At 44.8% G+C, this 57,671-nt stretch carries 52 protein-coding genes and 2 pseudogenes (1 of these 54 running past the window's edge); 35 read left to right on the top strand and 19 right to left on the bottom strand.

Features of this window, described 5'->3' with window-relative positions:
• From ACLGGO_RS16575 to ACLGGO_RS16560, 4 genes are all read right to left on the bottom strand, one after another.
• A protein-coding gene (locus ACLGGO_RS16575) for an Hpt domain-containing protein (RefSeq protein WP_446420130.1) crosses the window boundary here: on the bottom strand, positions 1-687 show its 5' portion. It extends 258 nt beyond the left edge of the window; 687 of the gene's 945 nt are visible here — the first part of the coding sequence; the start codon lies at positions 685-687; its stop codon lies beyond the left edge, outside the window.
• A gap of 273 nt (positions 688-960) precedes the next feature.
• Positions 961-2,472: a C-3',4' desaturase CrtD gene (gene crtD / locus ACLGGO_RS16570; protein WP_446420122.1), complete on the bottom strand. Its 1,512-nt coding sequence runs from the start codon at positions 2,470-2,472 to the stop codon at positions 961-963.
• Between the two features lie 206 nt (positions 2,473-2,678).
• Positions 2,679-4,025 (bottom strand): pentapeptide repeat-containing protein, encoded by a 1,347-nt coding sequence (locus ACLGGO_RS16565; RefSeq protein ID WP_446420121.1) that lies wholly within the window; start codon positions 4,023-4,025, stop codon positions 2,679-2,681.
• 131 nt (positions 4,026-4,156) lie between these two features.
• Positions 4,157-4,396 carry a hypothetical protein gene (locus tag ACLGGO_RS16560; protein ID WP_446336910.1) on the bottom strand — a complete coding sequence of 80 codons (240 nt, stop codon included), beginning with the start codon at positions 4,394-4,396 and terminating at the stop codon, positions 4,157-4,159.
• A 407-nt stretch (positions 4,397-4,803) separates the two neighbouring features.
• On the opposite strand from ACLGGO_RS16560, the gene ACLGGO_RS16555 reads away from it, so the two are divergent.
• A complete protein-coding gene (locus ACLGGO_RS16555; RefSeq protein WP_446420120.1) occupies positions 4,804-7,422 on the top strand; it encodes a CHAT domain-containing tetratricopeptide repeat protein in 2,619 nt (872 codons plus the stop codon).
• 157 nt (positions 7,423-7,579) lie between these two features.
• Here the strand turns inward: ACLGGO_RS16555 and ACLGGO_RS16550 are convergent, their stop codons facing one another.
• On the bottom strand, positions 7,580-8,512 hold the full coding sequence (locus ACLGGO_RS16550; RefSeq protein ID WP_446420119.1) for a precorrin-6A/cobalt-precorrin-6A reductase: 933 nt from the start codon (positions 8,510-8,512) through the stop codon (positions 7,580-7,582).
• A 3-nt stretch (positions 8,513-8,515) separates the two neighbouring features.
• A complete protein-coding gene (locus ACLGGO_RS16545; protein WP_446420118.1) occupies positions 8,516-8,710 on the bottom strand; it encodes a hypothetical protein in 195 nt (64 codons plus the stop codon).
• 395 nt (positions 8,711-9,105) lie between these two features.
• Between ACLGGO_RS16545 and ACLGGO_RS16540 the strand changes: the two genes are divergently transcribed.
• From ACLGGO_RS16540 to ACLGGO_RS16525, 4 genes are all read left to right on the top strand, one after another.
• Positions 9,106-11,646, top strand: coding sequence for a sugar phosphate nucleotidyltransferase (locus tag ACLGGO_RS16540; RefSeq protein ID WP_446420117.1), 2,541 nt, complete (start codon positions 9,106-9,108; stop codon positions 11,644-11,646).
• 274 nt (positions 11,647-11,920) lie between these two features.
• Positions 11,921-12,490 (top strand): single-stranded DNA-binding protein, encoded by a 570-nt coding sequence (locus ACLGGO_RS16535; protein WP_446336917.1) that lies wholly within the window; start codon positions 11,921-11,923, stop codon positions 12,488-12,490.
• A gap of 160 nt (positions 12,491-12,650) precedes the next feature.
• Positions 12,651-12,941 carry a hypothetical protein gene (locus tag ACLGGO_RS16530; RefSeq protein WP_446336918.1) on the top strand — a complete coding sequence of 97 codons (291 nt, stop codon included), beginning with the start codon at positions 12,651-12,653 and terminating at the stop codon, positions 12,939-12,941.
• 3 nt (positions 12,942-12,944) lie between these two features.
• On the top strand, positions 12,945-13,364 hold the full coding sequence (locus ACLGGO_RS16525; protein WP_446336919.1) for a hypothetical protein: 420 nt from the start codon (positions 12,945-12,947) through the stop codon (positions 13,362-13,364).
• Between the two features lie 178 nt (positions 13,365-13,542).
• On the opposite strand, the gene ACLGGO_RS16520 is transcribed toward ACLGGO_RS16525, so the two are convergent.
• Positions 13,543-13,737: a hypothetical protein gene (locus ACLGGO_RS16520; RefSeq protein WP_006098826.1), complete on the bottom strand. Its 195-nt coding sequence runs from the start codon at positions 13,735-13,737 to the stop codon at positions 13,543-13,545.
• Positions 13,738-14,352: 615 nt separating this feature from the next.
• On the opposite strand from ACLGGO_RS16520, the gene ACLGGO_RS16515 reads away from it, so the two are divergent.
• The 14 genes and pseudogenes from ACLGGO_RS16515 to ACLGGO_RS16450 form a co-directional block, all read left to right on the top strand.
• Positions 14,353-14,727 carry an STAS domain-containing protein gene (locus ACLGGO_RS16515; protein WP_446336920.1) on the top strand — a complete coding sequence of 125 codons (375 nt, stop codon included), beginning with the start codon at positions 14,353-14,355 and terminating at the stop codon, positions 14,725-14,727.
• Positions 14,728-14,982: 255 nt separating this feature from the next.
• Positions 14,983-17,760, top strand: coding sequence for a TIGR03960 family B12-binding radical SAM protein (locus ACLGGO_RS16510; RefSeq protein ID WP_446420116.1), 2,778 nt, complete (start codon positions 14,983-14,985; stop codon positions 17,758-17,760).
• A gap of 693 nt (positions 17,761-18,453) precedes the next feature.
• The gene (locus tag ACLGGO_RS16505; RefSeq protein ID WP_446420115.1) at positions 18,454-18,663 is read left to right on the top strand and encodes a hypothetical protein; all 210 of its coding nucleotides are present in this window, start codon (positions 18,454-18,456) and stop codon (positions 18,661-18,663) included.
• A gap of 300 nt (positions 18,664-18,963) precedes the next feature.
• Positions 18,964-20,235, top strand: coding sequence for a SufS family cysteine desulfurase (locus ACLGGO_RS16500; protein ID WP_446420114.1), 1,272 nt, complete (start codon positions 18,964-18,966; stop codon positions 20,233-20,235).
• Between the two features lie 505 nt (positions 20,236-20,740).
• Positions 20,741-21,055: a hypothetical protein gene (locus tag ACLGGO_RS16495; protein ID WP_446420113.1), complete on the top strand. Its 315-nt coding sequence runs from the start codon at positions 20,741-20,743 to the stop codon at positions 21,053-21,055.
• Positions 21,056-21,076: 21 nt separating this feature from the next.
• On the top strand, positions 21,077-21,925 hold the full coding sequence (locus ACLGGO_RS16490; protein ID WP_446420112.1) for a glycosyltransferase family 61 protein: 849 nt from the start codon (positions 21,077-21,079) through the stop codon (positions 21,923-21,925).
• A 144-nt stretch (positions 21,926-22,069) separates the two neighbouring features.
• Positions 22,070-22,900 (top strand): glucose-1-phosphate cytidylyltransferase, encoded by an 831-nt coding sequence (rfbF, locus tag ACLGGO_RS16485; RefSeq protein WP_446420111.1) that lies wholly within the window; start codon positions 22,070-22,072, stop codon positions 22,898-22,900.
• Positions 22,885-24,027, top strand: coding sequence for a CDP-glucose 4,6-dehydratase (gene rfbG, locus ACLGGO_RS16480; protein WP_446420110.1), 1,143 nt, complete (start codon positions 22,885-22,887; stop codon positions 24,025-24,027). The genes rfbF and rfbG overlap by 16 nt, the downstream gene beginning before the upstream one ends.
• A gap of 28 nt (positions 24,028-24,055) precedes the next feature.
• Positions 24,056-25,075, top strand: a complete 1,020-nt coding sequence (locus ACLGGO_RS16475; RefSeq protein WP_446420109.1) for a hypothetical protein — start codon at positions 24,056-24,058, stop codon at positions 25,073-25,075.
• Positions 25,076-25,133: 58 nt separating this feature from the next.
• Entirely contained in the window at positions 25,134-26,321 is a 1,188-nt protein-coding gene (locus ACLGGO_RS16470) for a glycosyltransferase family 61 protein (RefSeq protein WP_446420108.1), read from the top strand.
• A gap of 36 nt (positions 26,322-26,357) precedes the next feature.
• Positions 26,358-27,722, top strand: coding sequence for a lipopolysaccharide biosynthesis protein RfbH (gene rfbH, locus ACLGGO_RS16465; protein ID WP_446420107.1), 1,365 nt, complete (start codon positions 26,358-26,360; stop codon positions 27,720-27,722).
• A gap of 77 nt (positions 27,723-27,799) precedes the next feature.
• On the top strand, positions 27,800-28,348 hold the full coding sequence (rfbC, locus tag ACLGGO_RS16460) for a dTDP-4-dehydrorhamnose 3,5-epimerase (RefSeq protein WP_446420106.1): 549 nt from the start codon (positions 27,800-27,802) through the stop codon (positions 28,346-28,348).
• Positions 28,349-28,357: 9 nt separating this feature from the next.
• On the top strand, positions 28,358-29,284 hold the full coding sequence (locus tag ACLGGO_RS16455) for an NAD-dependent epimerase/dehydratase family protein (protein ID WP_446420105.1): 927 nt from the start codon (positions 28,358-28,360) through the stop codon (positions 29,282-29,284).
• A gap of 269 nt (positions 29,285-29,553) precedes the next feature.
• Positions 29,554-29,733: pseudogene (locus ACLGGO_RS16450) on the top strand (hypothetical protein); the annotation flags it as partial.
• Positions 29,734-30,310: 577 nt separating this feature from the next.
• On the opposite strand, the pseudogene ACLGGO_RS16445 reads toward ACLGGO_RS16450, so the two are convergent.
• Positions 30,311-30,529 (bottom strand): annotated as a pseudogene (locus tag ACLGGO_RS16445) (DUF4058 family protein); the annotation flags it as partial.
• Between the two features lie 96 nt (positions 30,530-30,625).
• Here ACLGGO_RS16445 and ACLGGO_RS16440 point away from each other — a divergent pair.
• Together ACLGGO_RS16440 and ACLGGO_RS16435 are read left to right on the top strand one after the other, a co-directional pair.
• Positions 30,626-31,369 carry a pyridoxine 5'-phosphate synthase gene (locus ACLGGO_RS16440; protein ID WP_446420104.1) on the top strand — a complete coding sequence of 248 codons (744 nt, stop codon included), beginning with the start codon at positions 30,626-30,628 and terminating at the stop codon, positions 31,367-31,369.
• Between the two features lie 129 nt (positions 31,370-31,498).
• Complete coding sequence (locus ACLGGO_RS16435) at positions 31,499-31,828, top strand: MgPME-cyclase complex family protein (protein WP_446337831.1); 330 nt, start codon at positions 31,499-31,501, stop codon at positions 31,826-31,828.
• A gap of 26 nt (positions 31,829-31,854) precedes the next feature.
• Here ACLGGO_RS16435 and ACLGGO_RS16430 read toward each other — a convergent pair whose 3' ends face one another.
• The 4 genes from ACLGGO_RS16430 to ACLGGO_RS16415 all read right to left on the bottom strand — a co-directional run bounded on the left by ACLGGO_RS16430 (position 31,855) and on the right by ACLGGO_RS16415 (position 35,548).
• A complete protein-coding gene (locus ACLGGO_RS16430) occupies positions 31,855-32,316 on the bottom strand; it encodes a divergent PAP2 family protein (protein ID WP_446337832.1) in 462 nt (153 codons plus the stop codon).
• A gap of 146 nt (positions 32,317-32,462) precedes the next feature.
• Positions 32,463-33,392 carry a geranylgeranyl diphosphate synthase CrtE gene (crtE, locus tag ACLGGO_RS16425; RefSeq protein ID WP_446420103.1) on the bottom strand — a complete coding sequence of 310 codons (930 nt, stop codon included), beginning with the start codon at positions 33,390-33,392 and terminating at the stop codon, positions 32,463-32,465.
• Positions 33,393-33,450: 58 nt separating this feature from the next.
• On the bottom strand, positions 33,451-34,326 hold the full coding sequence (folD, locus tag ACLGGO_RS16420; protein WP_446337834.1) for a bifunctional methylenetetrahydrofolate dehydrogenase/methenyltetrahydrofolate cyclohydrolase FolD: 876 nt from the start codon (positions 34,324-34,326) through the stop codon (positions 33,451-33,453).
• Positions 34,327-34,381: 55 nt separating this feature from the next.
• The gene (locus ACLGGO_RS16415) at positions 34,382-35,548 is read right to left on the bottom strand and encodes an RRXRR domain-containing protein (protein WP_446420102.1); all 1,167 of its coding nucleotides are present in this window, start codon (positions 35,546-35,548) and stop codon (positions 34,382-34,384) included.
• 833 nt (positions 35,549-36,381) lie between these two features.
• On the opposite strand from ACLGGO_RS16415, the gene ACLGGO_RS16410 reads away from it, so the two are divergent.
• The 5 genes from ACLGGO_RS16410 to ACLGGO_RS16390 all read left to right on the top strand — a co-directional run bounded on the left by ACLGGO_RS16410 (position 36,382) and on the right by ACLGGO_RS16390 (position 39,828).
• A complete protein-coding gene (locus ACLGGO_RS16410) occupies positions 36,382-36,777 on the top strand; it encodes a hypothetical protein (RefSeq protein ID WP_446420101.1) in 396 nt (131 codons plus the stop codon).
• 31 nt (positions 36,778-36,808) lie between these two features.
• Positions 36,809-37,246 (top strand): NUDIX hydrolase, encoded by a 438-nt coding sequence (locus ACLGGO_RS16405; RefSeq protein ID WP_446337837.1) that lies wholly within the window; start codon positions 36,809-36,811, stop codon positions 37,244-37,246.
• On the top strand, positions 37,243-38,127 hold the full coding sequence (locus ACLGGO_RS16400; protein ID WP_446420100.1) for an ABC transporter permease: 885 nt from the start codon (positions 37,243-37,245) through the stop codon (positions 38,125-38,127). Before ACLGGO_RS16405 ends, ACLGGO_RS16400 begins: the two co-directional genes overlap by 4 nt.
• Before the next feature lie 212 nt (positions 38,128-38,339).
• Positions 38,340-38,885, top strand: a complete 546-nt coding sequence (locus ACLGGO_RS16395) for a hypothetical protein (RefSeq protein WP_446420099.1) — start codon at positions 38,340-38,342, stop codon at positions 38,883-38,885.
• A gap of 46 nt (positions 38,886-38,931) precedes the next feature.
• On the top strand, positions 38,932-39,828 hold the full coding sequence (locus ACLGGO_RS16390; RefSeq protein ID WP_446420098.1) for an ROK family protein: 897 nt from the start codon (positions 38,932-38,934) through the stop codon (positions 39,826-39,828).
• A 220-nt stretch (positions 39,829-40,048) separates the two neighbouring features.
• Here the strand turns inward: ACLGGO_RS16390 and ACLGGO_RS16385 are convergent, their stop codons facing one another.
• The 3 genes from ACLGGO_RS16385 to ACLGGO_RS16375 all read right to left on the bottom strand — a co-directional run bounded on the left by ACLGGO_RS16385 (position 40,049) and on the right by ACLGGO_RS16375 (position 43,092).
• The gene (locus ACLGGO_RS16385) at positions 40,049-40,714 is read right to left on the bottom strand and encodes a CPBP family intramembrane glutamic endopeptidase (RefSeq protein WP_446420097.1); all 666 of its coding nucleotides are present in this window, start codon (positions 40,712-40,714) and stop codon (positions 40,049-40,051) included.
• 209 nt (positions 40,715-40,923) lie between these two features.
• Positions 40,924-41,340: a hypothetical protein gene (locus ACLGGO_RS16380; RefSeq protein WP_446338594.1), complete on the bottom strand. Its 417-nt coding sequence runs from the start codon at positions 41,338-41,340 to the stop codon at positions 40,924-40,926.
• 87 nt (positions 41,341-41,427) lie between these two features.
• Complete coding sequence (locus tag ACLGGO_RS16375) at positions 41,428-43,092, bottom strand: CTP synthase (protein ID WP_446420096.1); 1,665 nt, start codon at positions 43,090-43,092, stop codon at positions 41,428-41,430.
• A gap of 689 nt (positions 43,093-43,781) precedes the next feature.
• Between ACLGGO_RS16375 and ACLGGO_RS16370 the strand changes: the two genes are divergently transcribed.
• From ACLGGO_RS16370 to ACLGGO_RS16360, 3 genes are all read left to right on the top strand, one after another.
• Positions 43,782-45,461 carry a DUF7453 family protein gene (locus ACLGGO_RS16370; protein ID WP_446338592.1) on the top strand — a complete coding sequence of 560 codons (1,680 nt, stop codon included), beginning with the start codon at positions 43,782-43,784 and terminating at the stop codon, positions 45,459-45,461.
• Positions 45,462-45,572: 111 nt separating this feature from the next.
• Positions 45,573-46,118: a pyridoxamine 5'-phosphate oxidase family protein gene (locus ACLGGO_RS16365; protein ID WP_006099186.1), complete on the top strand. Its 546-nt coding sequence runs from the start codon at positions 45,573-45,575 to the stop codon at positions 46,116-46,118.
• 109 nt (positions 46,119-46,227) lie between these two features.
• Positions 46,228-48,003, top strand: coding sequence for an N-acetylmuramoyl-L-alanine amidase (locus tag ACLGGO_RS16360; protein WP_446420095.1), 1,776 nt, complete (start codon positions 46,228-46,230; stop codon positions 48,001-48,003).
• A 174-nt stretch (positions 48,004-48,177) separates the two neighbouring features.
• Here the strand turns inward: ACLGGO_RS16360 and ACLGGO_RS16355 are convergent, their stop codons facing one another.
• Positions 48,178-48,447 carry a hypothetical protein gene (locus ACLGGO_RS16355; protein ID WP_446420094.1) on the bottom strand — a complete coding sequence of 90 codons (270 nt, stop codon included), beginning with the start codon at positions 48,445-48,447 and terminating at the stop codon, positions 48,178-48,180.
• Positions 48,448-48,849: 402 nt separating this feature from the next.
• On the opposite strand from ACLGGO_RS16355, the gene ACLGGO_RS16350 reads away from it, so the two are divergent.
• The gene (locus ACLGGO_RS16350; protein WP_446420093.1) at positions 48,850-51,060 is read left to right on the top strand and encodes a mechanosensitive ion channel domain-containing protein; all 2,211 of its coding nucleotides are present in this window, start codon (positions 48,850-48,852) and stop codon (positions 51,058-51,060) included.
• Positions 51,061-51,143: 83 nt separating this feature from the next.
• Here ACLGGO_RS16350 and ACLGGO_RS16345 read toward each other — a convergent pair whose 3' ends face one another.
• Positions 51,144-51,953, bottom strand: coding sequence for a Uma2 family endonuclease (locus tag ACLGGO_RS16345; protein WP_446420092.1), 810 nt, complete (start codon positions 51,951-51,953; stop codon positions 51,144-51,146).
• Positions 51,954-52,003: 50 nt separating this feature from the next.
• On the opposite strand from ACLGGO_RS16345, the gene ACLGGO_RS16340 reads away from it, so the two are divergent.
• Entirely contained in the window at positions 52,004-52,147 is a 144-nt protein-coding gene (locus ACLGGO_RS16340) for a hypothetical protein (protein ID WP_446420091.1), read from the top strand.
• A 52-nt stretch (positions 52,148-52,199) separates the two neighbouring features.
• Here the strand turns inward: ACLGGO_RS16340 and ACLGGO_RS16335 are convergent, their stop codons facing one another.
• Positions 52,200-52,469 carry a hypothetical protein gene (locus ACLGGO_RS16335; RefSeq protein WP_446420090.1) on the bottom strand — a complete coding sequence of 90 codons (270 nt, stop codon included), beginning with the start codon at positions 52,467-52,469 and terminating at the stop codon, positions 52,200-52,202.
• A gap of 29 nt (positions 52,470-52,498) precedes the next feature.
• Between ACLGGO_RS16335 and ACLGGO_RS16330 the strand changes: the two genes are divergently transcribed.
• Positions 52,499-52,720: a hypothetical protein gene (locus ACLGGO_RS16330; RefSeq protein ID WP_446420089.1), complete on the top strand. Its 222-nt coding sequence runs from the start codon at positions 52,499-52,501 to the stop codon at positions 52,718-52,720.
• Between the two features lie 682 nt (positions 52,721-53,402).
• Here ACLGGO_RS16330 and ACLGGO_RS16325 read toward each other — a convergent pair.
• Positions 53,403-53,771, bottom strand: a complete 369-nt coding sequence (locus ACLGGO_RS16325) for a hypothetical protein (RefSeq protein WP_446420088.1) — start codon at positions 53,769-53,771, stop codon at positions 53,403-53,405.
• Between the two features lie 135 nt (positions 53,772-53,906).
• Between ACLGGO_RS16325 and ACLGGO_RS16320 the strand changes: the two genes are divergently transcribed.
• From ACLGGO_RS16320 to ACLGGO_RS16310, 3 genes are all read left to right on the top strand, one after another.
• Complete coding sequence (locus ACLGGO_RS16320; protein WP_446420087.1) at positions 53,907-54,902, top strand: S-layer homology domain-containing protein; 996 nt, start codon at positions 53,907-53,909, stop codon at positions 54,900-54,902.
• Between the two features lie 449 nt (positions 54,903-55,351).
• The gene (locus ACLGGO_RS16315) at positions 55,352-56,380 is read left to right on the top strand and encodes a hemerythrin domain-containing protein (RefSeq protein ID WP_446338586.1); all 1,029 of its coding nucleotides are present in this window, start codon (positions 55,352-55,354) and stop codon (positions 56,378-56,380) included.
• Between the two features lie 282 nt (positions 56,381-56,662).
• Positions 56,663-57,523, top strand: coding sequence for an SDR family oxidoreductase (locus tag ACLGGO_RS16310; protein ID WP_446338585.1), 861 nt, complete (start codon positions 56,663-56,665; stop codon positions 57,521-57,523).
• The last annotated feature ends 148 nt before the right edge of the window (positions 57,524-57,671 follow it).

Here is a 57,671-nt window from a genome sequence, read left to right as displayed (position 1 = left end):
GAACGAATTTTGCGAATTTGCGATCGCATCAGAAGCATTTTTCACCAAAAGTTGCCACGGTTCAACCGTTTGGGCGAGTTTCGCTAGCTTATGGCAATGCTCTTGCAGCTTTTGACGATTGGCGGGTGTTTCTGATTGTTTGAATAGCTGCAACATTTGCTTGAGGATACCTGTCACCTGAGCAGAAAAGTTTCCAGGTGCTTGACCCGCCGCTTTGGCTCCACCCCTTGCTGGTTGTGCTGGGGCGGCAGTTTTTGGTTCACCACCACCAACTAACCGTTCCAGGTACGCCTGCAATTCCTTGAACGTCGGTTCGGCGGCTTTCACCATTTTATCGGCTTCATCATCCCGCAGACCAAAGGGTCCTTGGAGTTGTTCGATGAGGTCTTTGAGAGTGTCGTAGCCTTGTAAGAATAAACTCTCGACATGACGGTCAAGCTTAACTGGATGTTCTTTGAGAATCTTCAAACAATCCTCTAAGCGGTGGGCAACTTTTTGCAGACTGCTAAAGCCAAGCATCGCCGCCCCCCCTTTGACCGAATGCGCCGCACGAAACATCTCATTAACCATCTCTGGGTCTTGGGCAGTCTGCTGCACATTCAATAACCCTTGTTCGAGAGTGTCTAGGTGTTCTTTCGCCTCTTCGATGAAATAACCTAAGATTCGTTGCTGATTCCCCCCATCCACGGCAGTTTTCCCTAATCCAAACAACTATGTATATACAAGACCTACAACCCAACCAAATAATACCAATAGTTATACGCAGCCAACAAAGAAAAAACCCCAATTCTGTTAAACTCTTTCTTTAGAGTACCTGAAACCAGCTAAAGAATCTTTCTGAATTTAGGGATCAGGAGGCACAAGGGTAAGGGAGGATATTCTCTGTTCCCCAATGACATAGAACCAGAAGCTGCTCTTGAATTCCCTGTCTAATGACGAATGACATAAACGAATGACCCATCACCCTTGAATTTGCCGCACAGCCGTAAGCGCTGAGTAGCTAACTCCAGCCGTGCCTTCACCGGGATGGGTGGAATCTCCCACTAACCATAAGTGATTGATGGGGGTGCGAGTGGCAAAACCAAACGGACCGAATGTCGGAACTCGCTGACCAATCCCGCCGACGATTCCTTGATGGCGTCCAGTGTAATAAGCAAAGGTTCGGGGTGTTGCAGTTTCTTGGTGGATAATGGTTTCAGGGGTTAAGTCAAAGTACTGACCTAGCCGTGCGATCGCCTCTTGGGTATAGTTTTGTTTGAAGTGGTCATAATCCTCCTTAGAACCTTGCCACCACATCCGAGTATCGGTGAACGAGGAGGCAATAATCGTGGCTTTGCCGTCTGGGGCGCGACCATCACCAGGTTGACTCACCGAGACAAATAGGGAGTTATTTTCACCAATCTCACCGTCGTAATCGTAGAGAAATTGCAGGTGAGGCGGACAACCTACAGGAATAGACCTTTGGTCAACACCCAGATAAATGACAAAGGCACCCGATGCTTTTGGTAATTTATCGACGCGATACTGATAACCCTTGGGCGCTTGGTTTCCCAGTAACTTGACCAAGTTTTGTGCGGTGACATTTGCCACCACTTCATCGGCGGATTCTGTCCAAACTTGCCCAGTTTTTTGATTTCTCACCGTTACGCCCATAACCTTGCCCTCACAAACCTGAATCTGTTCCACGGTATGGCGCATCAGCAGTTTACCACCCCATTTCTCCAACGCGGCAACTAGGCGATCGCTCAACACCTGCATACTCCCTTTGAGGTGAAACAGTCCTTGGGGGGCTTGGGAAACGCCGAGGGCAGTTGCAGCATAGAGTAAAGCGGTGTCATCGGCATTGACTTGGGAATAAAGCTTTAGCTGTAAATCCAGAAAGGTTCTCAAACGCTGATTGTCATAGAGTCGATAGCCCCGCAATGCATCTCCCACCGTCATAAACGTAAACGGTAGCGTAATCAACGTATCTGGACGCACCGCCGAGGTTAATTGCCACAAATCCCAGAGATTTCGTGGGGGTAATACGGGATCACGGGATTGAAATCTCCAACTGGCATTGAATAGAGTACTCATCAGTTGCCAGAAGGGTTCACTCCCCGGAAATTGTCGTTTCCGTTCCTTTGCCCATTTTTCTGAGTCGCGCCACACGTTAATCGGTTCGGTTTCGCCAGGGAGAAATACAGCACAACCGGGGTCACAGGGAGTCGCGGCGGGTAAATCAATTTCTAACTCCTCAAAAATTCGCTGATGAATACCACCCGGTTCTAAACCTGCCACTTGCGTCGCCCCCACATCAAAGGTAAAGCCGCGACGCTTAAATGTGGAGGCACATCCGCCAGGAACAAACCCTTGGTCGAGGACTAACACCGAGTAACCCCGACGGGCAAGGAGTGCACCAGCCGTTAGACCCCCAATTCCTGCACCAATGACAACGACGCGATGGGTTTTTCCGGTAAAAACGCTGGTCATGATTATGGCTTTACATTACTTAATATATTTTAATCTAAAAGGCACAAGGCACAAGGCTGTAAAATTTATGGTGTCTGCTTTTCGCCTATTGCTAAATTGAGATTATCGGCGTTAGTAGGGGCGAGTCGCTGCTTAAATATGAAGGTCTCGCAATTAACCTGTCTCGACTCGCCCCAGTCTAAATGTACTGTTTCCTGTTCCCTGTTCTATTCACAAGTCTGTTGTGTCCCATCGGGCATAATGGCATCACAGAGGTTGGCTTGGCTAAGATTTGCCCCCTCTAGATTAGCGCCTCTCAGGTTCGCCTCTTGTAGATTCGCCTTCTCCAAATTTGCCCCCGCTAAATTAGCGTTACTTAAATCGGCTTGAAACAAAGTTGCTTCGGCAAAATTCGTGTCTCGAAGGTCAGAATTATACAGGCTAGCACCGCTTAGATTCACATTGCGGAAATTTGCTCCGCTTAAATCAGCATTAAATAAGTTAGCCCCCCGCAATTGACGTTCCTCAGCCCCTTGATTGACAATTTCCCAAACCAGCCGCCATTTGGGATCAAGGGTAGTCTCTTCATTGATTTTGGCAGTTCTCAGGTTAGCATTTTCTAGATTGGCTCCGGCTAAATTAACATTTCCCAGTTCGGCATTTCTTAAGTTGGCATTAGTTAAATTAGCATTGCTCAGGTCAGCATAGCGCAATTCAGTATTAGTTAACTGAGTGCCTTGAAGATTAGCACCCCGTAAATTAATGATAAATAAATAGGCTTCGGATAAATTGGAATTTTCTAAATTCGCATTTTCCAGATTCAACCCTTCTAAATTCGCACCGGACAAATCCGCCCCCGCTAAGGCTTGTCCGGCAATTCCTTGATTAACTAACTCCCAAACAAATAACCATTTGTCATCCAGGATAGTTTGACTATTAAATTGGGTTCCTCTTAAATCGGTGCGAAACAACTTGGTATTCTCTAAATTAGCGCCTTTGAGGTTTACCCCTCTTAAAGAAGTTCCCTCTAAATTAGCGTCACTGAGATTGGCCCCTTCTAGAGACGCATTGGCTAATTTAGCATGTCTTAAATCCGTTTCCTGTAAATTGGCACGAGTCAGATTGGCATTCTGTAATGAAGCATTCATCAGGTTAGCTTTCCGCAAATCGGCAAACTGTAAATTCGCATTTTGGAGATTAGCCGCTTCTAAATTTGCTTCTTGTAGATCAACTTTAAGGAGTTTGGCACGAAATAAATTAGCGTTAGCGAGTTTAGCGTTCCTAAGATCCGCATCCTCTAAATTTGCCCCCGAAAGTCGGGCTTCTTGTAAATCTGCTTCCCTTAAATCTGCTTCGACTAAGTTAGCGCCTTCAAGGTTAAACCCTCTGAGATTCCGCCTCCTCAAACGTACCTCCTGCAGATTACAGGTTGGACATTCTCCTTCATCTAATAGCTTTTCCACATCTTGATCCTTGGCAGCTTGTACGGAATTGCACAGACACAGCAGGATAAATAGGGCAATATTGGTTAAGCTTGTGGCTATACCGAGGGTTTTAATCATGGATAAACGCATAGAAAATTTAGTGTAGAGAGAGGTATTTACTATAGCAATAGACACTCAAGATCGGCTTGATAGCTCTCCAGCGCCGTGTTTAGGGGAGCATTAACTCACCTTGGGTTTAAACCCAAGGCTGAAAGCTCAAGTCAGAAGAGAGCTAACTGAAAATGATGGAAAAAGTAAGTAATGCGCGATCGCACTTTATAATCCTGTTCGATATATCCCATACCCCCAAGGGAATTTAGGGTCAAACTGGATGGGATTAAACGAGTATCCCTAAACATCCAATTAGTAGGGTGGGCATTGCCCACCTTACCCCTTAATTCAATACGCGATCGCACTTGATAATTATCCCATATTTCCCCAATATTTATCCGTAGGGGCACACGCTCCGTGCATTGGTGTCAACTTAAGGCTGAAAACCTTACTTACTTAATAAGAGATCCCCCTTCCGTCCCCCTTATAGATCCCCCTTCCGTCCCCCTTAAAAAGGGGGAGACCAGATGTTGCGAGAGCTTTTTGTTCCATGGGGGAAGCCAGAGGATGCGAGAGCTTTTTATTCCATGGGGGATTTAGGGGGATCTAAACTTTGATCGCTAGTTATACAAACTTTTAAGTTGACACGGATGACGCGACCTGCGCCCTTTATTCAATAGGCGGATAGCACTTCATCACTATTGCCTGTTGCCTAATCTCAACCGTTAACTTTAATTGTATCCACCTACTTAACCCATCCCTCCAGGGATATACTAAAGCAATCATTGGGTCATTCAACCTGGGAAAGGAAACAACCATGAAGACAACTTGGCAAAATCCCCCCACACTCCTACTCATTACAGGCTTATCCCTAGCGGGATTATCCCTATCCCTACCCCAAATCGCCCTGAGTCAATCACCGCCTCCGTCTTCCCTCCCCCATCCTGAATCCCTCATTGCTAACTTCACCGATGACTTAGCTGAAGCTGACCAACTCTTTGAGCAAGTTGAACAACTTTATGATCAAGGGAAATATAACGAAGCGATTCCCTTAGCTGAACGGATGCTGAGGCTTTATCAGAACGTGCATGGAGAAGACCATCTGGATATTTCCTATAGTTTGAATTATTTAGGACTTTTATACCAAAATCAAGGACGCTACTCTGAAGCCGAACCCTTCTATCGCCAAGCCTTAGAGATGTATAAACGCCTCCTGGGAGAGGAACATCCTGATGTGGCAGCCTCCCTGCATAATCTGGCAGCATTGTACGATAGTCAAGGACGCTACAGTGATGCCGAACCCCTGTTTCGCCAAGCTTTACAGATGCTTAAACGCCTCCTGGGAGAGGAACATCCTGATGTGGCAATCTCCCTGAATAATCTGGCAAATTTGTACTCTAGTCAAGGACGCTACAGTGATGCCGAACCCCTCTATCGCCAAGCTTTAGAGATGAGAAAACGTCTCCTGGGAGAGGAACATCCTTCTGTAGCAACCTCCCTGAATAATCTGGCTCTATTGTACCAAAGTCAAGGACGCTACAGTGAAGCTGAACCTCTCTATCTCCAAGCTTTAGAGATGAGAAAACGCCTCCTAGGAGAGGAACATCCTGATGTGGCAAACTCCCTGCATAATCTGGCTCTATTGTACCAAAATCAAGGACGCTACTCTGAAGCCGAACCCCTCTATCGCCAAGCCTTAGAGATGTATAAACGCCTCTTGGGAGAGGAACATCCTGATGTAGCCACCTCCCTGAATAATCTGGCAGTACTCTACGCCAATCTCAAGGATATCGACAATACCCTCACCTTCCTCCAACAAGGATTAAACGTCGAAGAATACAACCTCGCCTACAACCTCGCCTCTGGCTTTGAACGCCAGAAACGGGATTACTTACAAACCCTGTTTTGGAGTACCCAATTTGCTCCTTCCTTCCATCTCCATCATGCTCCCAATCACCCCGAAGCCGCTAACTTAGCCTTAACCACCATCTTCCGACGCAAAGGACGCATTTTAGATGTATCCACTAATAGCCTGCAACGCCTGCGCCAAAATATTACCCCAGAAAACCAAGCGCTGTTAGATGAACTGTCTGAGGCTTATAGTCAACTGGCTAATCTGATTTATAAGACATCAGACAATGAGATAACCTTACCTCTAGATGAATACCGCACTCAACTCGCATCGATAGAACAACGAGTGCAACAATTGGAAAATCAACTCTCTCGCCAAAGTGAACAATTCCGGATTGAATCGAAACCCGTCACTATCGAAAGTATTCAACCCTTAATCCCCGAAGATGCGGTATTAGTGGAACTGGTACGCTACGAACCTGTCAATCTCAGTGACCAAAGTTATGATGAACCTCGTTATGCAGCTTACATTTTCTCATCCACAGGAGAACCGGAAGCGATTGATTTAGGTGCAGCCGATACTATTGAGAAAAAAATAGCTGATTTTCGTCAACTGTTCCAAAACGGTACTCAAATTCCAATTCCCCTAATTCAACAAAATGCTCGTGAATTAGATAAGCTAATCATGGCACCGATTCGAGAAAAGATTGGCAATTCTCGCCATATCCTAATTGCTCCCGATGGCGCTCTCAGCTTGATTCCCTTTGAAGCTTTGGTTGATGAAAGTAACCGCTATTTAGTGGAAACCTATTCCTTTACTTATCTTACCTCTGGACGGGACTTATTGCGACTACAAAACCCCTCTCCCAGTCACGATAATCCCGTACTCATTGCTGACCCCTATTTTCAGCGTCCGGGTGAATTAGTTGCCGAAAATCGCTTTATCGATTTAGCCCAAAGAACCTTTGCGCCTCTCCCCGGAACCGCCCAAGAAGCTGAAGCAATTGGTCAATTATTAAATATTACCCCACTCACGGGGGAGTTGGCAACAGAACGGGCGGTCAAACAGGTAGATAGTCCCTCTATTTTACATATTGCCACTCACGGCTTCTTTGAAACCAATCCCCAATCGCAAACTGGAGATGAAACAATTAATAATAACCCCTTACTCCTATCCGGATTAGTCTTAGCCGGATTTCGGGTAGGCGGTGACAGTGGCGGAGAGGATGGGATTCTCACGGCGCAGGAAGTCTCAGCCTTAGATTTAGTCGGAACGAAGTTAGTGGTGTTATCCGCTTGTGATACAGGATTAGGAAATATTAATGCAGGAGAAGGAATCTATGGATTACGGCGGGCGTTAGTCTTAGCGGGGGCGGAGAGTCAGGTGATGAGTTTATGGAAGGTTTCCGATAGTGCGACGAAGGATTTAATGGTGAAGTATTATCAGAAATTAAGGGAAAATCAGGGGCGAAGTGAGGCGTTGCGTCAGACGCAGTTAGAGATGTTAAAAAGTGGAGAGTATCAGCATCCCTATTATTGGGCGGCGTTTATTCCATCGGGGAATTGGACACCGATGGAGCGTTGATAAGCCGTTCGCCATTGCAACCTTAATGTCAATAATGGCTCTCATCCTTGTAGTGCGAGCATCTTGCTCGCTACTAATACCCAACTTAAATGCACGACAGCTTATTCATCATGTATCATACCCTACGGATAGATATGGAGGAAATCAGACAGAATCATCAGGTTGTTAAATATCTCTGGCAAAACTCTAACGCCACAGCGATATCACTGGTTTGCTGTGGATACTCTACCACCGGACGATCAATGACAATTAATGGAATTCCTAACTGCGCCGCCACTTGTCGCTTCGTCACCTCTCCCCCGGCTACCCCAGACGCCTTAGTGACTACCAGTGAAATATCCCAGTGACGCCAGAGTGCGATTTCTAATTCAAAGGGTATGGGGGGGCGTAGCGCTATAATGCGATCGCGACTAAATCCGGCTGCGATAGCCGCCTCTAAAGACGTAACCGCTGGAAGAATCCGGGCAAATAGAGTTGATCGCCCTTGCCCGTCTTGAAATAAGGATAAAACTTTACAACCCACTGTCAACAGTACCCGTTGCTGGTTCAAATACTCACCCGCCACCAACGTTTCAAAGCTGTCTAAGGTAATCACAGACGGTTCATTATTCGTCTGTAGGGGTGGGTTTAGGGAATTCGCGCAAGCTGTTGATGATAACGTTTTCTCAAAACCCGCCCTGAGCGATGTGTAGGGGTGGGTTTCACGATTATCGTTTGTTGTCACCCTGATGTGACTAAACCCGCCCTCATCTCTCCCATCTCCTTTAACAGTAGGACGTTCAAAGCGCAGGTAGGGAATTTGGAAACATTGTGCTGTCGCGATCGCGTTTCGGGAAATTTCCACCGCATAAGGATGAGATGCATCGACTATGGCTGTAATATGCTGCTGTTGCCAAAGCTGCTTAATTTGCTTCCCATCCAAACGCCCCACTTGTACCTGTAAGCTGGGCGTTTGAGGATAAAGTGACTTGGCGTCAACTGTTGTCACCGTAACCAGACAAGGAAAACCTACAGACGCGATCGCCTCCGCTAACTGCACACTCTCACTTGTCCCACCAATCAACCACAGACGCCTTTGACTCTCTGGCAAAACCTACCGACCTTTCAGCGCTTTGGTAAAGTTTTTCCGATAAGACTTATTTGCCACAATCAAAACGGGCCACAACAGAGACAAATACATCCGGTTAGGCAAGCTACGGGAGAAGTTCGTCCGATTGAACCCCGTCCATAACTTCCAAACGCCGTAGCCATAAACCCCCAAAACGAGAAACAGAACTAATACTTTCATGCACTTAACCCCCTAGAAACCGAATCAGGGACTTTTTCACACTGACCCTAAAGCCTCAGCCGAACAAAAGCGAGCCTGCTTATTCACCCATTTTAGACCAACTCCCCGAAAACGTCTCAGGTTCCCTTTGGAGGAATACAAATCATTGAATCAATTGAAGTATCAAACTTTCAGCCTTTGGGCGGCAAGGTTCAGTCGTAGGTAGAATTGATCCGGGATCAAAGTCAAAGTAGCATAAACTCAGTTCTAGTCTATCTATGTATTTCAGTTGTAGCATTACCCTTTGGAGAATCTTGCTAGCTCACTTTTTCTTATCAGAAACTGTAAAAAGAGACAATAGGTAGGGACATCTACGGTTCAAACACCGTAAATCACAAAAATTTTTAGGAGGACTTATGCGAGCAGTGCTGATGGCAGGCGGTTCGGGAACACGTCTGAGACCGCTAACCTGTGATCTTCCCAAACCCATGGTGCCGATACTCAATCGACCGATCGCCGAACACATTATCAACCTACTCAAACGACATAACATCACAGAAGTCATTGCTACACTGTACTACCTCCCCGATGTGATGCGGGATTATTTCCAAGATGGCAGTGACTTTGGCGTGCAAATGACCTATGCCGTGGAAGAAGACCAACCCCTCGGTACTGCCGGTTGCGTGAAAAACATTGCCGAATTACTTGATGATACCTTCATTGTCATCAGTGGTGACAGTATCACGGACTTTGATTTAAAAGCTGCCATTGAATTCCACAAAAGCCGTCACTCTAAAGCCACGATTGTCCTGTACCGCGTCCCCAATCCCGTGGAATTTGGTGTGGTGATTACCGATGAGAACATGCGGATTCGCCGCTTCTTAGAAAAACCCTCAACCAGTGAGATTTTCTCAGATACAGTAAACACCGGCACTTACATCTTAGAACCCTCTGTCTTAGATTACCTGCCAGAAAGCACAGAATCTGACTTTTCTAAAGACCTGTTTCCCCTACTCCTAGAAAAAGGGGAACCGATGTATGGCTTTGTCGCGGATGGATACTGGTGTGATGTGGGACACCTGGATGCTTACCGCGAATCCCAGTACGACGCCTTGCATCAAAAAGTAGAGATTGACTTTGCCTACGAACAACACAAACCAGGACTATGGGTGGGACAAAATACCTCCATTGACGCGACGGCTAAAATAGAAACCCCAGCCCTGATTGGCAGTAATTGTCGCATTGGTCCAGGGGTAAATATTGAGGCAGGAACAATAATTGGAGATAATGTTACCGTTGGTGCTTACGCTGACCTGAAGCGTCCAATTCTATGGAATGGTTCGATTATTGGCGATGAAGTCCATCTGCGGGCTTGTGTCATTGCCCGAGGAACAAGGGTGGATCGTCGCGCCCATGTCTTAGAAGGTGCGGTTGTCGGATCTCTATCAACGGTGGGAGAAGAAGCACAAATTAGCCCCAGCGTGCGGGTTTGGCCCAGTAAGAAAATTGAATCAGGTGCCATTTTAAACATGAACCTGATTTGGGGAAATACAGCGCAGCGGAATCTTTTTGGTCAGCGCGGCGTTCAAGGCTTAGCTAATGTTGATATTACGCCAGAGTTTGCCGTCAAATTGGGTGCGGCTTATGGATCGACCTTAAAACCAGGCTCTCAAGTCACCGTCTCTCGTGACCAGCGGAGTATCTCTCGCATGGTATCGCGATCGCTAATTGCTGGCTTGATGTCGGTGGGGGTTCACGTCCAGAACTTGGAAGCCACAGCCATCCCGATTGCTCGTCTGGTTGTACCTACCCTAGCCGTTATCGGTGGGATTCACGTCCGGGTACACCCTGATCGCCCCGACTATATTCTGATTGAGATTTTTGATTCCCACGGAATCAATATCTCCAAAGCCAAAGAGAAGAAAATTGAAGGGGCTTACTTCAAAGAGGACTTCCGCCGATCCCCGATTCCGGAAATTGGCAATGTCAACTACCCCAGCCAGTTACTCGATCTCTATAGCGTTGGCTTTGAGCGACATTTAAATGTGCAAGCGATTCACAATAGTGGCGCGAAATTAGTAATTGATTATGCTTATGCGGTTTCTGGGGCGGTTCTTCCTGTCTTGTTGGCGAAATTTGGCTGTGATGCAGTTGTCTTGAATGCCAGCTTAAATCAAATGTCTATGTCCGCCGCTGAACGAGAAGGATTGCTCACCCAACTCGGTCAAGTGGTTGAAGCCCTAAAAGCCAATTTTGGCGTGCAGGTGTCCGCTAATGGTGAACAACTTATCTTGGTGGATGAATCCGGAATGCCCGTGCGGGGGGAAACCTTGACTGCGCTGATGGTTAGCGTGATGCTGACGGCTCATCCTCGCAGTGCTGTGGTAGTTCCGGTTCATACCTCCGGTGCTGTGGAACAAATCGCCCGTCGTCATGATGGTCGAGTGATTCGCACCAAAGCCAATCCGGCGGCGTTGATGGAAGCGTCTCAAACTAATCCTAATGTGATATTGGGTGGTTCTGAGGAAATGGGCTTTATTTTTCCTCAACTCCATCCCGGTTTTGATGCCATGTTCTGCATCGCCAAGTTGATTGAGATGTTGACGATTCAAGAGCGCTCGCTGGGTCAGATTCGCAGTGAATTGCCTCGGGTTTGCCATAAAACTTATACCATGCGCTGTCCTTGGACGGTGAAAGGGGCATTAATGCGCCACTTAGTCGAAACCCATGCCAATGAGGACTTAGAACTCATTGATGGGGTTAAAATAGTGGATCGGTACACAGACAGTTGGGTGTTGATTTTGCCGGATGCTGGAGAAACCCTAGTCCATGTCTTTGCCAACAGCGATGACCGAGATTGGGTTGATGCAAATCTGAGAAAATATCGCACTTATGTGCAAGAGTTCATTGAACAACAGCAAGGGCTAGAACTGCCCAAAGCTGAATCGGCTGTCTAAGATGAGGTGTTCCAGACGTAGCATGCTACGTCTCTACAGTCAGGGCTTGCTCCTTCCTGCTGACAATATAGTACTTTTGTTCTAAATTAAATAAGGAGGACGTTAACTTATCGGACTCCTTTTTAAAATGGTCAACATAAGTCTGCTGAATGATAAAATGGGGGAATATGGTTTTTTAAACGACCAATCGTCCCAAACATAAGCCCTACTCAACTAGCACTCATGGTCAATCAGTGACTAGACCGATTACTCAAAGCCCTAGGAGATATTAACGATGAATAGCTGCGTCTTGATGGCACAAATCATTCAAGATCCAGAACTGCGTTACACCTCGGATAATCAAACCCCTATTGCCCAAATGCTGGTGCAGTTTCCCAGTGTGCGCTCCGAAGATCCACCCGCAACCCTCAAAGTGGTTGGTTGGGGCAATTTGGCTCAAGAAATCAAGGAAAACTATGGGGTTGGTGATCTTGTAGTACTGGAAGGGCGTTTGAGTATGAATACAATTGAGCGCCCCGAAGGATTTAAAGAAAAACGGGCTGAATTAACCACCTATCGAGTTCATAAAGTGGGTGCCGATACAGAAATGGGGCTACAAACGGCTACCGCTTCCCCAACGATGCAGGCGACGACAATCCCATCATTACCCAAGAAATCAGAGAATGTTGTTCCCATGCGATCGCGCCCTGCCCCTAATAGCAGCCCTGCACCTGTATCTGCACCGAGAGATCAGGAATATGATTACCCATCGCCAATTGATCAGCCGACTTACGAACCAACCAAAGAGCCAAACTTTCCCTCGGTTCCCGATACTCAGAAAGATTTAGATGATATTCCTTTTTAACTGCTAGGAATCCCCATGGGTTTACGCCGGGGAGGATGTTAATTTTAACTGCCCAGGTTGCGGTACTCGTGATCTGGCAAAATTTGGTATAATTTCCGAAACTAATCATTCAGATTAGTTTTAATAATAATGTTACTTGGTTTGTCAGACAGGAGAGATTGTGTTTCAAGTTCTCTACCCCCTAATTCAGGCGATTCAGCCCATTCTTATCCCCCTGTGCTTTTGCCTAGCCTGGGTAATAGTAATCCTGAGCCTAATGACAGTCGGGTTGACGATTAAAGACGGTGTAGCAAATGCCAAGCGCATGCATCAAATCCCTTGTAGTCACTGTCAATTTTTTACCAACGATTATCGTCTCAAATGTACAATTCATCCCTCTGTTGCCAATTCGGAACAAGCGATTAATTGTCGAGACTATTGTGCAACCAATCAGAGCATTACACTGAATTAGCTAATGGTTACAATTTCCTCACTCAAGCATATTAATTTTCAGCCTCACCAGATTGTTTGTTTAGAACACGCAACGCGCCATTTATATGCTGAAGTGATAGAAGTCGTTGAATGGCGGCAGATTTGTTGGTTGCGCCCTTTGATGCTAGCCGTCACCCCAATTGAGAATGAAGACATAACCCAAGTTACACCCCAATCTCTCAGATTGTATGATTTGCGTCAAGGACCTGACATACTTTGGCCCACAAAGTTTTTACGACTTGTTTGGGATACGGAGGTAATTCCTCTATTAGCGCAACTTGAAGACTTGCATCACCACCCGAAAGATAATTCTGATACTCGCCATCAACTTGCTGATTTTATTGCTGAAGTTTGGCAAACCTATTCCCAGGAGTTTGAATCATCCCTGAAATCCACTCTATAAGGGTCATAAGATTTCCTTGAATTATGGCTTATATTTTGCCTAGAGCATTAGTCAGGACTCAGTATAGGATAAGGCATAAGGCATAAGGCATAAGGCATAAGGCAATGAAAAAATACTTAGTCGTTGCATTGACCCTTTTTTCATTTCCTGTCTCGCTGGTGATGATTAAGGTGACTCTCTAAACACTGGGAACTAAGCGGATTCTACCCGCATCCATCTCAGCCATTAATAATTCAAGGGCTTCGTAATCGGCATCGGAAATATATCCTAAGCGAGTTAATTCGTAGTTAATTTCATTCTCTATATCAGGAGTTAGTTGCCTGATATAAAGCGCTCTTTCAACCAAATGGCGGATAACGTAGGTGGTTTTCACTCTCTTATTGCACAGAATTCCATACTAGATCAATTCTCTGGGGAATTACTAGCCTAGAACGTGATTTTAATCAATTTATTTAGTGATCTATATCACTGTTTTTTTAGCGAAAATAGTTTTATTAATTTCCTTGATAACTCGGTAGACACCTTGCCCCAAAAGACGAAAAACCATCCCTGCCGACAGTCTATCGCAGGTAAGCCCTCTCCGGCTAAGAGAATAACATATTTAATTTCTTGACAATTGTTAAAAAATTGTAATATAGTCAAAGAAATTAGTTTTATTCTATATCTAAAGGAAGATGCCACAGATAAGTTCCTAACTATAAATAGTAAAACAACTGGTGTTAAGGATAAACTTTTCGTGAAGCATAAATTGTGGGCTATTGCTTCCTTAACTAAGTAGTTATACCTTAGTATATTTGGATACAAAAATCCATATTTTTTTACGGAAAACTAAAAATTAAAGTGAAACAAAGACCCCACACAGAAGAATCTTAACCCACTTAACCCAGTGTTAATGAAAAATTGTAGCAACTTTAAGAAGTGACGCGCTATCTTTAGGTGGATTCTCTAGTCAAATGTCTTAACCTACACAAATCACCAGGAGCGAGCTATGGAAATCACAACTTTAAACTCCAAATTATCAATCGTTAGACCAACGGGTCAGGTCAATGCCTCCAATGCGTTAGAATTTGACCACCAACTGAAATCGGCTATTTTGTCGGATCGCTATTCTACGGTGCTGATTGACATGGAGCAGGTAGAGTCCTTGGACAGTGCGGGCTTGGGTATCTTAGTATCAGCGTTACGTTTAGCGCAACAGCGAAACCAGCGCTTTAGCATTTGCCGTGTGGGGGATTCGGTTCGGATAATTTTTGAGCTGACTCAACTGGATCAAGCCATGGAAATCTTTGACAGCTATGAGGCTTTCTTGGCAACCTTGACAAATAAAGCAGAAAACCAAAGCAGGACAATGGCATTCGCTTGATTCTTTGGCTGTCAGCTAACCCAAAAGTTAGTAGTGTACCCTGATAATTCTGTAAAACAGATGCCCCTGATCTGTAGAAACAGTAATAATATCATAAAGTCGGTGAATTGTACACTCCCCTGATTCATTCTTTTTGGCTTCCTGGAGAAAGTCACAGAACAATAGTCTGACGACCATTAGGCATTATTGCCAGTCTTCTGTAAGATGGATGAGTTGTAAGGGTTAACCGTACCTGATCAGAGGGGCAAGGTTGTCATGACGATCGTACCTGAGAAACTACTGACCAAAGACATCATCAAACCAGCCCGCTATCTGGGAAACGAGTTAGGTGCTGTTCATAAACCCTGGGACGCCGCTAAGGTGCGCTGGGTGTTAACCTACCCAGAAGTCTATGAAGTGGGTGCATCTAATTTAGGGCATATTATTCTCTACAACATCCTAAACACTCAACCTCGACAACTTTGCGATCGCGCGTACTTACCTGCGCCGGATTTAGCCGCAAAGTTACGGGAAACTCAGACACCCCTGTTTGCTGTCGAAAATCGGCGATCGCTCACAGACTTTGATATCTTGGGATTTAGCCTCAGCTATGAACTTGGGGCGACAAATATCCTGGAAATGCTCTCCTTAGCCCAAATTCCCCTCACTTGGCAAGAACGGGCAAATCATAGCATCACCGCAATCCCCCTGATTTTTGCTGGGGGACAAACTGCGACATCCAACCCAGAACCCTACGCCGACTTTTTAGACTTCGTGGCGCTAGGTGATGGGGAAGAATTACTCCCCGAAATTGGTTTAGTTATCGAACAAGGCAAAGCCGCTGGATTAACTCGCAAAGAATTACTCTTAGACTTAGCGCAGATCCCCGGCGTTTATGTACCTCAATTCTACGACATGGCAGAGGATGGTTCAGTTCATCCCAATCGTGCTGATGTACCAGCGCGGATTCTGCGGCGAGTCGCCACGCCAATGCCAGAGTATTCCATTGGATTGGTACCCTATATAGAAACTGTTCATGATCGGCTGACGATTGAAGTTCGGCGCGGTTGTACCAGAGGATGTCGTTTTTGTCAACCGGGAATGTTAACCCGCCCCGCCAGGGATGTGGAACCGGAGCAGGTAGTCGATGCGATCGCTAAAGGAATGCGGGCGACGGGATATAATGAGTTTTCCCTGCTTTCCCTCTCCTGTTCCGATTACCTGTCCCTACCCGCCGTGGGATTGGAAGTAAAGAATCGTCTCAAAGATGAGAATATCTCCCTGTCTCTTCCCAGCCAACGGGTTGATCGTTTTGATGAAAATATTGCCAATATTATCGGCGGTACGCGCAAAAGCGGTTTAACCTTTGCCCCAGAAGCCGGAACCCAGCGGATGCGGGATATTGTGAATAAGGGATTGACGAACGAAGAATTGCTGCGGGGTGTAAAGACAGCGTTTGAGCAAGGGTGGGATAAAGTTAAACTCTACTTTATGATTGGCTTGCCCGGTGAAACCGATGTGGATGTGATCGGGATCGCTGAAACAGTGAGGTGGTTGCAGCAAGAATGTCGGGCATCGGGGCGTAAGCGTTTCAGCTTTAATATTACTATTTCTAACTTTACACCCAAGCCGCATACGCCGTTTCAGTGGCATTCGGTGTCTACGTCTGAGTTTATCCGCAAGCAAAAATTATTACGCGATGCTTTTCGCCGGATTAAGGGTGTGAAAGTCAACTATACCGACGTGCGAATTTCGGCAATGGAAGACTTTGTCGGGCGCGGTGACAGGCGTTTGGCGGCGGTGGTGCGTCGGGCGTGGGAATTGGGTGCGGGAATGGATGCGTGGTGGGAAAGTTTAGATAAAGCTTTTGCCGCTTGGGAAGGCGCGATCGCAGAATCTGATCTTACCTGGAAATATCGCCAAATCGAAAACGGCGAATGGAATGTGTTTGAAGATTCAACAATCAGTCAGGGCGGGTTTAGTCACATCGGGGTGAAGCAAGACACGATAGACGTGAAACCCGCCCCTACAAACCCGGTGTCATATTCGGGAAGCGAAGGATCAAAACTCTCGCACTTAGACAGGGCGGGTTTAGTTGCATCTGGGTATAAAGCAAAGGATAGTAATGAAACCCGCCCCTACACCCTTTCTCCCTTACCCTGGGATCATATTGATACCGGGATTGATAAAAACTGGCTAATCGAAGACTTACAACGCGCCCTAGACGCGGCGACTGTCCCAGATTGTGCCTTTGAGGGCTGTTCTCACTGTGGGATCTGTGGCACCGATTTTGGTCATAATATTGTCTTTGAACCGCCGCAAATTCCTGAATTTACAGGTCACTTTAAGCCAAATCAACACAAAGCACAGCGGTTGCGGGTGTGGTACGGTAAGTTGGGCGAAATGACATTAGTCAGTCATTTGGATTTAGTCCGGTTATTTGACCGTGCTGTGAGACGGGCATCCTTACCGATTACCTTTAGTGGGGGATATCATCCTGGACCGAGGATTATGATCGCTAATGCGTTGTCATTAGGGATGTCTAGTAGTGGTGAGATTGCCGACTTTGAGTTAACCGAGTCGATGGATGTGGCAGAGTTTCAGCAACGGCTAGGGGATCAGCTTCCGCCGGATATCCCGGTTTATCAGGTTGAAGAAGTGGATTTAAAGGTTCTAGCGACAACCCGACTATTAGAGAAAGCGGAGTATCGGCTTGAGGTGGTAGCCGAAGCGGGATCAGCGTCGCTGGAACAGTGGAAAGACTGGGTTAATCAGGTAAACCAGGCTGAGGCGATTTGGCTAGAGAAGCGAACCAAGTCGGGGAAGAAGAAGTCTGTGAATTTACGCGATCGCACATTTGAGTTAGAAGTGATAGAAGTTAAAACAGACGCCCCGTCTCAACCTGCTGTGTTACGTTATGTTGGCAGTTGTCGGAATGACGGCACCCTGCTGCGACCTGAAGATATCATTTATATGTTAGAGCAGGTGGTGCAACAGGAATTTCAGTTATTGCATAGTCATCGACAACAGCTCATTTTAGGTGAAGCGATTTAACTTAGGGTAAGCAACCCCGGTCTCGCATACACGGAGCTTTAGCCAAATAAGTTAAAGCTGTGCTTACCAGCCTAAGTGCTAAGCGCACTACGTTATCGGCAAGTGTTAAAGACCTACCAGCGGATGCGATAGCCAGTTTGCTGCTCTAGAACCGAAAAGTTAAACAGTTTTAAGGTCACTGAAACAGTGCTTTTTGGACAGTTACCGACCGATAACCTTGGCGAGGCTAACTTTACCCCAGAAATGGGTGAAAACCGGAGGGGCAACCATACCCCTCCACCCCGAAAGGGGTATGCTTCTTAAACCGCTACCGCGTGTTCCTCCCTGGTCTAAAGACACAGGGTTTCCCACAACGAAGGATTTTTATGAATGTCACTGACTTAAAGCCCTGACACCCGCCCGGAGTTCAAACTCCGGGCTAAAAGCTCAAGTCCACTAAAGTGGACTAAAACTTTTAATCCGAATGGTACTAACTTAAAGCTGATATATAGTGCCTAACCTACGGTATAGCAAGAGTTCCGGCGATTCCAAAAGGCTTAAGTCAGTGCCATTATTCTTGGTCTAGTCAGCTAAAGCTGACTTTCGCTTGGGTTCCTTGGGTTTAAACCCAAGGCTAACTACTCATTCTCAGGATAGACGAGAAACTAACTTCCCCTGGATAGCCTATAGGCATTGAGTGCTAGAGATGAACTGATGAAAACTCCTAAATCCTCCGATACTAGACCGACTGACTTAGAAACACCCGGCGATATTGAGCAGCCGTATACATCGGGTGAAAAATCCAACCAAGCTTCTACCAATACCGCTAATAATCAGACGGATGCCGACATTTTACGAGAGCAGGCTATCTCGGATGCACAAGCAAGAGATGACTTGCAAGCGAAGCAAGAAGATATGGAATGAAAAGCTAAATAGGGCTTGCTGAAAAACTCAGAAACCTTGAAAAGTAAACGTTCTCAGGACACTCAAAGGTTTATCAAGTGTCAGAAATAAGCTGGGATACGATAAAAACGAATGCACTTGTTGAACTGAGACAGTAGAATTGAGGGGTTGAAGTCACGGGAAAATCCTTCTCTGTTCAATCACCAATGGCAATTCTGAGAAAATGATACTTAATTTATCATTTTTTTTATTGGATTTCATGCCATTCAAGATGAAAATTGATCTAGAACAATATACAGACAATTTTCAATCTGGATTCCTATGATACTTACAACAGAACAACAGCTTGCCGCCAAAGTTCGGGCTGACTTCCCGATTTTGCAAGATAAAATTAACGGTAAACCTTTAGTTTACCTCGATAATGCCTCAACCTCCCAAAAACCTTTACAAGTTCTTAAGACTTGGCAGAACTACTATGAGCATACTAACGCCAATGCTCACCGAGGCATTCATACCCTAAGTTCCAAAGCCACCGAAGCCTACGAAAACGCGCGGCAAAAAATTGCCACATTTATTAATGCCACATCTGCCCAAGAAATCATCTATACGCGCAACGCCACAGAAGGAATTAATTTAGTCGCATCCACTTGGGGAGGGAAAAACTTACAGCCTGGAGATGAAATCATTCTCTCGGTGATGGAACACCACAGCAATCTGATCCCATGGCAACAGATTGCCCAACGCACAGGTGCTGTGTTAAGATTTGTCGAGTTAACCGACACTCAAGAATTTAACGTAGACCAGTTTAAAACTCTACTCTCTAATCGCACGAAACTGGTATCCATTGTCCATGTTTCTAACACGTTAGGCTGTATTAATCCAATCCAAGACATTACCGCAATGGCGCATCACTATGGCGCAAAAGTATTAATTGATGCTTGTCAAAGTACACCCCACCTAAAACTTGATGTACAAGCCATTGATTGCGATTGGTTAGCGGCGTCGGGACACAAAATGTGCGCTCCCACAGGGATTGGTTTTCTGTATGGGAAATTAGAGGTTCTCAGAGAAATGCCGCCATTTTTAGGGGGAGGGAAGATGATAGCCGAGGTTTTTTTAGATCATGCCACGTATGCTGATATCCCCTACCGTTTTGAAGCCGGAACTCCCGCCACGGGGGAAGCGATCGCGCTGGGTGCAGCCGTGGATTATCTCACCGCTATTGGTATGGACAAAATCGAGGCGTATGAACATGAACTGACTACCTATTTGTTTGAGCAATTAAACACCATTCCCAGTCTGACAATTTATGGTCCTAAACCAAAAGCTGATGGGAGTGGTAGAGCCGCTTTAGCCTCATTTACCTGCGGAACGATTAACCCTTATCAGTTAGCTCAAGTGTTGGATAAAACGGGCATTGCGATTCGGGCGGGTCAATATTGTACTCAACCCTTGCACCGGATTTTAGGGGTTCCTTGCACGGCTCGCGTGAGTCCCTATTTCTATAATACCCGCGAGGAGATTGATACATTTATTTGTGCGTTGAAAGAGGCGATTCCCTTTGTGATAGCGCTTCAATGTCAGGCAAGATAACAACTATCAATATCAGCTCTCCCGGAGCTACAGTAAAACTGTATCAATTGGATACAAAACAGAGTTTGGCGATCGCTAATCCCAAATCGCCAAAAAGCCCAAATTTCTAGGGTGACACTTCCGGGGATCAAAAGTGAGTAACATCCTTTTCCTGTTTCCTGTGATCTAGGTGTACCTTATATAGCAGTCGCCAGGGTCATTAGGACATCATATGAATGCCGCTTATTGGGGAGCATCCCAATTTGGCACGTTGGCTCTTTGAATGGGGCTGAAACCCTTGCAATTGCGTTACTTGAGGTAATGCTTTGTCCAAAACGGGATGCTCCCGCTTATTGTGTCGATGCACGTTTAGTGTCCTAACCGTTGTGGCGGTCGCTATAAGTCGGCAATTTGCTGTATTGGGGTTGCAATTATTAAAATATTGTGATATTTGTAATTCAACCACAGTTAAAACTGGGATAAGATTAGTTGGTACAATTTATTATTACGTAAGGAGAAAAGTGCAATGTTGACAGGTTTCAAAACCCTTCAAAAAAATTACGCAAAATATAGATGTAAAATAGCCAGAAGGTTTTTATCCTGGCATTCGATAGAAGAGTTATTCCCTAATGCAGAAAAATTACATCCGATTCCGCCAGAAACTGTCGCTACTCCAGAAATTAAACAAATGAATTGTCGGAAGCGACCTTTACAAATAGACAATTATTCTTTACCAGATATCTATACAGCCCATCTCAGTCAAGTTATTTTTGATCCCAAATCTAATCTGATATTTACAGAGTCAGGAAAAGCCATAGAAGAAACTAAAGACGTTGGTTGAAAAAAAAGGCTTTACCCAATATTGAATTTAACAAATTTTAGTAATATAAAGGTTGCGAGTATCGTTGGCAAGACTGAACATGTTTCAGGTGTTTGTACCGTAATGAGGTCAGAAGAGGAGCGTAAAACAAATCATTATCATACTTTGGTAGATGCAATACCGAGACTCTATTTACTTAATCAACCTGAATATAAAAAAATTGATAAAATTAAGCTATTGCTTTCAAGTGAACCGACTACGATAGAGCGCTTTTTTATAAAAAAACTGGCTCCTCAAAACCTTAAAATAACTGTGGTCGAGAATCCGGAAATATTTTACTTAGCAGAGCAACTAATATTTCCCTCTTTTCTGTCTAGTTCAGATGGTGGCTGTTTACCGTCAGTATATCTTGAATATTTTCGAGATAAGGTATTGCCTAAACGAGAAAGTAAGAAAGCTAACCGAATTTTTATTTCTAGAGCCAATGCAAGATGGAGATACATGATAAATGAAGCAGAGCTTTTTGAGGCATTAAAACCCTATGGGTTTAAAAAATATTTTCTCGAAGATATGTCAATAGAAGATGAAATCGAGCTATTCTATGATGCTGACTATGTAGTAGGAACATTTGGTGCAGGATTAACTAATATGATTTTTTCTCATAAAATAAAGGTATTAGAGTTATTTGCATCAGAGTTTAGTGGTCTTTATTACTACTATTTAGCAAAATCTCTCGGACACACTTATGGATATTGTTATGGATATAATTCTCTACGTTCTAGGGTACCTACCTTTAAAGTTCCAATTATAAAGGAGTTCAGAGTGAATGTATCAGAAGTTGTAGAACGCTTGCTTGAATTAGAAAAGCAACATGAGCAAACAACCTGTTAACTTGAAGTTCTGCCCAAGGATAGACTTCAGTTAGACGGGCTAGATTGAACTCAGGTTGACGACTTGACACCTATTCCAATATCTAGTAAAAATAGGCGAAAAGTTGTCAATGATCAACGAGACCCATACCCAGGTAAGTGGCTTATGGTAAACCAATCGAATGACTTAGCCATTCAATCCTCAAGAGTGAATATTCCCGTAGCACTTTTGTGTGGTGGGAAGGGGACTCGACTCAGAGAAGAGACAGAATTTCGCCCCAAGCCGATGATCTCGATAGGCGATCGCCCGATTATCTGGCATATCATGAAATCCTACGCCCACTACGGCTTCACCGACTTCATGCTTTGCCTGGGTTATAAAGGGGACATGATTCGCAACTATTTCTTCAACTACGACTGGAATCAGAATGATATCCTGTTGGAGTTAGGCAGCAAGCAAGTGACCAAGTTGAACCATGGGCATCATGAAGAAAACTGGCGGATTTGGTTGGTTGACACAGGCGCAGAAACCCTGACAGGGGGAAGACTTAAACGTTTAGCTCCTTATTTGGATCGGATAGGGAGCGAAGTTTTTATGGCAACATACGGGGATGGTGTGGCGAATATTAATATCGCTGATCTATTAGACTTCCACCGTAGCCAGGGGAAATTAGCCACGGTAACCGCCGTTCGTCCTCCGTCTCGATTTGGTAACTTAATTATCGAAGATAACCTAGTCAGCAATTTTCAAGAAAAGCCGCAAACGAGTGAAGGATGGATTAGTGGCGGCTATTTTGTCCTGCACCGCAAGGTGCTAGATTTGATTGAAGGAGATGAGACGACCTTTGAATCACAACCCCTGAAAACCTTGGCAACGTTAGGAGAATTAGCCGTCTATCAGCATGATGGCTTTTGGCAGTGCATGGATACTTATCGGGAAATGGAGCTGTTGAACAATCTCTATAATTCTGGCAAAGCCCTGTGGAGAGTATGGTGATGAGTTCATTCTGGCACGGGAAAAAGGTTGTTATCACAGGGCAGACAGGCTTTAAGGGGTCTTGGCTATCATTTTGGTTACTGCATTTAGGGGCTGAAGTTTATGGTCTAAGTTTAGCGCCCAACACGACTCCCGCCTTATTTGAGCAACTGGGTTTAGCTAATCACTTGAACTATCAGATTGGGGATATCCGGGAGCGAGAGTTGGTACGCCGCTTATTTACTGAATGGCAACCCGATATTGTCTTCCATCTAGCGGCTCAACCTTTGGTCAGACGATCTTACATCGAATCGGTGGAGACGTGGAATACTAATGTTATGGGGACAATTCATGTTCTAGAAGCCCTGAAGTCATTAACCCATCCCTGTGCGGCTGTTTTAATTACCACTGATAAATGTTACCAAAATCGGGAATGGGTGTATGGATATCGAGAAACTGATCCCTTGGGAGGGTATGATCCTTACAGTTCTAGTAAAGCAGCGGCTGAGTTAGCGATCGCTTCTTGGCGTAATTCGTTCTTTAAAAGCAGTCATATTCCCATTGGCATTGCTAGTGTACGAGCCGGTAATGTGATTGGGGGTGGGGATTGGGCAGAGGATCGAATTGTACCCGATGCGATGCGTTTTTTGATGGCGAAGGAACCAATTGAGGTACGCAATCCCCATGCCACTCGCCCTTGGCAGCATGTGTTAGAACCCTTGAGTGGCTATATCCGATTAGCCGAGCGGATTTATCAGCAGTTAACTAGCCCGGATTGGATGCAGGATCGTCAGGGATTATATGGGGCGTTTAATTTTGGTCCGCCGCTATCCTCAAACCGGACGGTGCAGAATTTGGTTGAGTGTATTTTACAACATTGGTCGGGGTCTTGGGTGGATCAGTCGAAACCCGGAGCGGTTCATGAGGCGACGTTACTTAACTTAGTTACGGACAAAGCCTTTCATGTCCTGGGATGGCAACCCGTTTGGGATTTTGAGCAAACTGTTGAGGAAACGGTGGCTTGGTATCAGGAAGCGGCTCAAATTGCGTCAGGAGATAGTGAGCAGTTTCAAGCTTTAACGTGGCGGCAAATTGAGCAGTATCAAGCCGATGCTGTAGTGAAAACGAATCCAGAGCTGATTTACTGAAAAAGAAACACAAGGAGTAGATAGAAATATGACAACAGTTTACTTACACATTGGTATGCCAAAAACAGGAACAACTTCCCTACAACACTTCTTATCAAATAACCAAGAAAAGCTTTTAGAGAAAGGGTATTTGTATCCTAAGTCTGGCAGAATATCAAAGGATCGGAACATCACAATTTGTACAAATTATCATCATGGTTTAGCCAAGGCATTGCTTAAAATTTATGACTCTAAAGCTCCGTGGGCTAATCAAGATGTCTGGGAAGGTAGCTTGAAAGATTTAAAAATAGAAATAAAGACGATTAAAGCTGCAAACATTATAATTTATTCGGAAGCTTTTACTGGCAGGCAAGAATTTTATAATCCTGATCTGATTGCTCTAACAAAAACAATGCTAGAGGAGTATGATACTAAAGTTATTATTTATGTAAGGAGACAAGATGAATTTATCAGATCATTTTACTGTGAACATATAAAAAATATGGCTCTCGATAAAAAAAACCTGAGAAATTTTATTTTGGAATGGACAAAGAGAATTAATTATTACAAACTTCTTGAACCCTGGAAAAAGTCATTTGGTATCCAGAATGTCATTGTTAGACCTTTTGAAAAAGAACAGATGAAAAATAGTAGTCTGTTTGAGGATTTTTTGGAAAACATTCATTTAAATCATATAAACCCTAATGAAAGCAACTTCAACTTCAGTAGTTCTATGAGCAAAAATACTTCTTATTCTGGGAAGGTCATAAAATTAATTGATTTAATAGAAGAAACCAGTCAAATAAGACGATTAATAAAATTGTTACAAAAAAGTAAGAAATATTGGTACTTGTATGAAAGATATGGTTTTTTGAGAAGAGGCATAAACTTACGGATAAAATTAGCCATATACATGTCACGTTTTATTCCCGATTTTTTAATTAGTGAAGAACTAATATCAACGAAAGATAGAGTCAGTATTATGAAGGAATGTGAAGAATCAAATCAAAAGGTTGCTAAGGAGTATTTAGGACGAGAAGATGGAAAATTGTTTTATTCAAAGCCGTGACCTCAGTGCAACGTATTAGGACAGATTTCATATTCAATCAAACCAAGAGAGAAACATCATGTTTACAAAAGCTTCCACAAAAATCCGATACATAATTGATAAATACATCTTACCATCATATTCGCTAGAAGAGCTATTCCCTAATGCTGAAAAATTATATCCGATTAAGCCAGAAATTGTGGCAACTCCAGAAGTCAAAAAAATGAATCTTGTCAACTTGATTGAGGGTATACACTCAGACTATTATTCTATTCCAACTATCTATTCAGCTCATCTAAGCAAAGTTATTTACTATCCCAAATATAACTTGATATTTACAGAGTCAAGAAAAATGATAAAAGAAACTAGTCCTAATATATACGTTATATCAATTCATCAGATATATGATTTAATAAAAAAAGTAAACGTGGAAGCTACAAAGCTTTTTAGTTTTGTTACTAGAACCCAAAAAGTATCAGGTATTTGTAGCATAATAAGGCGATCAAATCATCACAACAATCATTATCATACATTGGTGGATGCAATTCCGAGACTCTATTTGCTTAATCAACCCGAGTATCAGCATATTGATGAAATTAAGCTATTGTTTTCGAGTGAACCCACTACTATAGAGCGTTTTTTTATCGACAAGTTGGCTCCGAAAAACATCAAAATAACAGTTATGGAGAACTGTAACAGACTTTACTCTATTGAGCAGTTAATTTTCCCTACTGTAATGTCTCGATCGTATCAAAAATGTGGTTATTTACCTTCAAAATATATTCAATTTTTTCAAGACAAAGTACTACCAAAACGAGCAAGTAAAAAAGCTAACCGAATTTTTATTTCTAGAGAAAAGGCAAAATGGAGAAAAATGATAAATGAAGACGAACTTTTTGAAGCATTAAAACCTCATGGATTTAAAAAATACTTCCTTGAAGATATGTCAATAGAAGCCGAAATAGAGCTATTTTTTGATGCTGACTATGTCATTGGAGTATTAGGAGCAGGACTAACTAACATAATTTTTTCTCGTAAAATTAAAGTATTAGAGATATTCCCAAATGAGTATGTTCATACTTATTACTACTATTTAGCCAAATCTCTAAATCACACCTATGGATACTGCAATGGACTAGAGGAAAAGTCTCATGTAGCGACGCAGAAAGCGACGACACATAGATTGGATTTCAGAGTTAATGTATCAGAGGTTGTAGAACAAATGCTTGAATTAGAGAAAAAACATAAATACGACAATGTCACGTAAATTGTACATAATACTTAAATTTCGAGTAAATTGGTTATGACTCAATCCGTTTCCAACTCTAGATCATCTAATAATCATGAACAAGAGCAAAACCTGCGATCGCAAGTTTTTGAGGCTGTTCAAAACTACTACCAGTTCAAATTCGCACCTCGCTCATTCGTGCCGGGTCAAACCTACATTCCTGTATCTGGTAAAGTATTTGATCAAGACGAATTAATCAAGCTAGTCGATGCCTCTTTAGACTTTTGGTTAACCACAGGCAGGTATGCGGCAGAATTTGAGGAGCGATTTGCCGCGTGGATGGGAATCAAACACTGCTTGTTAGTCAATTCTGGCTCATCAGCGAATTTATTGGCACTCACCGCCCTAACCTCACCCAAATTAGGCGAGAAGCGACTCAAACCTGGGGATGAAGTCATTACCGTAGCCGCTGGCTTCCCCACCACAGTGAATCCCATTTTCCAAAATCAGTTAGTGCCAGTCTTTGTGGATGTCAAGTTACCCAGCTACGAGATTGACATTGATCAGTTAGAAGCGGCTTTGTCTGATAAAACCCGAGCGATTATGGTTGCTCACACCTTAGGCAATCCCTTCAACCTAGAAGCCGTGATGGGGTTTGCTCAAAAGCATGATCTCTGGGTAGTTGAGGATAACTGTGATGCGGTGGGAAGTCTCTACGCGGGTCAAAAAACAGGGACATTTGGACATTTAGCAACGGTAAGTTTCTATCCGGCTCATCATATGACGATGGGGGAAGGAGGAGCCATATTAACAAACGATACTCGTTTAAAGAAAATTGTCGAATCGTTTCGCGACTGGGGGCGGGATTGCTGGTGCGCTCCTGGGGTAGATAATACTTGTGGGAAGCGATTTGGCTGGCAATTGGGGGACTTACCGTTTGGCTATGATCACAAGTATAGTTATTCTCATGTCGGCTACAATCTTAAGATGACCGATATGCAAGCGGCTGTCGGCGTGGCTCAGTTAGATAAGTTACCCGATTTTGTGGCAAAGCGGCGACAAAATTTTGAGTTTCTGCATCAGCAATTACAGGCTTTACAGGATGTTTTAGTCTTACCGGAAGCGACACCGAATTCGGAACCGAGTTGGTTTGGTTTTCCGATTTATGTCAAAGAGGATGCACCGTTTATCCGGAATGATTTAGTGCGATACTTAGAAGAGAAACGCATTGGTACTCGCTTGTTGTTTGGCGGCAATTTGGTGCGACAACCCTTGTACCAGGGATTAAATTACCGCGTTATTGGAGATCTTTCTAATGCAGATCGGGTAATGCAGGGAGTATTCTGGGTTGGGGTGTTTCCAGGGTTGACCGAAGAGATGTTAACCTATGTAGCAGCAACGATTCGAGAATTTTGTCGGGCTAAATCAGGAGAGGGTTGAATAAGAGTGGAACTTAGCCAGCAGAATAGATTCTAGCCAATCATCGGGAAACCTAAAAATCAACCCTATTCAGAAGCATGGAAATTCGTAAAACAACGATTCCTAACTGTTACGAAATCACGCCAATGATATTAAAAGATATTCGTGGCTGCTTCGTTAAAACGTTTCATCAAGAGGTGTTTAAACAGCATCAACTGGAGACAACATTTACAGAGGAATATTATTCCATTTCTTACCAAAATGCATTGAGAGGGCTACATTTTCAACTCCCTCCACACGAACACACTAAAATGGTTTACTGTGTTCAAGGTCAAGTTATGGATGCGGTTGTTGATTTACGGGTTGGTTCACCTACTTATGGTAAGTTTGAAACCTTTGATTTGAGTGCGGAGAAAGCCAATATTATGTACATTCCTCCGGGTTTAGCCCATGGCTTTTATGTTCTGAGTGAAACCGCTATTATGCTTTATAAAGTTTCTACCGTTTATGCGGCTAAATATGATACAGGGATTCACTGGGATTCAGTGGGTATATCCTGGCAAGCTCTAGATCCAATTGTTTCAGAAAGGGATAAAAGTTTCAAGTCTTTTTCCAATTTCCAAAGTCCCTTTATTTATAAGAATTAAGTAAATCGTATGATCCGCCTAATTATTTCGGGAGCAAATGGCTATTTTGGCTCAATTGCTTGTCAATATTTTGAAGATAAGGGATGGCAAGTTCTAAAAGCCTGTCGCCAAGATAATGCAGACATTTGGTGTGATCTCGACTCGCCAGAACAATTTGCTAAATTAACGATAGACAGCCATGTGGATCTGTTTATTCATGCGGCTGCAGCTCATGAAGTGACGTGTAGAGAACAACCCTATCGCAGCATTTATCAAAATGTTGTAGGTACTAAAGCGGCTTTAGACTTTTGTGTAAAAAATAATATTGAACATTTTATTTATCTCTCTACATTTCATGTATTTGGGCATCCCAAAGGTGAGATAAACGAATCAACAGAACCTTTGCCCGTTAATGATTATGGACTCAGCCATTTGCAAGCTGAGCAATATGTTCAAATGTATACTCGTGAAGGAAAAATCAAGGGAATGGTTATTCGACCGAGTAATTTCTTTGGGATTCCTGTCGATCTCGATAAATTTGGCAGATGGACTCTAGTTCCCCTAGCGTTTTGCCGAGAAGCTATCGAAACGCATAAAATAGTGCTGAAAACACCAGGATTACAAAAAAGGAACTTTGTGTCAGTTAATGATATTTGTAGAGTTATAGAAAATTCGTATGTTTTAATAGAAAAAATACCTTTATTACATATTTACGGGGTGAATACTATTAGTATTAGAGGCTTGGCTGAACTCGTACAGAATGTCATGATAAATAATTTTAATAATAAAGTTGAATTGGTTATTCCTAATAATATATATAGTTCATATTTTCCCCAAAGGAACGAGTTTACCTATACCAGTAAATACTTAAAAGAAATTTATGAGCCAAGGGGTAGAATAGAAAATTTTATTGTTGATTTTGTTGATTTATTTAAAGGCATAAAGTCAGTGGAATAAAAAAGAAACCCACCGTAGCATATATAGTCTAAAAGCGAAGTAAAAATGGATAAGTTAATTATCATAGGAGCGTATTTTACCGAAGATTTTATATCTATACAAGAAAATTTAGGCATCCCAAAAAGGGAGGCTATGAAGCCTACAGTAATTTTTATCAAGTAAGCTAAAGACAGGATAAATTAAAACCTCAAACACAAAGTAAAATAAATTAATTTTAACAAAAAAATACGCCAAGGAAGTAAGTACAATGTTAAAAAAAGGATTTTTTTGAAGCCTTTAGTCATGCCTATATCGTGCAAGACGATGCCCGCCAGCATGTTTTTTGGATGCAACGGTTCATTGATAGTGAATTATTTCCCCATGATTTAATCGCCGATTATTTCCAATCCGTCGCCCCTACCGGATATACCACCCTTTACCGAATAGCCGCCGCTTTAGGGAGCATCCCATTTTGGCAAATAGGCGGGAAGGTTAAATATTTAATTCGCGAGTGTCACTAGCGAATTAAAATGATGATGTTGGCTCTCGTTGTGTGACCGAATTGGAGATGGGGAAGAGGATGAATCGCTCTCCACCTTGATTGATCGGGGATTCCAGCCACTCTCGTGCCTATTACCAGTGAAGAGCGATCACGAAGACTTACAACAGATAAGATAGCAATCCTAAATAGGTTGTGGCAATTTCTAAAACTGTGAGCCTTGCTATACTTGAGTTTCAAGTTTTTCACCTGTCACAACTCAAAGAGGATTGCTAGAGTATACGGGTCTTCCGTACTTATGGTGATAAGCAAACCTGATTATTCTTGGAAACTTTCTGGGGCAAGGCTTTCAAAACAATCTTTTTAGGGAAGCTATCACTAATATAGGGTTTTCCACCACAAGTACGGGAGAGCCACTAGATATTTCTTTTGACTCTGAGCAAGAAGATATCTAAATATTTAGGTTAAGTGATTATTCGCGATTATAGCTCGCGAATAACTTTTCTCTCTTTTCCAAAATGGGATGCTCCCGATTGGTTTGGGTTGATTGTAGTATGAGAGCGTTCTACTGTCACATCAGGAATACCCACCAACAGCGCATCATCTCCATTCATCTGGTAAACCCGTTTCTCGATCGCAACTCGATATTTGGGAAGCAGTTGAGGATTCAATGTCTCAGCCAGGATACTGATCAGCCAGTGATGGACTTCCGACCAAAATTCGGGATTCTCTAGATAGGGGTTCATCCCTGGAAACGGCGAAGGCATAAGTAGACTAGGACGGGCATCGTTTTGATAGTTCTATGATACTTTCGGATACAATAAAGGGCTGTAGATAAAACGGTTTCAGGAGAAAAAACGTAAGTGCTAACCCTTGGCGTCAACATTGATCACATCGCCACCATTCGACAAGCACGGCGCACAGTAGAACCCGATCCGGTGGCGGCGGCGGTGTTAGCCGAATTAGCGGGTGCTGATGGGATTACGGCACACCTGCGGGAAGATCGACGCCATATCCAAGATCGGGATATCCGACTCTTGCGTCAGACGGTGCGAACTCACTTAAATATGGAAATGGCACCGACAGAGGAAATGGTCGCGATCGCACTCGATATTAAACCAGACTATATTACCCTAGTTCCAGAACGGCGGGAGGAAGTCACCACTGAGGGAGGATTAGATATTGCGGGTCAAAAATCCCGTCTCGGTGAAGTAGTGGCTCAGTTGCAAGAGGCAGGAATTCCCGTTAGTCTATTTATCGATGCTGATCCTGCCCAGATCGAAGCCTCGGCAGACATCAACGCCAAGTTTATCGAACTGCATACGGGATCGTATGCAGAAGCCAAAGACGAAGCCAGTCGCCAAACCCAACTGGATCTGTTAGCCAAAGGATGCCAAGATGCGATCGCGGCTGGGTTGCGTGTGAATGCAGGTCATGGTTTAACCTATTGGAATGTCTACCCTGTAGCCCGTTTAGAAGGGATGGAAGAACTTAATATTGGTCATAGCATTATCGCACGAGCCTCACTCGTTGGATTAGAACGAGCCGTTCGGGAAATGAAACAAGCCATGCTGAGAAAAGATGAGGTTAAAACCATGCCCAACTAGCGAAGTGAAGGGTCAAACCTCTATCAATTGATCGGGGCGGGCGCGAGTTACATCTGGGTCAAAAAGAGATGATAGTCGTGAAACCCACCCCTACACAATCAAAACGTTCCCAATCACCCAGTTAAAACCATGCAAACCTATTACTATCTAGTCGCCAGTCAACGCTTCTTACTTGAAGAAGAACCCTTTGAAGAAGTTCTTAGAGAACGAACAAAAGACTACCAAGATAAAGGAAAAGAGATTGACTTTTGGCTGGTCAAACAACCCGCATTTTTAGAGGCTCCAGAAATGGCGCAAGTCAAACAAGAATGTCCTCAACTTACTGCCGCTATTATTTCAACCAACCCTAAATTTATTACCTGGTTAAAGCTGCGCTTAGAATTCGTCAAAACCGGAGAATTTCAAGCCCCATCGGATACAATTCCTGACCCGATCGCGTCCTTAGCCTCTGTATCATAAACGAGGTTTCTCGTCAAACCCCACCCCTAAAAACAATAAGCTGGGGCAGCTAACCAAGAAATAAGTACACCTAAGATTGAACCCACAATCACTTGAAACGGGGTATGCCCCAGCAATTCCTTGAGGCGATCCTCATTAAACTGTTTGCCTTCTTGAAATAACTCATCAATAATTTGATTAAGGATACGAGCTTGCTTACCTGCGGCTTGTCGAACCCCTGCGGCATCGTACATAACAATGATTGCAAAAATCGTCGCGATCGCAAAATCAGGAGATGCCCATCCTATTGTTTGTCCCACACCCGCAGCTAGGGCGGTAACTAGGGCTGAATGAGCGCTAGGCATCCCCCCAGTCGTCACTAGAGTGCGGAGATTAAATTTCCGATCTTTTGTTAACTCGACCAGTAGCTTCAGGAGTTGAGCCACTAAACAAGCAATCAGCGCAACCAGTAGTACCTGGTTGTTTAGGATATTGCTAAAATCCTGCATCGTGTTTCAGTTAAAATGGGTTGTTGATCAACGGATGTTTAAGCAGTCACAAATTACAAGGAGTTGCTCTTGAATTCCCTGTTCCCTGTTCCCTGTTCCCTGTTCCCTGTTCCCTGTTCCCTTATTCCTTATTCCCCGACAAAAAACTAATAAGTTCGTGCGGTAATAAAATCAGCCAGAGCAATTAAGGGTTGAGAACGCTCACCAAATGGTTCAAGTTGGGCAATAGCCTCTTCAATCAACTCTTGAGCTTTAGCTTTAGAAGCCTCTAGTCCCCAGAGGCTAGGATAGGTTGCTTTCTGCGCTTGCAGGTCTTTCCCAGCAGTTTTGCCTAATTCCTCCTGAGTTGCGGTGATGTCCAGGATATCATCAATAATTTGAAACGCTAAACCAATATTTTGAGCATAGCGAGACAGGCGTTCTATATCCGCATCGGTTGCACCCGCCAAAATTCCGCCACAGACGACGCAGCTTTCCAGCAACGCTCCGGTTTTATGGGTATGAATGTAATGAAGGGTTTCCTCTTGAATATCCGATTTTCCCTCGGATTCCAAGTCAACCACTTGACCCCCAACCAATCCAGCCGCACCTACGGTTTGACCTAGACGAGCAATTACCTGCAACACCTGCTTGGCTGGAACTCCCTGAGTTTGAGCGGCAACATATTCAAAGGCATACGCCAGCAAACCATCACCAGCCAAAATCGCCATATCCTCACCGTAAACCTTATGGTTGGTGAGTTTACCCCGACGGTAGTCGTCGTTATCCATAGCGGGCAAATCATCATGGATTAACGACATCGTGTGGAGCATTTCCAGGGCGCAGGCGGTTGGCATTGCCATTTCAATCGTGCCACCCATCAGTTCACAAGTTGCCAGACAAAGAATCGGACGTAGTCGTTTCCCCCCAGCTAAGAGGGAATAGCGCATTGCCTCATAAATCTTTTCCGGATAACCTAGGGGTAAAGAACGGTCTAAAGCAACCTCAACTAGAGCTTTCCGCTCTTTGAGATAGGTTGATAAATCAAAGGCTGGGGGTTCCCCATTGGGGGCAGGTCGCCCATCTGTTGCTACCATGCCATCATTCCTTAAATCGTCTTTTCACTGTCTTAACAATTCTACGAGCCTAGGGGCGTTATGAGTTAGCCCTGGTATAACTGAAAACAGTATTTTGCAATAACATCGTCACCGTCATCGGTCCAACGCCACCAGGAACCGGGGTGATAAATTGGGTCATATCCCGAATGGCATCAAAATCCACATCACCCACCAACCGGGATTTTCCCTGAGTATCGGTGACGCGATTGATACCCACATCAATCACAATGGCATTTGGTTTAACCTGATCCGCCGTAATTAGATTAGGGCGTCCGACTGCAGCAATCAAGATATCCGCCTGACGGGTCAGTTCAGCCAAATTTTGCGTGCGCGAATGGGCGATGGTTACTGTAGCATCCGCTTCGAGTAACATGAGTGCGATGGGTTTACCGACCAAAATACTTCGCCCCACGACAACAGCATTTTTCCCTTTCACATCAATCTGGTACTCCCGCAACAGGCGCATCACTCCCGCTGGGGTGCAGCTTCGCAGTCCAGTTTCACCTCGCAGCAGACGCCCTAGATTTAGGGGATGCAGTCCATCGACATCTTTATCAGGATTAATTTGATGCAGTAAATAGACGCTATTTAGATTTTCGGGTAAAGGAAGTTGCAGGAGGATACCATCGACGTTTGGGTCTTGATTGAGACGGTGAATGGCTTGCTCGACCTCGGCTTGAGAGACATCAGCCGGAAAATGTTGCCCAAAGGAGGCAATTCCCACTTTGGCACAGGCGCGTTCCTTATTCCGCACGTAGGTAGCGCTAGCCTGGTCATCGCCGACCATTAGCACCGCTAATCCAGGTGGGCGTCCATAGGTTGATTTGAGCCGTTCTACTTCCGCTTTGAGCTGATCTTGAATACGTTGAGCCAGGGCTTTGCCATCCAGTAACTGAGGGTAAACAGATTTCATCGCTTTACCTCGTGAGACTCCGGCTTCAGCGAAGCAAGCCGGAGAGGGATAGAGGTCAAACCGAACCGCTCGACGCGGCGAGGTTTGACAATCCAGTTGTAGGCACGACGATTAACCCCGTGCTTCGCTGCAACAACTGGACTTTTTTAGCACTAAATTGTCCTAGTCGTTTCCAGTTAACATCGCTAACTGAAACCTGCTTTTTGGTGTCTCCAGAACACCAACCGATGTAAGTTTTTCCGGCTTTTTTGGCTATAACCTTATCGCCCTTTCTGAACCCATGGCGGGTAACTGTGCCGCCATACTTGCGCCGTTTGCCTCCCCTGGACGGAACACACAGGTGTAACTGTCTACGGCTGATTGGCGGTCTGCGGACTATTGCAAAGGGTGCAGGTGTGATCTGAACATTGCCACACCATCCGCCATGCTTGGCATTGTCTGAGTGCCATTCCTGCCATCGGATGAACTCAAACGCCGCCAAGGTAACACCATCAACAGCATGGGTTACTGGTGTCTGATTAGCCTTGTTTTTCTTATCCTTAGCTAACCCTAGCCACTGTCTAAGCTGGCTAGTTCCATGACCATCCCTTTGCCATCCTTGGTGAGTCGTGACGGGGGCTAGTTCAGACAGCCAAGTCAGCATTTGCCTTTGTCCTATCATGACTGGAGAGAACCCAACGCCAGACCGAGCCGACTTGCGACCACTGGTTCTGTCCACATCAGCCATGACTAACTCATCGTGAATGGCACTAATGGGGAACAGCTTAAACAACTCCTTGAGTACCCGTAACTCTAGCTGCTTGTTGGCTCGAATAGAGGGGGGTAGCTTTTTTTGTTTGCGGTTATCAAACCTTTTTTGGCGGTGGCATCGTTCAGAGTAAGGTAGCTTCCGGTTAATCCGTCTACCGCGTCTAGCTCGACGCATGACGCGCCGCAACTCCATCCGTTCTTTAACTGTCTTAAACGGTAAGACTAAATGCCCCATCCAAAGGGTAAAGGAACCCGACTGAACCCCGATTCCGGAATAATGCTTGCCAGGATCTATACCCACGGCTATAGGTTGAACATTCTCTTGTGCGTCAAAGGTTAACTGAATGGCAAAGCATTCTAAGTCGTTATGTACCACCTTGGCTTTACCCTCCTTTAGCCAACGTCTAGTGCGGCTAGGCTTGGTGGGCATTAAAGGCTTACCCGACTTTGATAAAACTGGTACTCGTAACATGGTGATAAACCTCACGAGTGAAAGTGTTTAGTCCCTTCCCGCATCTAAACCAAGATGTCCTGTACAGACGCCCCGGCTGGGCGTCTCTACGGCGACTTGACAAAAAGTCTTAGAGTGATCCGGACTAGGGAAGTATCCGGAAGTCTGTACCAGGTTTAGACTCGATGCGGATATTCAACGCTTACGTTGCCAGATTTGTCTCTAGCAATCCCTAACAGAGCAGCGATAGCTAGGTTAGGGTTGTTGAATAATATTTCGCGGCTGGATACCTCTCTCTGCCATACCAATAAGCATGGACGAAGACGAAAGCCACGCCTCCTAAGTAAGTGAACTGATTCAAAAGTGGTGGGTAGAAAGAGGTGCAGTTTCTACCCAATTGCCCAATGGTTTTTGGGCGTCTTCCCCGCACGGAGTAACGTTAGCTTCGCCAAAGTTATGTCTCGGTACTTTCTCCACCACACTGGCTTTTCCCTATGACCTGTTTAATGGTGGGGTTCTAGAGCAGGGAACTAGCTACGCATTCCCTGGTAGGAACTTTAACACTTGGACATAACGTAGTTCTGTGAGAACCTAGGCTGGTCAACATAAACTTTTTCAAGCTTCGTCTATAGCTAGACTATAGGCGGGGTAGTTGACGGGCAGGTTAACAGACATCTAAGGACTTTGATTATTGTACGGGCAGTGGTGCCACTGCTCAGTATTCAATTCTCAACTATCTAAGCTATAACCGGGATGTAAACCGTTTAGCGTGGGGAACAGTTACGGCAATGTCTGCTCAAAACGACCATCGCTCACGTCTTTGCTCGTCAATTCCAATCCGCCAAAGGTCAACTATGTTTTATCTCCTGCCAATGTGCGTTTTACTGTTTGGGGGAGGACTGGTGAGTTGTAGCAATGTCCCCCTGCTGGGTACTCCGAATGGTATGGGTAACGCTCATACCGTAGATCTCACAGCGATTGGTGAGATCCAATCTGCTCAGAATGCCAATACGGTGCTTTATCTTCAAGGTCAAGTCATCGCCCAAGCCCCTTTTTTAAACTCCGGGGCTTATCAACTTCAGGATACCACGGGTAAAATTTGGGTCGTGAGCAATCAAGAACTTCCCAATGTGGGTGATCAGGTTGTAATTGGGGGACAGCTACAATTCCAAAGTATTCCCATTGGTGGGCAAGAAATGGGTGAAGTTTACCTTCAGGAAACAGAACAGCTTGAACGGAAGGCTGAATAATTTTGTCATTCGTCATTTGTTATTGGTAAGAATGAAGAGTCAATCTATTGAAGTCGCGATCGCGATTCTCTACCGTTCGGGACGGTTTCTCATGCAGCTTAGGAACGACATCCCTGGCATTCTTTATCCGGGGTGCTGGGGATTTTTTGGCGGTCATATTGAGCCAGGAGAAACTCCAGAGGTGGCAATGCGGCGAGAATTACTCGAAGAAATTTCCTATACTCCTCCCCAATTGGCAAAGTTTGATTGCTATAATGATTCCCACGTTATTCGTCATATATTCCATGCCCCTTTAACGGTGGAATTGAATCAATTGGTATTACAAGAAGGCTGGGATCTGGGTTTATTGACGCCCGAAGACATTAAGACAGGTCAGGCTTATTCGGAAATAGCGGGTCAGGTGCGTCCCCTGGGGCAACCTCACCAGACAATTTTATTAGATTTTTTGGCGAGGAAACCTTACCAATGACCCTGACGCGACTGCGATTGCCTCATCTTTTACGTTTTAGCCAATATGCCAGCCTGTCAATGAAACTCATGGCGGTGGGAGTGGTGATTACCTCTGTTTTTATCCTCATCGCTATTTTCGCTCCTGCCTTTCAAGCATGGGGATGGCTACAAGATCCCACCGCATCCCTGATCAACCCCATCCACGAACCCCCTGGTAGCGAACATTGGTTCGGTACTACACGCCAAGGTTATGATGTCTTCTCCCGTACCGTATTTGGTTCCCAAGCGGCGTTAAAGGTGGTGATTCTGGCAACTAGCTTGAGTTTAATTATTGGTGTTCCTTTGGGGTTAGTTAGTGGATATCTAGGCGGCAGATTAGATCGGGTGTTGCTATTTTTGATGGATACGATCTATACCTTGCCCGGATTGCTGCTATCCATTACCCTAGCCTTTGTCGTGGGGCGAGGCGTTTTCAATGCCGCGATCGCACTGAGTATTTCTTACGTTCCTCAATATTATCGCGTTGTCCGTAACCATACCGCCAGCGTCAAAACTGAATTATTTATCGAAGCCGCGCAAGCCATGGGTGCTTCCCCTAGGCGGGTTCTCTCCCGTTACCTATTTCTCAATGTAATTCAAAGCGTCCCGGTTTTATTTACCCTCAACGCCGCCGACGCTATTTTAATCTTAGGTGGACTGGGATTCTTGGGACTGGGACTACCGGAAGAAACTCCAGAATGGGGACATGATTTGCGTCAAGCGCTAGATGCGTTACCCACAGGCATTTGGTGGACAGCTTTATTCCCCGGTTTAGCGATGACATCCATGGTTGTTGGCTTATCGTTATTAGGAGAAGGGTTAACGGAGATTATCAACCCCCGTTGGCAAGAGGGAAGATAAGGGTGCAGGGGTGCAGGGGTACATTCGTAGGGGCGAAGCATTCGCGCCCAAATCTATCGGTTTTCTGCCAACATTTCAACGCGAATGCTTCGCCCAATCCCCAACCCCCAATTACCTGTTCCCCAATTCCAAAGGAACCGGAAGTCATCTTACTCTCGTCGAATAATCAAGACATAACTTTTCAAAGCTAGGTATTCTACCAGCCGATTTGTATGAAATCTATCCAAAACCAGTCTATACGTTTCGCCGCCATTGGCGGGTTATTACTCATTCCCGTTGCTAGTGTAGGATTTTGGTGGACCAGTTCAGTCGCCCAACTGCCTAAACAAGGAAATGTATCTCAAGATAGTCCATCCCTCTCTCCGATTCATCCCGATGAACCCGTTGACGATACCCTCAACGAACGCTTTTCTCTCTCAAATTCCCTAGAACGAATTCAACAAATTAAGAACGCCCTATCCAGCTTTCAGCAGTTAACCGAAACCAGCCAACCCATTTTAGGCGATCGCAAAATTGCGGAAATTGGTCATACCGACTGGGAAACGCAGCACCTGGGCTTTCCCAACTGGGTGGATTCTGTAGAAGGTACGCTTAAAAAACAAGCGTATCAAATTGCTAAACTCGAATTTGAACTTGCCCAAGAACAATACCAATATGGTGAAATTTCCCAAGCTGTTTTAAGTCATAAAGAAGCCAATTATCGCCGCGCCGAACAAGATTTCCAAGAGTTTTGGAATTCATTGAATATTGCCGATTAAGGTGGTTTAAAATTTAGACTTTTCCCTGTTCCCTATTCCCTGACAAATGACAAATGACGTAATTGGTATTGACTTAGGCGGAACCGCGATTAAGCTGGGGCGCTTCCAGAAAGATGGCACTTGCATCCAATCCTTAACCGTGGCGACACCTCAACCCTCAACCCCAAAAGCTGTGGTTGAGGTGATGGCAGACGCGATCGCACAACTCAATCCTAACCATAGCGTTATTGCCATTGGTGTGGGTACTCCAGGACCTGCGGATGCCGCTGGACGGATTGCTAGAGTGGCGATTAATCTCAACAATTGGCTTGATATTCCCCTAGCCGATTGGTTAGAAGCCAAAACAGGTTGCCCGACGATTATCGCCAATGATGCCAATTGTGCGGGTTTAGGTGAAGCTTGGTTAGGTGCAGGACGACCATTTCGCCATCTGATTATGCTCACATTGGGTACTGGTGTTGGTGGGGCAATTATTTTAGATGGGAAACTCTTTGTAGGTTCCCAAGGCGCAGCCGGGGAGTTGGGGTTAATCACATTCAATCCAGACGGTCCTGCTTGTAATAGTGGCAATCAAGGATCTTTGGAACAATATTTATCCATTGGTGCAATTCGTCGCCGTATTGGAAAAGACCCGGCTGAACTGGGTCGTTTGGCAAACGGAGGCAATCTAGAGGCGTTAGACTTTTGGAACCATTACGGACGGGATTTAGGCGCAGGATTGGCGAGTTTGATTTATGTCCTCACTCCAGAAGCGATTGTTATTGGTGGTGGAGTCAGCGCCAGTGCCAAATTTTTCTTACCAGCAGCATGGGCAGAAATTGAACGTCGAGTGTTACCGAGTTCTCGTGCCGGTTTACAGTTACTTACGGCTACCCTAGGGAATCAAGCGGGAATAGTAGGAGCAGCTAAATTAGCCTTACAAATGAGAAATGATGAACTATAGATAAAATACTCAACTGCCTCTTCCGATGCGGTGAAGTGTTAACAAAACCCGCTCACCTCTCCTTGGCGAATAGTCAACTACTCCCAAAAATTATCCTCCAAAAGTTTGACAGATGGATATTCAGACTGCCTTTCTTTGTATTGCTAATTTTGGGACATAACCCAGAACACTTGTATTGACATCTTCACCACCTCAAAGTGCAAAGATCGTAACACAAGTGTCAGAATAGACTCCAAGTTTGATTACCTCCCATGTAGTTTAAGAGAATAAAAGGAAACCCCACAAGATAGTGGGCAACTACAGGACCAGAAATACTTCTGAACTTCCAGTAATTTTTTCCCCATAGCCAGCCCAACAGCCAGGTGCCAGCAACAATTAGAACACTACGAAAGTAAATGTGTGAGAAAGCAAAAAGACTTGCAGAGCAAAGTATCACAGCTCTCTCACGAGAGCCAATTATTTTTTCTAGAATCAGGAAAGCGAATCCTCTCCATACCAGCTCTTGAAATACCGACATGCCAAAATACCAGCCATAGTAACCGAACTCTAGATACAGAGAACGGGGAGAACCTAAAAACCAAGGGAGTAAAGCTAAAAAGATCCAACCTAACAGAAGCAGGAACAGAGTAGAAGGCAGTATCTCGCGTACTGATGAAAGCTCTAGCGAAAGCCCTAGTTTATGTGGAGCCACTCTGTTGATAGACACATAAATCATCATGACGACTGTTGGAAAGCCGCCTAGGGTAAGAAATAAGAACTGCCTGGGTAAAAAACCTGAATAGAGCAGCAGAGAGGGAATGACAAAAGCAATGAACAATAGCCATAGTTCTGGTTTCAATTTATCTACGGCAACAGATACAGCGCGTTTCAAGTTTGTGAGGTACATTGTTTTCCCTCTTATCCTTATCATGTACTTTGACTGTGTACCTGTACTTCATTAACCTTTCTTGGGCAACTTGATTATTTGTTTTTTTTTGCCAAGGCAAGGAATATAGTTGAGTTTATTTGCACCAACCTAGTTAGATTTTTTTGTCTATCTAAATAGGATTTGGTGTTAGTCAAAAGAGAGAATTTACCTAGCTCTTGCACCTAATTTTACACAATATAACCCGTTTTACGTTTAATATAATCAAGAATCTTTTGATAACTATCTGGATCAGTTTGCTCATTAATAATAATGGGGATTGAACTATCAGGTAACCAAAAAGTTAACTTGCCACTCGCCGCATGAGAAAAGCTACTGATGCGGTTGAGATCAATTACATAGTCACTGCGTTCATATCTAACTTGAATCCAAGATCCGGCTAGGGAATGAGCTGAGACTTGTTTAATATACTCCAAAACTTGATGATACCCCTCGGGGTCACTGTGTTGATTAATGATAATCTGGTGGGCACTATTCGGCAACCAGAAAATAATTTTGCCGTTGGGAGCGCAGGCAAACGCACTGATGCGATCGAGATCAATCACATAATTGCTGCGTTCGTAATCAATTTTTATCCAGTACGCCACAAAACCTCCTCAAGCCATTGCGAGCTTTGAGTTATGAGTTGTAGATAATTTTGGCTCGCCTCATAACTCAAAATTCAAACCTCTAGGTCACGATACCTGCACTGGGGATTGCTCGATAATGGGAGCATCAGTTGGGGGACTTGAAACCTCACCCTGGCATTGTTCTATGGCAGCTTGTACAAATCCTTTAAACAAGGGGTGGGGGGCACTCGGTCGAGAGCTAAACTCTGGGTGAAACTGAGTGGCTAGGAAGAAGGGATGATCGGGGTATTCAATGATTTCCACTAAGCGACCATCGGGAGATGTCCCGCTAATCATGTAACCTGTGTCTAAAAGCAGGTTGCGATAGGCATTATTAAATTCATAGCGATGTCGGTGACGTTCATAAATCACCTCTTCCCCATAGAGTGATGCTGCCAAGGTATTCGGCAGAATCCGACAAGGACACATCCCTAAGCGCATCGTACCGCCTAAGTCCACAACATCCTGCTGTTCAGGTAACAAGTTAATCACGGGATTACGAGCATTAGGTACAAACTCAGCACTATGAGCATCCTCAAGCAGGGCAATATTTTGCGCCCATTCAATTACAGAACATTGCATTCCTAAGCATAAACCGAGGAAGGGAATCTTATGGGTACGGGCATATTTAATCGCCGCAATTTTGCCATCTACGCCTCGGATACCAAAACCTCCCGGAACAATGATACCGTTGACTCCGGCTAAAAAGTCTTCGGCGCCCTCGGTTTCAATATCCTCCGAACTCACCCAACGTAGGTTGAATTCGCTCCCCAATGCGATCGCGGCGTGGCGTAATCCTTCGACAACGGATAGATAAGCATCACTCAAGCGGATATACTTGCCGACAATGGCAATTTCTACCTTATGGATTGGGCGATGCATTTGTTCCACCAGGGTTTGCCATTGGCTTAAATCCGGTTCCCGTTGCGGGATTCGCAATAGATCTAGGGTTTGGTTTGCCAGTCCTTCTTGTTCTAAAATCAGGGGGACTTCGTAAATACTATTGGCATCGGGAGAGGTAATCACGGATTCCACAGGCACATCGCAGAACTCCGAGAGTTTCTCTTTAATCCCCGGTTGCAGAGGGCGATCGCACCGACAGACTAAAATATCAGGCTGAATACCAATAGAACGCAATTCTTTCACCGAATGCTGAGTCGGTTTGGTTTTCATTTCACCCGCAGAAGGAATCCACGGTAGGAGAGTAACGTGCATATACAGCACATTATTGCGCCCCACATCCTTACGGAATTGACGAATTGCTTCCAAAAATGGTAATGATTCAATATCCCCGACTGTTCCGCCAATTTCCGTAATCACCACATCCGGATTAGTATTTTGAGCCACCCGATGAATCCGTGCCTTAATCTCATTGGTAATATGGGGAATCACCTGCACCGTTCCCCCCATATAGTCGCCGCGACGCTCTTTATTCAGAACCGCCTGATAGATTGATCCAGTGGTGACACTATTGAGGCGGGACATCAGCGTGTCTGTAAAGCGCTCATAATGTCCCAAGTCTAAATCCGTTTCCGCCCCATCTGCTGTGACAAAAACTTCCCCATGTTGAAAGGGACTCATGGTTCCCGGATCGACGTTAATATAGGGGTCTAGCTTAAGAATCGACACCGAATAGTCCCGTGATTTGAGCAATCGTCCTAAGCTTGCAGCAACGATACCCTTACCGATGCTAGATACAACCCCACCTGTTACAAAGACAAATTTAGCCATAGAATTTTTAAGTACGCCAGACTTTTCAAGATGCACCCCGTTAATTGTGCCACAGTCTTTTAAGATTGTTTCGAGGAGAGCTAGAGCAGGATGCCCTCAATCACTGATAAGAGTAATCTTCCCCTGACCGGTTATTGAAATTGCCATCACCCTGTACACCCAAACCAATGAAACTCGCTTCTCCTAATTTCAGACGCCACAAGTCACGCTGAGAACATCCTTTCTCCATTTTCCATGCACAACTCGTCTGTACTATGCCTGATTGGTTTTTGGGGATGCTTTTATCCTTTACGTTGAACATCCGCTTCCGTCTGGAATGTCCACCACGAAAGCCTGACGCTTTTTTAGTCCTTCTTTTCTCCTTAAGCACCATGAGCTATAGCTGACTATGCCAAAACCCCCAGCCCCTCTCCCACCCAACGCTCATCCCTATTCCCAAGCTAGACGACTTGCGATCGCTTCCGACTGGCAAGGTAACAAATTATCCGCATACCTTTACAAAAGTTGATGTTTCGTTATCTAATATATATATAGTAACTGTACTCAACATAGCCCTAAACTCACTGCACAAGGAGAGCCTCTTCATCTCTACTTCATAAATCAGCTCTCAAATTTTACAGCTTCTTTACCAAAAATAGGGCGATTTTCCGTATACTCAACCTAAATATAGGGTGTTGTTTAGGTTGTTTATGAAAAAAGCTACTTTATTCTTCAAAGCTGCACTTCTAGGAACCACTTGTTTTCTAGTCTATGAATCGCCCCTACAGGCAGCTACCTTTTCAGACACTTCACCGTTTCATTTCACCACAGTCGTCAACAACGGTGATAACATTCCTGGCACTAATCGGTTATTTAACAGCTATAATCAACCCTCAGTCAATAGCAGTGGTCTTGTTGTCTTTCGTGCTCGCAGTCGAGGTGGACAAGGTGGGCAACCGAGTACTGGCATCTTTAGCCGTGATCTGCTCAATCTTGGTTCGATCGAAGCGATCGCAACACGGGGTTCTCTTGTACCTGAGCCGAACAACACCAGCGCCGAGTTTACGGAGTTTCCGTCTTTCCCGCGAATCGATATCGATTCTAGCATGACAGCGACCCGTGGACAATCTAACCCAGTATGGCAGGTTATCGATCCGGTCACGGGGGAAACAGTGACTCAGTTGGGGACTTCCGGAATTTACACCAATCCCATGGGAGAGCTGATCACGGGAGCTAGCCAGCTTGGTGAAGTGAGTGGATTTGACTACTTCAGCGTTCCAAGCAGTAGCCCCACTACGCGATTTGACCAGTTTCCTGGCGCACCTGCACCCACCGATGGCAGCACCATCGTCTTTAAGGGAAATTGGACGGATCAGGCAACAGGAGAAGGGAAGACGGGGGTTTATTTTCGGGATGTCTTGGCGAATGGTGGCACGAATTCCGTTGAGTTGATTGCCGATAGCAATACCGTTATCCCTGGTAACAATCCTACGGGCATTCTCTTTGGTTCAACAGCACCGCCGAGTGCCGCGAGGGGAAATGCTGTATTTCTCGGCGTTGATAATGAGGAATCGCCAACTTTGGGCGGTATCTATCAAGTATCGTTGCTTGAGCCGAGAACCCTTAATCCATTAGTGTCTCTTGGTGAAACTGCACCAGGTAGCAGTTTGCCCTTCACTCGATTGGGTGAGGCATTGTCCTTCGATGGAAATTATCTGGCATTTTGGGGAGCATTGGGTAGCGAGACGAAACCGATTACCCTATTTTGTCCGGAAGAGGGCAATCAAGCGCGGGTTGATTATTGCCAAAGCTTGTATCCCAATGGCTTTACCACTGAAGTCGCTGCTAACCAAGGTATTTTCCTCACGAATACCGAAACGCTAGAGACTCAGCTTATTGCCCAAACGGGTGAGGAAGGTTTCTCTGACTTTCTATTCTGGAACTTCTCCGGTCGTCCACCTGGGGTTGGTGAGGGTGAAGATGAGGAGGGTGACTTGGAACTGGCACGCTGGCGTTCCACAGCTTTTGTTGCGGTTGATGGTTCGCAAATTACTTTTAAAGGCAGCAAAGATTCCGGAATTGAAGGGATTTATGCTCTGTTGGGGCTAGATTCAGAGCTGTTAACTGTAGTGGATACCTCTATGCTCGGTGAGGTGTTAGATCCGGAAGCGACGGGTCTAACTATTTCTTCGGTTGGCATTGAGCGTGACGGCTATCGCGACGGCTGGTTGGCACTGACGGCTAGTATGGTAGGGGATGCGGAAGAAGATTCTTGGGCAGGAATTTATGTGACTCGCACAGCTACTGTTCCAGAACCCTCGTTTTCTCTATTGACAGGTGCGATCGTGTTCGCATTGGGTCTAAGATGTAAGCGCAAAAGTCGTCCTTGATAATCAATAATAGACTGGTTAAACCCATTCAGGTTAAACGCCATGGTACGCTTGTTCCCGTAGAATTTATTCATAGCAGCATGGATAAATATTACGAAGATTAAGAGGACAATGGCAAAATTTTATTCAGAACTCCCCCCAAATTTACAAAACTTTATCAAAGAACAACAGATTTTTTTTACGGCGACAGCACCTCGACAGGGGCGGATTAATCTATCTCCCAAAGGGATGGACACGTTGCGCTGTCTTGATCCGAAAACCGTCGCTTACCTGGATTTAACAGGTAGTGGCAATGAAACGGCGGCTCATTTGCAGGACGATGGTAGACTAACGATCATGTTTTGCAGTTTTACCGATAAACCTCTAATTTTACGCCTTTACGGTCAAGGGCGGGTAATTCGCCCCGTTGCTCCAGAATGGGACACCTTTTATACCCACTTTAATTCGCTGCCAGGACAACGGCAAATTATTGTTCTAGATATTGAATCCGTGCAAACCTCTTGTGGCTATGGTGTTCCCCTATATGAATTTCAAGGTGAACGAGAAACTCTGGTTGAATGGTCAGAGAAAAAGGGAGAACAGGGCATTTATGAATATTGGCAGGCGAAAAATATCCAAAGCATTGATGGATTACCCACTCATCTTTTATCCGATTGAAAAAGTAGGCAGGGTGTAGGGGCGGGTTTCACTACTATCGTTTTTTGCCCACCCTAATGTCACTAAACCCTCCCTGTCTAAATGACGAATGACGAATGACAAATGACAAATGAAAACTATCCTAGGATTAGCTGTATTAGCATCAGTTATTGCATCTCCAGCTTGGGCGGAACACCCTCTTTTCCTTACTTATCCGTCTGACAATCATCAAACCACGGCGGCACAAATTTTCTTAATTGGTACAGCACCACCAACCGGAGAGGTGCGCGTCAATGGTCAAGTTATCCCTCGTAGTTCGGCTGGACATTTTGCGCCGAGTTTTCCCTTGGAATTGGGCAAAAATCGCTTTACTTTGCGCTATCAAAACCAGACAATTCAGATTAATATAACTCGTGTTGACCCTACCCCAAACCTGCCAACCGGGTTAACCTTTGCCAAGGATTCCCTAACCCCAAACGTCGATATTGCCCGATTACCTGGAGAACTCTTATGTTTTAGTGCGATCGCGCCGCCGAATGCTACGGTAACAGTGAACCTGGCAAATCAAGCCATTCCGTTGATGGCTCAATTCCAGAATATCCAGTTACCGCCAAATTCAGCCGGATTAATTGCTCAAAATCAGGTTGGTGTTCAATCGACGACGGGTTACTATCAGGGATGTGCAACCGCAGAAATCGCGGCAAATTTAGGACAACCGCAATATCAGCTAACCTTGAATGGGAAAACCATAAGTCAAGCTGCACCCGGACAGATTTCAATTATCAACCCCGTTGAATTAGAGGTGGCTGAGGTAATCGTGGATGCAGGTGTAGCGCGAACCGGACCAAGTACCACCTATTCTCGCCTCACTCCCTTACCCAAAGGCGTCAGGGCGACAATTACGGGGCGGGAAGGGGAGTGGGTGCGTCTGGATTATGGGGCGTGGATTAAAGCCGAAGAGGTGCGTATCGTTCCCAATACTGTTCCCCCGACAGCCATGATTCGTAGTATCCGCGCTCGTCAGATTCCAGGGGCGACAGAAGTAGTGTTTCCTTTAAGCACACCTGTACCGGTGAGTGTTCAGCAAGGCGATCGCACGTTTACGCTAACGCTGCATAACACAACCGCCCAAACTGATGTGATCCGCTTGGATGATGACCCCTTGATTAAACGCTTAGATTGGCAACAAATTACACCAACTCAGGTAAACTATACCTTTAACTTGAAATCTGACCAACAATGGGGTTATGACCTGAGATATGAAGGAAGCAATCTCATCCTGACGTTACGTCATCCGCCAACTGTTCGCACTCAAAACTTAGAAGTTATCCCTGAAAATGCTTTACAACCCCTAACGGGAATTAAAATCCTCTTAGATCCAGGACATGGGGGGGCGGAATTAGGGGCGAGGGGACCCACAGGTTATCCGGAAAAAGATGTGAATTTGATTGTGTCGAAGTTACTGCGAGATCAACTTCGCCAAAAGGGTGCAACGGTATATATGACAAGGGAAGCGGATCAGGCGGTGTCGTTGGGCGATCGCGTGAATATGATTAATGAGATTAAACCTGCGATCGCGCTTTCAATTCATTACAACGCCCTCCCTGATGCAGGTGACGCGATGAATACTAAAGGGGTTGGGATGTTTTGGTATCATCCCCAAGCCCATAATTTGGCGATATTTTTGCAGGATTATCTGGTGAACCAGTTAGATCGTCCGGCTTATGGAGTGTTTTGGAATAATCTAGCACTCACTCGCCCTCATACCGCGCCATCGGTGTTATTAGAACTTGGATTTATGATTAATCCGGAGGAATTTGAGTGGATTACTAATCCACAGCAACAACAGAGATTAGCCAGTGCGATCGCGGATGGGGTGACAGAGTGGTTCCACAATGTTCAATAGAACCAAACAGTGGGAATTATTTGATTGATCCGGATGAAAAGTATAATTTAAACCCAAGATTCTAAGGCAAAAGGTTCTACCTGTTGAAGGCGTTGGAAATCATTGTCGGTTGTTGAATAAGAGTTTGTTCGCCGAAGATTATGCGGCTACAGTGGTTAGTGTCGAGCAAATACATTAAAATTCGGCTGGGGAGCGAGTATCGTAGACAAGTTGAAGACATTCCTCGAAGTCTTCGCCCTGCCAAGTTCCAGCAAATTTTAGTAAGTCTTTGGCTTTAGAACCTCGTAAAATGGGTTCCCCATCCGGAATCGAAACGGTTCTAGATTGAATTGCAAAGCGGGTAGGTTTGGTTTTGAGGTATTCGAGATAGTCAAGAATTTGCGCCAGAATGGGTTCTGGGGTGGATTCGATCGCGATGAGCAATTGTTCTTTTGTGGTGGTCATAAATAAGTAGGTTATAGGAAATACAGCTATCATGAACGACCTACATCCAATCGAAGATTATGATGTCGGCTGATGCCTCTAGCAACAAGTGGGTGCAACGACCATTACTACTATACCAAATGAACATCGTAGTATTAGGATGTCATGAATCCTGAAGTCCTTTTTCAAGCGAGTACAAGAAGACAGAAGAGTCCAGAGAGCAGAAGGCTCCAATGCTGCACTAGCGGTACCATTGTTGGTTGCGCTGGATAAAAAAACGTGATTTATTGACAAAGAGTTAATAGAAATAATATACTGATAAGATTAAATAATTTAATCGCTCCTAACTCTCTGCTCAAGATAAGTCTAATCAGTTTAGCTTTTAGACCGTTGTAGCTGTAATTGGGTTTTTTAACTAACAAAATGCTGCCATTAAAACGAAAAATATTCAGGGATAAACCGCCTAGACGGCGTTATCGAGTGGGTGCAATTGTCCTGACGGGAGTTGTCTGTGCTGTCGCGGTGTGGTGGACGCCGGTGCGAGCCCAAGACGCTGAAGCGGAAGAAACCACCACGGAACAAGTTCAAGTTCCCGAAGAGGTAGATCCCCAAGCGGCAACCACGACGGAAGATCCGACGATTCCCGTAGAGGAATTGAGACTGTTGGTACAGCCCTTTACCTTAGCCGAACTCGAAATTGAGGCAGCCGCTTGGCTACTGCTGCTCAAAGAAAAAGCCAAAGAAATTAGCGCCGCTGAAATTGCCATCAAACGGCAAAATTTAACCATTGGCAAACAGGAAGAAGCCGCCAATGCGTTAGAGGAAGCCAAGAAAAACCTTGCCGAAGCAGAGGAAGCTCAAGCCGGTGCCACTCCTGGCTCCCCAGAATATGAAGAAGCGGCGAAAAAGGTAGAAGACGCCAAAGAAAACCTGAAAGTAGCCCAAGCAGCCATCGAGGAAGCTGCCGAAACGCAACAGAAGATTGAAGAAGACGAAACCTCAAGCAGCGCCCGAGAAAAAGCCGAGGAAATAGGGGAACTGGAGGCGGCAAAACAAGCGGTTGAGGATGCGAAGAAAGCACGAGAGGAGATGGAAGCCGGCTCGTTGGGCTATGAAGCCACGACGGAAAACATTGATACCCTAGAAGCCGCGATCAAAGACGTTGAGGATGCCAAAGAAGCCCAAGAGGGTACGATTCCTGACTCACCGGAACATAAAGAAGCAACTCAGCAACTTGAAACCAGCCTAGAAGCGCTCAAACAAGCCAGGGAAGCCATTGAAGGAGTGGATGCCCCTGAAGAACAATCCTCCACAAATCTCGATGAACTGACAGCCACTCTGGAAAACACGGAAGTAGACGTTGACGGAGAGGAAAAAGTCGCTGGACCGCCGGAAGTCGCGGAGAGTCAAGGGGAACTTCAAGAACAACAACAGCAGCTTGAAGAGGCAGGCACAAAACTTGAAGAGAATGCCGAAGCCGATTCGGAAGAGAAAAATCAACTGGTGATTGCGGTTACCGAACTTCAAGAGGAACGAACTGCAATTATTGATCGCTTTAACGTCATCCTCGACGAATTGGAGAAAAAAGGCGGCGATCCTGAGTTTTACCGTAAATATATTCAAGCCGTTAGTGGTGTTGAACTTGACATAACCGACACCGAAGGTTTAGGGCTGCGGCTGATCAACTGGTTCTCATCCGAAGAAGGTGGCTTACGCTGGGTTAATAATACGGGCAAGTTTTTAGGTGTTTTTATCGGCGTCGCGATCGCGTCTCAGGTCCTCGGTATCATTGTTAACCAAGCTTTTTTGCGATTGAGCCATATATCCCAACTGTTACGTAACTTCGTGGTTATCGTGATCCAGCGCGGTGGTATCCTGGTTGCCTTCCTACTCGCTCTAACTGCACTTGAAGTCAGCCTCGGTCCAATCCTCGCCCTGCTTGGGGGGGTGAGTTTCGTACTCGCCTTCGCACTGCAAAGTAACCTAGGAAATTTGGCAAGTGGCTTGATGATTATGGCGTACAAGCCCTTCGATGTTGGCGATGAAGTCAAAATCGGTGATTTGTGGTGTTACGTTGATTCAATCACCCTTGCCAATACAAGACTTAAAGGCTTTGGCGCTCAAATTTATACGGTTCCCAACAACACGATTTGGAGCAGTACCATTGAAAACCTGACCACCCAGGATATTCGTAAGGGTGGATTGAGTCTTAATATTTCCTTGGAAACTAACCTGCGCTGGGTCAAGGAAATTTTGTTGGAGATTGGAAAGTCACACCCCTTGACTCTAGACAATCCACCGCCGTCCATTTTTCCTTATAAAGGTAGTGACTATTATGTGATTATGGGGTTTAACTTTTGGACGAAAACTGAGGACTTTTGGACAGCTTATGAAGAGATACTCTACATGGTTCAGGAACGCTTTGCCAAAGAAGGGATCTCAATCATACCCCAGCAAGATATTCGTATTCACTCTGCTGCTGCCAATGGTAAAACGCCAGAATTAGTTTCGCAAATGCCTGTGGAACCCTTAGAACCTCAACTATCTAAGTCTAGTACTAAGTCATTCTTTGACCCTGAGTCATCCTTTGAGGGTGAACCCTCCTTGGGCGTTGATCCCGATGGTCCAGATTAGAACCTAGCTTTTAGGTTTTAGGTAGGGCTTTTCTACTGGAGAGACGTTCCACCGGAACGTCTCTACTAATTTTGTAGCTGTACTCACGTCTCTGGCTCAATTCCAGCCGCTCGTAACTGTGCGATCAAGGCTTGAACTCGTTGCTGTTCTTGTTCAGCCCGTTGTCGTTCTTGTTCAGCCCGTTGTCGTTCTTGTTCAGCCCGTTGTCGTTCTTGTTCAGCCCATTGTCGTTCCTGCTCAGCCCGTTGTCGTTCCTGCTCAACCAATTCTACCCCCCAAGGTAAAAGTTGCCCAGATTCATCCCACCACCGCAACCAATACCCCTGACGGTTTCCCTTCCTTCCTTCCCACACACCCAAAAATAAGCCGAGTGCTTCTATCCAATAGCGGTTCTCTTGTGGCGACTGCAAAACATAATGTCCAGCATCATTGAGCTGATACATTTCCAGCACACCTTCTTGAGGTTCAAAAATTCCATACTGGGGGACTCGCAACACTTGCTCATAAAAGTACCATTTCCCTGGAGGATAAGTCGGCTTGCTCGAATATTCATTTCCTTCTGTATCTGAAAGAAATTCAATTACAATTCCTGGAATATCCCCTTGCAGGTGTGGCGTATAACTGCGACGCACGTTTCCTAGGGATACCTCAATCCGAGGTACATACATCCAATCGGGAGCTTTAACCACAAACTTATCCTCTAACCGGGCGCAGACACCGTAATTCGTAGCGACTAATGTATTGTCTTGCAATCGCCCGGTTTGTTCTAAACTGTCGCTGAGTGCGGCGGCTAATGTCGGCTGATCAATATTATCCACAGGATCATCGGGTAAGGGAAAATCATCGGGTAGCTTCTCCCAGGTAATTTTAGGCTGAGTTGCAACCGTCGTCATTAGGTATCATCTCCCTCCATCTGTAAGCCCTATTTTAGATTAAAATTTGAATGGATTACAAACCCGCAACAACAGAGATTAGCCCGTGCGATCGCGGATGGAGTGACACAGTGGTTCCAGAATGTTCAATAGAGCCAAACAGTGAGGATTATTTGATTGAGCCGGATGAAAATCATTCAAACCCAAGAGTCTAAGGCAAAAGGTTCTACCTGTTGAAGGCGTTGGAAATCATTGTCGGCAAATACATCAGAATTCGCCTGGGGAGCGAGTGTCGTAAACAAGTTGAAGACATTCCTCGAAGTCTTCGCCCTGCCAAGTCCCAGCGAATTTTAGTAAGTCTTTGGCTTTAGAGCCGCGCACAATGGGTTCCCCATCCGAAATTGGAACGGTTTTAGAGCGAGTGGTAGGGCGGGTAGGTCGGGTTTTGAGGTATTCCAGATAGTCGAGAATTTGCTCCAGAATGGGTTCTGGGGTAGATTCGATCGCGATGAGCAATTTTTCTTTAGTGGTGGTCATAGGTTAGTGGTATAGGAAATACAGCTATCATGAATGATCCCCCATCGGAATTTTTCCGTCCTTTACCGTACCGCTCAAGATTTCGATATTCTAACACTTTATTGGCTATGGGGCGTTGCCTCGCCTTAACCCCCACCTACGAAAGTGAGGTGGGAGATGGATTCCTAATTATCTATAAGCTAAGTAGTACTAAAGCTAAGATTTCGAGTGAGATTCATCTGTCTAAGGTAGAGTCCCGTTATCGGCAATAACTTATTTTTGACTTTTTCAGTCACACCCACCTCAAAAAAGACTGATGACACTTAATGATTAGTTCGAGTGGTTTTAAACAGATGTTTTGCTAGACCACTAGATGGCAAGGGGGTAGATGTGGCTTCACCCGCAAATTTCTATCCCTCGAATGAGTTTAATCTAACTTCAGAGGGTCAGCAGCCAGACAATTTAATTGTTAATCTAAGTTTAGTGATTGTCTGATTTATTAATTATTTTAAAAATACAATCATTAACTTCCGATTGAATCATCAACGTATTAAATTTTCACAATGGAGAATAACCTAGAAAATCCAATGGTTCGTTTTCTGAGCCAGTCATCACTTTTACTCCTCAGTTTTTGTGACGACGCTTTAGTGTTGGGACTTTCTCAAATGGGACTTCACATACAGTGGCTCAAGTGGATTTCTCAAGTAATACTGGGCTGCACGATACTCTATTGGGGGGTAAAAGGTTGGAAAAATCGGCACATTTTTTTGAAAGTTACAAAGCTTCTCACTAACACTTAAAGCTGAAGCTGGTTTTTTATAACTTCAACACTTTACTAACTGATTAACCAAACTTTTACAGTATGAATTATTACTTTGTGGAGACGTTCCGCCGGAACGTCTCTACTTATTCTCGATCACTAACTGCTATTACACCAACTGACACACGAGTCCCTTAATTTTGAGACTCCTGGGATTTTTTAGTCATCTTCTGAGATTTGTTCAGATAATCTTGATTAATCTTTATTTGCTCAGTGATGGCTTCTGTCTGTGCATTAGTGGCTTTTACATGATGGTTCACAGCGGCTTCATAAGCTTGATTAGAGGCTTCACCGTGCTTTTGATCAGACTTTTCAGCTTCTTCAATTAAAGCTTTCGCTTCCTGCTGTATGGTTTGGCTGTACTCTTCTAGAGACTTTCCATGTTCTGGGTTCCCTCTCTCTTTGAAAGATTTCCCCAACTTCTCTAGACGTTTGCCCTGCTCCTCAATCTGCTTGCCATGTTTCTGTGCCAGTTGAGTCGTTTTGTCAGAAATATCTTTCATATCAGGTTTCTATATTCACAACTACTATCACGTTAATCCTTAACTATATTGTCTATCACCTGTCTCAGGGTAAAGTTCCAGGATTTCCCTTGTGAATTATCCAGACGCGATCGCTAATCTTCTGTAAGAGTTTATATGTTCCTATGTTACGCGATCGCTATGTCCCCTCCCTCTGCGCCAGAACCCCCATCTCCTCTCAATTTGGATGAGTGGATTGCGATTATTGTGACATTGACAACAATTGGCGGTATTTTCTATTGGGCGATAGGTAGAGAACATAAAGATCAGATTCTGCAAGACTTGGGGTTTTCCCCGCCCTCACCTCAACCTGACTCAACACCGGAATCTCCAGAGCCGACTAAACCCACACCGACGACTCCTGAGTTATCCACTTCTGAGACAACACCTCGTCGGGAAGCTGAGGTGCAGGGGAGTCGGGTTCCAAGGGTGCAAGGGAGAATGCAAGCGGCTCCAGCACCTGGAGCGCCGGAGAAAACTCCATCCCCAACTGTAACGCCAACCGTAACCCCAACACCTACTCCCTCGGTGGAATTTTCTGATGTACCGGATGAATTTTGGGCGCATGTTGCAATCGCAGCGTTGGCGCAGCGAGATATTGTGGTGGGCTTTCCCCAGAGTGAATTTAAACCTCAGCGATTTGCCACTCGTGGAGAGTTAGCCGCTATGCTACAGAAGGCATTTGATCCACAACCAAAGCGGCGTGCGATCGCGCGGAGCGCAATGCCGGAGGCAATCGCGTTTAAAGATTTACCCCCCAATTACTGGGGCGCTGAGGCGATTGAGGAGATGGCTAAAGCGGGAATAATCATTGGATATCCGGATGATAAATTTCGTCCTAACCAACCGATCACCCGTGCAGAAGCATTAGTGGTTTTGGCTAAAGCCCTAAACCTTAAACCCCCATCCGAACCCACTAAAACCTTACAACAGTACCAAGATAGCGATCAAATACCCAACTATGCGATCGCCAACGTCGCAGCGGCGATCAAAGCAGGTTTAGTCGCTGGCTATCCTCAAGGCGATTTGCTCAATCCGAATAAACCGGCTAGCCGTGCTGAACTTGCGGCTATGCTTCATCAAGCTGTGGTGGTTTCCCAAAAAAGAGCTTAACTCCAATAAATAACGTTTCACCCTATCTCTTCCGCCTAGCTTTTCTCTAGTAATTTGACCTATGCCGATGGACGTACTTTACCTAAATTAACGGATTATCCTCCTCCAACATTCTGCTAAACAATTGACCATTGAATTAGCCAACAGTCTACCCTCAGATAGATTAATCATTATTGGCTATAGAGCTACTCTGAAATAAGCCAATTAATTCGATTGGTTTAAGGTTGAGTAGATCGGATATTTCTGCTATTCAGTTTATGCGATTCAGACAGGCGTCTCAACGCTAAACCTTTAGTCTGCTCAAAACATGCTACTGTTCAGCGAACACCAGAGGAGACTTTGGTAAACAATAAGTCTATATCATCATAGGCATATCTGAATGGCAAGTCAATCCTTAAAATCAAGCTACTCACTTAATAAACAACTCGTAAATAGGAGAACACAAGAGAATGGTTGCTACCCTTACTGATGCTAAGCGCTCTGCCATTGCTGAAAAACTTGCCGATATGCGGGCAATTCAAAATTTAATTATTGCTAATGAACAGCAATTTATAAAGGAATGTAAAAACAACGAGATTTTTGGTCGCTTAGAAGACATGTTGGAGGATGACCAGAACAACCTGGACGTTCTGGAAACAAGCATCACTCAGTATGGAATTCAATCTGAGCCAAAAGAGAAAGTTCAAAAAATGATTGAACAGGCTCAGGAGATGATGAAAAGCTCTGAACTCAGCCTTTATGAGAAACTGGCTCAGCATGAACTCCTGAAACATGGACAAGTCATGTCTGGACTTGTGGTTCATAAGGCAGCTCAAATCGCTGGTGCGGATGTCGAGGAAGCACTTTCCCCCCTAAATTCGGTTAACTTTGAAAACCGGGCTCATCAGGAAAGACTTAAGGGAATGTTGGAATATTTAGGCACTCAAGAGTTAACGGGTGAAGAACCTGATCAAGGGCTTTGGGGACGAGTTCAGGATGCAGTAGCTGCGATGACGGGCGTGATTGGTAGTGCTGTGACTCAGGCTTCTGACAGGTCTGATATGGATATCATGGATATCATTTTCATGGATCACCAAAAAGCCAAAACCTTAATTAGTGAAATTAAGGGAACCAACAATCCGCAGCGCATCCAGGAGTTTTTTGGACAGCTCTACAAGGATGTAATTGTTCACGCCAAGGCGGAAGAAGAAATCGTCTATCCTCAAGTTCGTTCATTTTATGGCGAGGATGATACTCAGGAACTCTATGATGAGCAGGCTGAGTTAGAAACTATTCTGAATGAGATGAAAGAGCTAGATCCGACTTCCTCCGAGTTTAAGTCCAAACTCAAGCAGGTGAAAGACATGATTGGCGATCACACTCGTCAAGAAGAAAGCACTATGTTTGCTTCTATTCGCAAGAATCTTTCCCCAGAGCAGCGAGAACAAATGGCAACTCAATTTAAGGAAGTCAAGAAAAAATTGCAAAGCCAAATGTAGGTGACTAGAGTGGCGGCTGGCTAATCCCAGTTAGCCGTCACAATACGTCAGGCATTCATCTTCTATTGTTGGGGCGGGTTTAGAAACTATAGCCAGCTATTCAAAAATAACTGAACAACAAAACCCGCCCTTGCTACTCATCGATAACGTATCAACAAGACCTCTTTAAAAAGTCATTTGAAGCACTAAAGTGCCGACTACGAACGAACGAATGAACGAAGATCAGGGATATCTTTTATTCCCTTTCCTGAACCATAACAACTGAAATAAGAGCTTTATATCATGACAATTACACCCGATAAAATTCCCCCTCAATCACAAGAGAGAAAACCGGCTTTAGAGTCAGAAATGACGCCAAAGCCTGAATATGATGATCCCAACTATAAAGGTAGTGACAAGTTACTGGATAAAGTAGCCTTGATTACTGGCGGAGATAGTGGGATTGGTCGTTCTGTTGCGGTTTTCTATGCCAAGGAAGGAGCCGATGTTGCGATTGTTTACTTAGACGAGCATGGAGATGCTCAAGAAACAAAAGAAGCTGTAGAATCCTATGGTCGTCGTTGTTTATTAATTCCTGGCGATATTCGCAACGAAAAGTTCTGCCAAGAAGCGGTTCAGAAAACAGTTGATGAATTTGGCAAGCTGGATATCCTGGTCAACAACGCGGCGGAGCAATATCTAGAAGAGAGCATTGAGGAAATTGACTCAGCCCGATTAGGTAGCACATTTGCGACAAATATCTTCTCAATGTTCTATTTCACTAAGGCGGCTTTGCCTCACCTTGAGCCAGGGAGTTCTGTGATTAACACGACTTCAATTAATGCATATAAAGGTAACTCGTCTCTGCTCAGTTATTCGGCGACAAAAGGTGCTATTCTTGCCTTTACTCGCTCCATTTCCCAACCTTTAATTGAGAAAGGCATCCGCGTAAATGGTGTAGCGCCAGGTCCCATCTGGACACCGTTTATTCCTGATGCGTTTCCTGGTGAGCAAGTCGAAACGTTTGGTAAACAAGTTCCGATGAAGCGTCCAGGACAACCCAAGGAAGTTGCACCGAGTTTTGTTTTCTTAGCTTCTCAAGATGCGTCTTATATGGCGGGTCAAGTACTGCATCCGAACGGTGGTGTGGTTGTTGGTGCATGAGACTCGGTGTAGGGTGATCCCAGCACGACTATTTCCTCTAAATGTAGAGACGCGCCATGGCGCGTCTCTATTCAACGTGTTCGCGGGAGTCCCCACCCTCAGCGCTAGCAGGGTGGGGAGGGATAGCGGGATGCCGGAAGAATGGAGG

This window comes from Coleofasciculus sp. (assembly GCF_046565525.1).
Taxonomy (GTDB): domain Bacteria; phylum Cyanobacteriota; class Cyanobacteriia; order Cyanobacteriales; family Coleofasciculaceae; genus Coleofasciculus.
This window is presented reverse-complemented; position numbering and strand designations above follow the sequence as displayed.

Bases quoted from the DNA above. Each gene is read 5' to 3' on its own strand.
- crtD (WP_446420122.1), bottom strand. From the start codon at position 2,472: ATGACCAGCGTTTTTACCGGAAAAACCCATCGCGTCGTTGTCATTGGT.
- ACLGGO_RS16565 (WP_446420121.1), bottom strand. From the start codon at position 4,025: ATGCGTTTATCCATGATTAAAACCCTCGGTATAGCCACAAGCTTAACC.
- ACLGGO_RS16555 (WP_446420120.1), top strand. From the start codon at position 4,804: ATGAAGACAACTTGGCAAAATCCCCCCACACTCCTACTCATTACAGGC.
- ACLGGO_RS16545 (WP_446420118.1), bottom strand. From the start codon at position 8,710: ATGAAAGTATTAGTTCTGTTTCTCGTTTTGGGGGTTTATGGCTACGGC.
- ACLGGO_RS16540 (WP_446420117.1), top strand. From the start codon at position 9,106: ATGCGAGCAGTGCTGATGGCAGGCGGTTCGGGAACACGTCTGAGACCG.
- ACLGGO_RS16535 (WP_446336917.1), top strand. From the start codon at position 11,921: ATGAATAGCTGCGTCTTGATGGCACAAATCATTCAAGATCCAGAACTG.
- ACLGGO_RS16525 (WP_446336919.1), top strand. From the start codon at position 12,945: ATGGTTACAATTTCCTCACTCAAGCATATTAATTTTCAGCCTCACCAG.
- ACLGGO_RS16515 (WP_446336920.1), top strand. From the start codon at position 14,353: ATGGAAATCACAACTTTAAACTCCAAATTATCAATCGTTAGACCAACG.
- ACLGGO_RS16510 (WP_446420116.1), top strand. From the start codon at position 14,983: ATGACGATCGTACCTGAGAAACTACTGACCAAAGACATCATCAAACCA.
- ACLGGO_RS16505 (WP_446420115.1), top strand. From the start codon at position 18,454: ATGAAAACTCCTAAATCCTCCGATACTAGACCGACTGACTTAGAAACA.
- ACLGGO_RS16500 (WP_446420114.1), top strand. From the start codon at position 18,964: ATGATACTTACAACAGAACAACAGCTTGCCGCCAAAGTTCGGGCTGAC.
- ACLGGO_RS16495 (WP_446420113.1), top strand. From the start codon at position 20,741: ATGTTGACAGGTTTCAAAACCCTTCAAAAAAATTACGCAAAATATAGA.
- rfbF (WP_446420111.1), top strand. From the start codon at position 22,070: ATGGTAAACCAATCGAATGACTTAGCCATTCAATCCTCAAGAGTGAAT.
- ACLGGO_RS16475 (WP_446420109.1), top strand. From the start codon at position 24,056: ATGACAACAGTTTACTTACACATTGGTATGCCAAAAACAGGAACAACT.
- ACLGGO_RS16470 (WP_446420108.1), top strand. From the start codon at position 25,134: ATGTTTACAAAAGCTTCCACAAAAATCCGATACATAATTGATAAATAC.
- rfbH (WP_446420107.1), top strand. From the start codon at position 26,358: ATGACTCAATCCGTTTCCAACTCTAGATCATCTAATAATCATGAACAA.
- rfbC (WP_446420106.1), top strand. From the start codon at position 27,800: ATGGAAATTCGTAAAACAACGATTCCTAACTGTTACGAAATCACGCCA.
- ACLGGO_RS16455 (WP_446420105.1), top strand. From the start codon at position 28,358: ATGATCCGCCTAATTATTTCGGGAGCAAATGGCTATTTTGGCTCAATT.
- ACLGGO_RS16435 (WP_446337831.1), top strand. From the start codon at position 31,499: ATGCAAACCTATTACTATCTAGTCGCCAGTCAACGCTTCTTACTTGAA.
- ACLGGO_RS16430 (WP_446337832.1), bottom strand. From the start codon at position 32,316: ATGCAGGATTTTAGCAATATCCTAAACAACCAGGTACTACTGGTTGCG.
- crtE (WP_446420103.1), bottom strand. From the start codon at position 33,392: ATGGTAGCAACAGATGGGCGACCTGCCCCCAATGGGGAACCCCCAGCC.
- folD (WP_446337834.1), bottom strand. From the start codon at position 34,326: ATGAAATCTGTTTACCCTCAGTTACTGGATGGCAAAGCCCTGGCTCAA.
- ACLGGO_RS16415 (WP_446420102.1), bottom strand. From the start codon at position 35,548: ATGTTACGAGTACCAGTTTTATCAAAGTCGGGTAAGCCTTTAATGCCC.
- ACLGGO_RS16410 (WP_446420101.1), top strand. From the start codon at position 36,382: ATGTTTTATCTCCTGCCAATGTGCGTTTTACTGTTTGGGGGAGGACTG.
- ACLGGO_RS16405 (WP_446337837.1), top strand. From the start codon at position 36,809: ATGAAGAGTCAATCTATTGAAGTCGCGATCGCGATTCTCTACCGTTCG.
- ACLGGO_RS16400 (WP_446420100.1), top strand. From the start codon at position 37,243: ATGACCCTGACGCGACTGCGATTGCCTCATCTTTTACGTTTTAGCCAA.
- ACLGGO_RS16395 (WP_446420099.1), top strand. From the start codon at position 38,340: ATGAAATCTATCCAAAACCAGTCTATACGTTTCGCCGCCATTGGCGGG.
- ACLGGO_RS16390 (WP_446420098.1), top strand. From the start codon at position 38,932: ATGACAAATGACGTAATTGGTATTGACTTAGGCGGAACCGCGATTAAG.
- ACLGGO_RS16385 (WP_446420097.1), bottom strand. From the start codon at position 40,714: ATGTACCTCACAAACTTGAAACGCGCTGTATCTGTTGCCGTAGATAAA.
- ACLGGO_RS16375 (WP_446420096.1), bottom strand. From the start codon at position 43,092: ATGGCTAAATTTGTCTTTGTAACAGGTGGGGTTGTATCTAGCATCGGT.
- ACLGGO_RS16370 (WP_446338592.1), top strand. From the start codon at position 43,782: ATGAAAAAAGCTACTTTATTCTTCAAAGCTGCACTTCTAGGAACCACT.
- ACLGGO_RS16365 (WP_006099186.1), top strand. From the start codon at position 45,573: ATGGCAAAATTTTATTCAGAACTCCCCCCAAATTTACAAAACTTTATC.
- ACLGGO_RS16360 (WP_446420095.1), top strand. From the start codon at position 46,228: ATGAAAACTATCCTAGGATTAGCTGTATTAGCATCAGTTATTGCATCT.
- ACLGGO_RS16355 (WP_446420094.1), bottom strand. From the start codon at position 48,447: ATGACCACCACAAAAGAACAATTGCTCATCGCGATCGAATCCACCCCA.
- ACLGGO_RS16350 (WP_446420093.1), top strand. From the start codon at position 48,850: ATGCTGCCATTAAAACGAAAAATATTCAGGGATAAACCGCCTAGACGG.
- ACLGGO_RS16345 (WP_446420092.1), bottom strand. From the start codon at position 51,953: ATGACGACGGTTGCAACTCAGCCTAAAATTACCTGGGAGAAGCTACCC.
- ACLGGO_RS16340 (WP_446420091.1), top strand. From the start codon at position 52,004: ATGGATTACAAACCCGCAACAACAGAGATTAGCCCGTGCGATCGCGGA.
- ACLGGO_RS16335 (WP_446420090.1), bottom strand. From the start codon at position 52,469: ATGACCACCACTAAAGAAAAATTGCTCATCGCGATCGAATCTACCCCA.
- ACLGGO_RS16330 (WP_446420089.1), top strand. From the start codon at position 52,499: ATGAATGATCCCCCATCGGAATTTTTCCGTCCTTTACCGTACCGCTCA.
- ACLGGO_RS16325 (WP_446420088.1), bottom strand. From the start codon at position 53,771: ATGAAAGATATTTCTGACAAAACGACTCAACTGGCACAGAAACATGGC.
- ACLGGO_RS16320 (WP_446420087.1), top strand. From the start codon at position 53,907: ATGTTCCTATGTTACGCGATCGCTATGTCCCCTCCCTCTGCGCCAGAA.
- ACLGGO_RS16315 (WP_446338586.1), top strand. From the start codon at position 55,352: ATGGTTGCTACCCTTACTGATGCTAAGCGCTCTGCCATTGCTGAAAAA.
- ACLGGO_RS16310 (WP_446338585.1), top strand. From the start codon at position 56,663: ATGACAATTACACCCGATAAAATTCCCCCTCAATCACAAGAGAGAAAA.